Here is a 57,671-nt window from a genome sequence, read left to right as displayed (position 1 = left end):
CATCTATGTAGCTCTCCCTTACTGTTTCTAACAACTGAGTTTCGTCAGAAGAGAGTTTAGGATTAGGGAGAAAAAGGCTAATGAAAGGCTAAAGGGCTGAATGCCTAGCAACTTCCATCAGAAAACCTATAGCAAATTGAGGTGTGTTATCTCTAATAAAATTTACAAATTCTTTGAAAGCTCCACCAACTTTCTCCCACCATGTAGGATCTCTCCCCTTGATTTCATCCTGGAGTTTTTTGAGTTCACTGTAGATCTCATCGTGTTTAAGTTGAAAAAATTTTATTCCATCAGGAGTCAGAACACCATGCCTGTTCCAAATCACAGCAAGATTGTCAATGTTGTCCAATATCTTCAGAATCTTTCCATGATGTAGTTCACTGAAGAGTGTTTCTTTAGAATAGACATGGGTTTTGAAGAGCCAGAAACCTTGCTTTTCATGTATGGTGGCTCTAATACGTTGTATTTCGAGATCTACTTTTTTAAACGCCCCCGCCAAGAGAGTTTTCTGCTCGAAGGTATGTGTCTGATAGTTATTGAATCTCTGTAGCATTATAGTTCACCTAGTTTCGAGACTCGTCTATAGATAGCAGTGACAATCAATTGCCAATGAAATCCTTAATTCAAGAGCTTTCGCTAGAAATGCAGGAATGGAAAACGTGAGGTGGAGACACTTTTTCTCGCGCTTGCTTCAATGTCTGAAATCAATTTTTGAATTCCGTTCTGTCCATCGCCCAAAATATCTCCTTTCATTCCCTTGAAATAATCCTCAATGTTTTGCCTTAATTGAGGGCGATTCTTTACCTCTGTGTTATATGTATCTATGGCATCCCAAGCTATGATTGCCACTGTTACAGCGGGTCCAAGAAACTCACCTCCAGCAAAGGCTCCTACAGTCATAGTTTTTGGTTAGTCTTCAATGTGTTTAATTCCGTACTAGCAATCAATCTCCTACTCTCCTACAACAGTCAATGAATCCTGACAAGTAACTTGATTGCACTGTCCTCACCAACAGCCAGCAGCCCAACTATTACTTAGACTGAGTTAGTTCGGCATAACACCCCTAGGAGACAATTAGCCCGAATCAATTCGGCGTAACATTCCATCCGGAGGACTAACCCAAAATTCTTCCCGTATAATATCCCTATTTTTCAGGATTAGCCAGAATTCTTCACATTTTTTCGGACTGTTTTCCTCCTTTTTTCCGTCCAACATCCTTTTCACGCAATTAGACGGAATCAGCCCTGTCATTTCCTAAATCAAGTTCGTTACGAGAAACATTTTTTGCCTCAAATGCCTCTCTTTCGATCGCCCAATCAATAAGTAGAAAAAGGCAAAATCAGATTGAGAGTGCCCTGAATCTAATTGAGAGTGCCTTAAATCTAATTCCCAGTACTCTAAATTAAATTTCACCCGCCCCAACTCTAATTCCGATCGCCCCAACTCAAAAAACAACTAGCCCAATCCTTTCAATCACCCCATCACATCAACTTCTCACCGTATAACCACGATCGCCACCCACTAAATAAGTCAAAAAAGATACAAACCTCATCAGTATCACGGTGAACGATCGCCCCGCCTTACTCATACTGTAGAAAGTGACCAAGCTCAACAACAGGAACCATCTACAATGTCTCGTCAAAAGAAACGGTCATCGCAAATCGTTGAAAAAGCCCAAACTCGCCTAGCAGCCGTCAAATCAATTGATACTAAGCTCGACCTCGGCAACGGCTTCTCTGTCCAAGTTTACTCATCCTTGCTCGAAGATGCCCGGATTAAGATAGAGAAATACAACACCGCTCTCTCTCTTGTCGATGATGCCCATACCGAAATGAGCGCTGCTGAAAAAGCACTGGCAGACCAAACAGAACAAATGCTGATCGCTGTTGCTTACCAATACGGCAAAAACAGCAACGAATACAAAATGGCAGGCGGAACCCGCAAAAGTGATCGCAAGCGCCCCGATCGCAAAGCACAACCAGCCGATGCAGGGGTGAGTGCTAGCGCAATTGCTTAATTGAGAGTCATGATGATGGCGCTGAGTCGGCAATTGACTCAGCGTCTTTTATTAGGGAGCGATCGCCCCTCGCTTCAAGGGCAACATCATGTCACAAAAATCCTTCATCCCCTTGACTTTCACCAACAAACCTCGGTATTCTCCAAAGCTAAGGCTGTGTTCTATTTCACACAGCCAGACCCCAAAAACCTAGCACCGCCCATTGCTGTTAGCGCAGCAGATGGACGGCTAACCCCCAAACTGTACACGCAGTCTGGTGGCTGTCGGAGATTTTAACATCCCCTAGCCGCCCTGATTCGCTACGACTATGATGGGCGGCTAGGTTTTGGGTTTTCTTTACCCAGAAACTCAAAGGATTAATGCAAATGAATACGACATTGCGAAGCAAGCTCCGAAGCAAATTGCCCATTCAGTCAGCGGTTGATGCTCAGAGGTCGGCATCACCTCAGCCCATGCCCCACCGAGAACAATTGGCAGTGCTGCTGATTGGCTCTGCTGAAGGCGTGCGCGAGAACATCCATGAATTACACCAGCGCGGCTATGCTGAGGCTGGAGACTGGAGTGGATTGCTACCTGCGCCTAATCCTGGTGAAGTGATGAGTGTGCTGATCCGTTATCGCTTGGCATAAAGCGCGCTTCGAGATACCCGCAGGGGGTTGCCACCTCAACAGTGGAATGTACTTCTGTCTTCAAGACTTTGGTGCATTCTGCTGATCAGGACATTATTGTGCTACTTCCTAACCTTTAAGGACTCAACAAAAAAGGGCGATCGCCTTGCAGCGATCGCCCTCTCATCAATTCACAGACCTAGTTATAAATCTGACAAATCTTAGTAACCGTAATCATCACCCATGCCGCCGCCGCCAGGAGCAGGAGCGCCATCCTTAGGCTCAGGCTTGTCAACCACAATACATTCTGTGGTTAGCACCATGCCCGCGATCGAAGCAGCATTTTGTAATGCCGAACGAGTTACTTTAGCAGGGTCAACAATGCCCGCCTCAAACATATCCACGAACTCATTGGTTGCCGCGTTAAAGCCCACGTTGAAAGGCTTCTCTTTAACGCGTTCAGCAATAACTGCACCGTTCTGACCTGCGTTCTCAGCAATTCGCTTTAGGGGAGCCGCCAAGGAACGAGCCACAATCAGCGCACCGATCAATTCCTCTTCCTTAAGAGTATCCTTTGCCCATGTTTCCAATTCAGGAGACAAGTGAGCCAAAGTTGTCCCACCACCAGGAACGATCCCTTCTTCAACCGCAGCTTTCGTTGCGTTGATGGCATCTTCCAGGCGTAGCTTCCGATCCTTCATTTCGGTTTCGGTTGCTGCGCCGACTTTAATCACAGCAACACCACCCGACAACTTAGCCAACCGCTCTTGCAGCTTTTCCTTGTCATAGGAAGATTCGGTTTCTTCCATTTGACGACGAATTTGCTCACAACGCGCTTTCACATCAGCTTCGTTGCCTTCAGCCACAATCGTTGTGCTGTCTTTAGTGATGGTGAGACGACGAGCTTTACCCAACTGCTCTAACTTCACTGCATCTAGCTTCAGACCTGCATCTTCGGTGATCACTTGACCGCCTGTAAGAACCGCAATGTCTTCTAGCATGGATTTACGACGATCGCCAAACCCAGGAGCCTTAACAGCAGCTACGTTCAGAACACCGCGTAAACGGTTCACGACCAAGGTTGCCAAAGCTTCCTTCTCAATATCTTCTGCCAAAATTAGCAGAGGACGACCAGAACGAGCAACCTGCTCTAGGACAGGTACCAAGTCCTGAACCAAAGTGATTTTCTTGTCTGTAATTAAGATGTAAGGCTCGTCCAACACGGCTTCCATGCGCTCAGTGTCAGTGGCGAAGTAAGGAGAGATATAGCCTTTGTCAAAGCGCATCCCTTCAGTGACTTCTAGTTCGGTGGTCATCGATTTGCCTTCTTCCAAGGAAATCACGCCTTCCCGACCGACTTTTTCCATCGCTTCAGCAATCATCGCGCCAACTTCTTCGTCGTTACCCGCAGAGATAGAGCCGACTTGAGCGATCGCTTTAGAATCTTCGACTTGGCGAGCGTGCTCAGCAATCTTATCTACCAAGAAAGCCGTTGCTTTGTCTACGCCGCGCTTCAGCGAAATGGCGTTTGCACCCGCTGCTACGTTCCGCAGACCTTCTTTAACCATTGCATGAGCCAAAACGGTTGCTGTAGTGGTGCCGTCGCCTGCTGCATCGTTGGTTTTGGAAGCGGCTTGACGAATCAATGCCACGCCTGTGTTTTCAATGTGATCTTCTAATTCGATCTCTTTGGCGATCGTCACACCGTCATTGACAATTTGAGGAGCGCCAAACTTTTTCTCTAGCACCACATTGCGACCCTTGGGGCCCAACGTCACTGCAACTGCTTCTGCCAGAATATCAATGCCTCTTTCCAGGGCACGACGTGCATTTTCGTTATAAATGATGCGCTTAGCCATAATTTCTTCTCGATTTTAGATTTACGATTTTGGGTTATGAGGCAGGAATTTAAGACTTTGGATTTTAGAACGACTGCTAAAACCCAAAGTCTTCAATAGAACTAATCCACCACTGCCAAAATATCTTTCTCAGACAACAAGACATACTCTTCATTACCGAGTTTGATGTCGGTTCCAGCGTACTTAGAGTAAAGAACCTTGTCGCCAACTTTGACTTCAATTTCTTGACGAGTACCATCGTCGCCACGCTTGCCAGGACCCACAGCAGCGATTTCGCCAACTTGGGGCTTTTCTTTAGCGGTGTCGGGCAGGAAGATCCCACCAGCGGTCTTCTCCTCGGAGGCGCTCACTTTTACAAAGACGCGATCGCCCAGCGGCTTAACCGTAGAAACGCTCAGAGATAGGGCTGCCATATCAAAATTCTCCAGAACACTAGATATTGAAAAGGGTAAAAACGCTTTATTAAAGCGCCAAGTTCGCAGCAGATACTTAGCCCCTTTCGGAACCGTAGAATCGAACCACAAAACTTAAAAACCTTGGGTTAGAGCTTTACTTTAGCACTCTCACCCCACGAGTGCTAATTTAACGGACTGCGGGTTTAACTGCAACAGGGCTACATCATTTTCTTTGTACGGGTTCCCGAACCGTAATTTTTTTAGGACTCACGCACTGGCAACTGCAAATGGCAATTGCACATTGAGATCCTCCCTAACCCTCCTTAAAAAAGAGGGAATCTCAATAGCCCCTTTTTAAGGGGTTAGGGATCTCTTCTGCACAAGTCCTATTTTTATCTCTCCTTTACCAGGTGCTCTCTAACATATCCACTGGATAAAGAATCTTCTCTAGCTCTGGCGACGAAAACCCCATGACCCCATTTTGGTATTAATGCCCTGGTGGCATGTTCCTGGTGCTGCGATTTGCTTAAGTCTTCCTGAGCTAATTTTCTTAAAGGAGAACGAAAATGCCTAGTTCACGTCATAGAACTGCTTTAAGTACAGCTTTTCTAACCGTCTTGGCTTTAATGGTGACATTTCCCTTTAAAGCAGAAATACTAACTGATGTCACCCCAGCTACTGCTATCCCACCTATCACCCTAGCCACTAAGGTTGCGCATCGATAACCACAAAGCTAGAGGAATGCAAAACTCTGACTGATAACTGAAAGTAATGTTTGATCAAAATGTCAGGGCTGACCGGGTAATGTTTAGAGCCGACTGGATATGATGGTGTAAAGACTCAAAATCTGGGTAGATGATTTAATCCTGAGGTATACCTGATGAAGCGTCGCGAATTTGTTAGCTGGGTTGGAGTGAGTGGGGTTATGAGTACTTTACCTGCCACTGTCACAGCTTGTGGACAGCAGACAAGCACGTCTCAAGCGCCCGCTGCACCTGCTGCACCTCGTACAGATGGTTTTGAAGTGGTTGGAACTGTTGCTGATCTGGATCAAAAAGGTCAGATCTTGAATGAAAAGCTGTTACTCGGAAAAGCGTTGGTGGTTCGTGAACCGGATAATCAACTTGTTGCAGTTGACCCTACTTGTAATCATGCGGGTTGCAACGTGGAATGGAAGGCTGATCAAACTTTTATTTGCCCCTGCCATGATTCTAAATTTGCTAATGATGGAAAGCTGTTGCAAGGCCCTGCAACCCAGTCCCTGCCCCTCTACACGGCAAAAATTGAAGGAGATCAGGTACTCGTTAAAAAAGGTTGAACAGAACCTATAAAAATTCCCAACGGAGGAGAGTCCGCTGGGGATTAAAAAGCTTTTAGAAAAATTGATAGTTAGAGTAGCGAACCAATGAGCGACCTATGCGCTGGGAAGGGTAGTGCTGTCGTATGCATCAACGGAGAAGGCTGGGACACGATCGCCAAAATCGGTTTCAATTCCTGTAACAGACACTGCTAGCTTCTCAAAAGACTCGGAGCGCCAGTTGCGAGCATGAATCGGCTTAGTTTGCTCACCTCGAAAATAAGCTTGGGTTCCAATAACAGCAGCAGCAACCCAGGCAATAGCGAACAGAGCAATTAGAATCGTCATGACTTCAACCTTATTCGTGTAACTTCATGTAAATAAACATAACAGATTATTACAAGTTTGTAACAAGCCTTGTCTAATTCTTTTTACAGTGATACTAAAAATTGATGGCTCAACTTCAACGGCTTACCATTGCTGCTAACCAAATATCAGGGCAGCAGATTCAGATTAATGCCCAACAGCGGCACTATTTGCATCATGTATTGCGTCTGAATGAGGGCGATCGCTTTATTGCCATGGATGGACGAGGCAATGGCTGGCTGGCGAGTTTGAAGGAAAATGCTTTGACAGCAGAAATGCTAGAGCCTGTCTTTGCCAAAACCGAGTTGCCTATTTCTGTAACGCTGTTGATTGCCCTGCCCAAAAACGGCATGGATGATATAGTCCGGCAAGCTACTGAGCTTGGAGTAGAGCGCATTTTGCCCATTATTAGCGATCGCACTGTGCTTAAACCCAGCCCCCAAAAAGGCGATCGTTGGCAACGCATCGCCCAAGAAGCCGCCGAGCAATGTGAACGTCAGATCATTCCTCAAGTTTTCTCGCCGATCTCTTGGTCGGAAGCCCTCCAGACCTGGAACTCCACCAGCGCTACCTGTTACCTTTGCGAAGCCCGTGGACATCATCCCCATTTGTTAAACTGTCTCCCAGCAGCGATCGATCGATTGACCGGAGGCTTAAACCCTGAAAGCCACGGTTCTATTGCGTTGGCAACGGGTTCTGAGGGCGGTTGGACTCCAGCAGAAATTGAACGAGCGATCGCGGCTGGTTACCAGCCTGTTTCTCTAGGTTCCCGCATTCTTCGCGCTGTCACTGCACCCTTAGTGGCTCTTTCTTTAGTCGGTGCGGCGTGTGATGCCATGAATTCAAGGGAACGTTTAAGCTAATCAAGCAACATCTGCCACTATGTTTGAATCTGTTGAAGCTGCTCTCGATCGCCAGGATTACAAAACTGCTGCCCAACTCCTCAAGCCTCTACGGCAGCAAAATCCTGACCACCCTTTTGTTCAGCTTTATGTAGGGCGGCTATACGAAGCATTAGGGAAGTTGCCAGCGGCGGCAGCGGCTTATCGACAAATTTTGCAATCTGTCACTCATCCTAAAGTGGTAAACCAGGCGCGGCAAGGACTCCAACGGTTAGAGGCAATTGCTCAAGCGCAGCAGGTCAAAGCAATTTCCCAAGCCACGGCTGACCCTGATCATGCCAAAGTTGGATTTTTGATCTTAGAACCCATTGTGGGTGATGCTCGTCACTTAGCGGCTCAAAGCTTTGCTCGAATTATGAGGATAGATGCCTATACGGCTCGGTTGCAGCTTCCTAGCCGAGGATGGCGATTGTACCGCACAGGGGCGATCGGAGAGCTAGAATTTTATGGACAGCAGCTTCGCAAAGCTGGAATCCCCGCTTTTTGGACTTCCCTAGAGCGACTTCAAGGGGTGCGGGTGCTGCGGGTCAATTATCTTCAAGGGGTTTCGCCGGGGGCAACGGTGATTTGCCAAAATGAGGTAGATCAGACCGGAAGTTTAGCGTTTGATTGGTCTGAGGTGACTCATCGGGTTGAGGGATTGCTGCCAATTTTTGAAGACGTAGTGGATTTAGACAGTCGTAAAAAACTAATGCGTAAAGAGAAAACTCAAGATTACGCACAGGTGTTAGATTTGCATTTGCCAAAACGTCATTGTATTTTGCGATTTTGCGATCGCACCTACCAGTTTCAACAAGGTGTCTTGTTTGAGCAAGACACAGTGGTCAATCACCAGGGTACAACTCGGATACGGTGGAATCTGTTGGCTCACTTTTTGGGCGATCGTCTGGCATCTGTTCCCTGTCGGTCAGACTTTACGGCGTTTGCTGAAACCACTCAAGAACACTTTGCCTTTCTCCAAGCCTTTCCAACCCATATTCATCTCTTTCGCAAAGCCCCAACCTACTGGGATGCCGCTTTTCATCTCTATAGTGGGCTAATTTTTAAGCATTCTTTCAACAAAAATCGGGGCTTATGAAAAACCCCGATCGCTTCATCTGTTAGCTTGTTCGCTGACTCACTCTTACTTACGAGGATTAACTTGTTTTGCCATGTCTTTAAACATGTCGAGGCTAGGGCCGGGACGACGGCGAGGAGTATTGTTAACTTGAAGGGTCGTAGCAAAATTGGTAAGAGTCGGTTCAGGCTTAGGAGCAGGAGTTGCTGAAGCCGCACTAGTACCAGCTTTTTCTGCTTTAGCCCCTTTTTTCTCAGCGGTTGCTTCTTTTAAAGTCTTTTTTACTTTTGATGTTGCCTTAGAAACCTGATCGACAACGGGAGCAAGTCCAGCTTTCGCCTCTTCCTTGATAGCTTTCGCCTCCTCCTTTGATGTCTCTACCACCTTTGATTTTGAGGTCGCCTCCGAGATCTGCTTAACTGTAGGAGCAAGCACAGCTTTCGCCTCCACATGGACTTTTTCGGGATTAGCAGGGTCAATAGACTCAGTGGCAGGCTTAGCTTTGGCGGCAGACTCGGAGTCGGCGGGAGGTGCTTCTAAGATAAATTCAGATTTTTTACCAATGCCCAAAAATTTCAGAACCATTATTGCGATCGCTCCTAATCTATCTAGTCTGTCTAGTCTGTTTTGTAACGGAATTTATAGCAGCCTCATCGGCAAAGGCAAAGCGTAGGGATACCATGAAATATGAATCCTACACCTATGAGCCTATCACGGTAGGGAACACCCTGATGATCAACATTAGGAATTATCTGTCCAACTTGAACAGAACTAAAACGACAGAAGCTAAAGGTTTCCAAACCCCTTCTTTTTCTTCTCTTTCTTCTTCTTTTTAGAAGGATTTGCACCCCCCGGATATCCTCGCCAGCCCGGAGCCTGCCCTTGACTAGCCGCAGGTGCGCCGCCGCCAAACATATCACCCATTCCTGGCATTCCACCCATTCCTGGAAAGTTGCCTTGCCCCATTTGCTGCATCATCGATCGCATTTTTTGGAAGTCGCTGACCAACTTACTAACTGCGTCTAGCCCAAATCCTGCGCCTTTGGCAATGCGGCGGCGGCGGCTGGGTGAACCGGCTAGCAAATCAGGGTCGCGTCGTTCTTCCAGCGTCATTGAACTAATCATGGCTTCTGCTCGCTTCAGTTGCACTTCGCCTTGCTGAAGCTGTTCATCCGAAATTTTGCCGCCCATGCCTGGAATTAGCTTCATAATTCCAGCTAAAGACCCCATGTTTTTCATCATGCGGGTTTGCTTCAAAAAATCGGTAAAGTCAAACTTAGCGCTCAAGATTTTTTCTTGCAGCTTCTCTGCCTCACCAAAATCGACCTCTTCCTGGGCTTTTTCAACCAAAGTCAGCACGTCGCCCATGCCCAAAATTCTAGAAGCCATGCGATCGGGGTAAAACGGCTGCAACGCCTCAACTTTTTCACCGACCCCAATAAATTTAATCGGTTGCCCTGAAATGCGACGGACTGATAGAGCCGCTCCTCCGCGCGTGTCGCCATCCATTTTGGTGAGGATTGCGCCCGTAATGCCAATTTGCTCATGGAAGGTGCGGGTCAGGCTGGCGGCTTCTTGCCCTGTCATCGCATCGACTACCAGCAAAACTTCGTGGGGTTGAACGGCGGCTTTAATTTGCGCCAGTTCATCCATCATGGACTGGTCAATTTGCAGCCGTCCGGCAGTGTCAACAATGACGGTGTTAATGCTGTCGGCTTTGGCTTTGGCAATTCCTTGACGGGCAATTTCTACAGGATTAGCATCACTGCCCATCTCGAAAACGGGCACATTGATTTGCTTACCCAATGTGACTAGCTGGTCGATCGCCGCAGGTCGATAGACATCAGTTGCGACCAGCAGCGTTGTGCGCTCTTGCTTGCGCAGATGAAGCGCCAACTTTGCCGTTGCCGTCGTTTTACCTGTGCCTTGCAAGCCCGCCATCAAAACAACAGTAGGGGCTGAACTAGCTTCTGCCAGGGGCACGTTTGTTTCGCCCATGACAGCAACTAGCTCGTCATAGACCACTTTGATAAATTGCTGGTCGGGGCGAACGCCAGAAACGACCTGTGATCCCTGCGCCTTCTCTTGGATCTCGGCGATGAAGTCTTTAACCACTTGCAGGTTAACATCGGCTTCTAATAAAGCTCGACGGACTTCACGCAGCGCATCCTGAATATTGGAGTCAGAAATTTTGTCCTGTCCCCGGAGCTTTGTCCAGGCAGATTCCAGGCGATCGGCAAGAGCATCAAACATAAGGCATTGTCAGCAGTGTATTTGCAGAAGAAGAGTCAGACTTCTCTACTATTTTAGAGATTTCTGTCCAAAAGGATGAGGTTCTTTGACAAGTGGTCAGAGAATCTATTTTTGATATAAAATTCTATCAATAGTCTGAACCGAGAGGATGAAGCACAATGGCATTTACACAATCTCCCTTACCTTATGACCCAGGTGCGCTTGAAGCTCACAACATGTCAGCGCGTACGTTTGAGTTTCATTACGGCAAGCATCATGCTGCCTATGTGACTAATCTGAACAACTTGGTCAAAGATACTCCCATGGCTGATATGCCGATCGAGGAAGTGATCAAGACAAGCTTTGGTGATGCAGATAAGGCAGGCATTTTCAATAATGCGGCTCAGGTTTGGAATCATACTTTTTTTTGGAGCAGCATGAAGCCCGATGGCGGCGGCACACCGACGGGTGATTTGGCAGCAAAAATTGATAGTGACTTGGGTGGATTTGACAAGCTTAAGGAAGCTTTCAAGACTGCTGCTGCTACTCAGTTTGGGAGTGGTTGGGCTTGGTTAGTGTTGGATAACGGTGCTTTGAAAGTCACTAAGACGGGCAATGCTGAGAACCCTTTGGTGCATGGGCAAACGCCTTTGCTGACGTTAGATGTGTGGGAACATGCCTACTATGTCGATTTTCAAAATCGTAGACCTGACTTTATTTCCAATTACTTGGATCAGTTGGTGAACTGGGATTTTGCTGCTCAAAACTTGGCGGCTTGCAGCTAGGTGTAGCTGAGATCTAAGATTTTCAGAAAATTTGAACCGAGGCGTTTCAATAAGCGTCTCGGTTCCTTGCTTTGTTTGCTACCTTAAAAGGCACTTCAACACTTTTTAGACTTATGGATAGCGAAGATCTGGCAAGATATTTGGAGGCGATCGATGGGATTTCCAAGCCTTGGCTCTTGGCTCAACTTCGGCTTCAGAAGCTTGCAGAGCGTCGTTTGTCGCTAGCGCCTGAACAGTATGAAGCTGAGCTTGCGGATATTCACCAAGATGTGATGAACTTGGGTGAGTGGTGGAAAGGAATTGAAGATGCAGAATTTGGGCAATTGCCTTGACCTGTTTTGGATTCCCCCTGCTAAAATTGCTAAGCCCTACGTCGTCTCAGACTCATGCCCCGAGTTAGAAAAGCTGTGCCCGAAGAAATCAACCTAACCAGCCCACAGTATTACTTTAACCGCGAGCTAAGCTGGCTAGAGTTTAACAACCGTGTTTTGCATGAAGCGTTTGATCCACGCACGCTGCTGCTAGAACGTCTGAAGTTTATGGCGATTTTTAGCTCTAACTTGGACGAGTTTTTTATGGTGCGGGTGGCAGCCCTGAAACAGCAAGTAGAAGCAGAGGTTCATCAACTCTCGCCCGATGGTCGATCGCCCGAAGCGCAAATTGAGGCGATCGCCAGTCGCCTTCTGCCTATGGCACAGCAGCAAAATCGCCACTTTGAGGAAGCAATCCGTCCTCAGCTTGCCGCCAAAGGAATTTACTTACTGAATTACATTGATCTCAACCAAGAGCAGCGGCTCTATTTAAAAAGCTACTTTGAAGAACAAATCTTTCCGGTCTTAACCCCCTTAGCGGTTGATCCGGGGCATCCTTTTCCTCATATTTCCAATCTCAGCCTCAATTTGGCAGTAGTGGTTAAGGATGTTGAGACGAAGGAAGAGCATTTTGCCAGGGTTAAGGTGCCCGATGTTCTGCCTCGGTTCATCGTTTTGCCGCCAGATTTGCAAGTCGAAGTTAAAGGGCGATCGACCGTTTGGACGGGCATTCCCCTAGAGCAAGTGATCGCTCACAACCTTAAGTTTTTGTTTGTGGGGATGGATATTCTGGAGTATTATCCCTTTCGGATTACCCGCAATGCAGATTTTGAATTAGAAGAAGATGAAGCGGAAGATTTATTGCAGGCAATTGAGCAAGAACTTCGCAAGCGACGTTTAGGCGGAATGGCAGTGCGCATGGAGATTCAAGCCAATATCCCTGAGTTTATTCGTCAAACTTTGAAAGAAGAGTTGGAACTGACTGAAAGCGACATTTACGAAGTTGAAGGGCTGCTAGGGCTAAGAGATTTAATGGCATTGATGGCGCTGCCAGTTCCTAAGCTGAAAGATAATCCTCGTACTGTGATTACACCGCCTCGTCTCCGAAGAACGAATGAGTTAACGCTTGAAAAACTGGCAGCACCGACTGAAGATAAGGAAGACATTTTTTCGGTGATTCGTCGAGGCGATGTATTTTTGCATCATCCTTACTTTTCTTTTGGTAGATCGGTTCAAACGTTTATTACGCAGGCAGCTTTTGATCCGAATGTGCTGGCAATTAAGATGACTCTCTATCGCACTGCTGGCGATTCTCCAATTATTAACGCGCTGATGTCTGCTGCCGAGAATGGTAAGCAGGTGGCGGTGCTGGTGGAACTGAAGGCTCGATTTGATGAGGAGAATAATATTCACCGGGCACGCAAACTAGAGAGTGCGGGCGTGCATGTGGTTTATGGGTTGATGGGTTTGAAAACTCATACTAAGGTAATTTTGGTGGTGCGGCGGGAGGGCGACCCTCGCGGTAACGGCGAAGCCGCGCGCATTCGCCGTTATTTCCACATCGGGACAGGCAACTACAACCACAAAACCGCACGGCTCTATACTGACGTGGGCTTGCTAAGTTGCCGAGAAGATTTGGGAGCCGACTTAACGGATTTATTCAATTATTTGACAGGTTACTCCCGGCAACGCAGCTATCGCAAACTCCTGGTGGCTCCCGTTAATTTGCGCGATCGCATGGTGACGCTGATTCGGCGAGAAGTTGAGCACGCTCAGGGCAATCGCCATGCCCGCATTGTGGCAAAAATGAATGCACTGGTTGATCCACAAATGATTCAAGCCTTGTACCAAGCTTCTCAAGCGGGCGTGAAAGTTGACCTGATCATTCGTGGCATTTGCTGTCTGCGTCCTGGAGTCCCTGGCGTTAGCGATAATATTAAGGTGATCAGTATTGTCGGGCGGTATTTAGAACACTCGCGGATCTTTTACTTCCATAATGATGGACAGGAAGAAGTTTTCATTGGCAGCGCCGACTGGATGCCCCGCAACCTCGATCGCCGAGTCGAAGTAATTACCCCTGTTGAAGACCCAGAAATTACAAAAGATATTCAAGAAATTTTAGGCATTATGCTGGCAGACAACCGCCACGCCTGGGACTTACAACCCGATGGACACTACATCCAACGCCGACCTAGCTCGCCTGGCACTGAGCAAGATTCGCAAACAGTGTTTATGGAGACGGCAGCACAAACAACGGGCGCGCCGTAACCGAAAAAGGGGCAAGGCGATCGCAGAGGGGCTGATTAAGTTTAAGTTGGTATCAATGCTGGCTTGAACAAAGGGGGAACTCAGAGTAGGCTAAAATTCAAGTTAAGTTTTATCGGCTGGGGGAAATCGGCGTGGTTAGTTTGGACTCAGAGCAACTTGACCAACTCAAAGCAATTGGTACCTTCCTGGGCGAAGTGCGCGAAGAGGAGGGGCGAACCTTAGAGGATATTGCCACTAAGACTTATATTCCGCTGCGGTTATTAAAGGCGATCGAGGCAGGACAGGAACAAGTTTTGCCTGAACCCGTTTTTGTCCAAGGCTTTATTCGACGCTATGGCGATGCTTTAGGGTTAGACGGCAGCGAACTATCCAAACGGTTTCCGGTTAATGCAGTTCCCGTTATCTCTGCTTTTACAGCCCACCAAGAATCTAAAACAGCTCTGCCTGACCCCGAACCAGGGAATGCCTATGTTCCCTCGACAACGACCGTGTGGCAGCCCGCAGAACTACCTTCTTCTCGTCCTCCGTATTTACTCATTGGCGGCATTGCCCTGGCAGCTTTGGCAGGTCTTGTCTTTGGTGTTATTGCCCCTCGCCTAAAACCCAGCGCCCCGATCGCCAAGACTCCTGTTTCTCAGCCATCTCAAGCTGTTAAGCCTGCTGCTCCGGCTGTAACTCCGGTTCCATCGCCTGCTGTCTCTACGCCAGAGGAAACTCCTGTAACGGCAAGTCCAACGCCTTCTGTCACCCCGATCGCCTCTCCTCCCGCCGACCCTAATTCTCCAGTCTCTATTGATGTGAAGCTTACCGAGCGGGCATGGGTGCAAGTTGTCGTGGATGGCGCTGTGGAGTTTGAAGGAATTCTAGAAAAAGGTGCCCAGGAGAATTGGGCAGGAAAGGAGTCTATTATCATCTCTTCAGGGAATGCGGGAGGCGTTTCGGTTGCTTTTAACAAGGGAGAAGCCACAACGATGGGTCAATTAGGGGAGATTGAAGAAAAAACTTACACAGCGAAGGGTCTTCAGTAAGTAACTTGGGCTGAGATTCCTTCCAACGTTTATACATCAATGAGGGTCGTGAAGGGAAGCGATTCTAGGCGTTGCCAAATGAAAGTATAAATCGGCTCAAAGTCCTTTCCTTTCAGGAAAAGGCTTAAGGAAAGAGCTATCTCGGTGCGTTGCCGACTTAACCTAACTCCTAGGCTTTCCTACGAGGGCAGAGGAGCCAGACTTTCATCCTGCAATTCAGCAATGCCCGATTAAATTGACGCATGATCTGTTTAATCCGTCAATTTAATCCGTCAATTGTTGAGATTAAAGTACAGCACATCACTGTTGATAACCTAACGATCGCTGTGAGTTTGGATTCTTTTGTAAATATAGTTTTAATGCGCTGGCAGTAAAACTTAGATCTTGAGGCAAACGCTTTGTCCTCTTCTGACGATCGCGCCTGTTCAAATTTTTGCAATGCCACATCTGAGTTTAGTTTAACGGTCTACTTTCCCTACATCTTCTGAAGACAGAGAGCTTCAAGAGAATGTAACTTTTCATATAGTAATGTCTAAACCGTTGCTAAACCTGTGTTCAGGTTGTTGCTTAACTGTGTTTTATATCAGTTATTAATCTAACCTAAATCTATTCTTGTCGATTCAATAGCACGTTCTTAATGTTGTGATGGGATGCTGTGTTGGCATCGTAGGCAGGGTGTATGGATTACTTGTTCCTAAGTGTGATCGGTGACACACGAGTCACCGTATTTTTTGTTTGTGCATTTTACTCCCTGAATTGACAACATGACAGAACTTAAAGGATTTGCTTCTCTACCTGCGGATACCTTTGCGGCTGGACCTCAGTCGGGTAAGGATATTACGACGACTAACCGGACTACTCCTTTTGCAGGTCAGCCTGTACAAGGTTTTAGCGGAGTGCAATTTGCTGATCAAGATTCGTTTTGGTTTTTGGCGGACAATGGGTTTGGTGCTAAGGCAAATAGTTCAGATTTTTTGCTACGAATTTACCAAGTTGACCCCAATTATCGGGGTGTGGAAGCGGGTGATGGCAGCGTCACTGTAGGCAACTTTATCCAGCTTGCTGACCCTGATCAGAAGGTTCCCTTCAAGATTACGAATGATGGAACGGCAGAGCGCTTGCTAACTGGAGCAGACTTTGATATTGAGTCGTTTGTGTTAGCAGCAGATGGCACGATTTGGGTGGGGGATGAGTTTGGCCCTTATTTACTGCATTTTGACACGTCTGGCAAACTGTTGGAGGCTCCGATCGCCACTCCTAATTTCGCTAATTTTAAGACGTTGAATGGTCAAGTGCCTTTGGTGCTAGGACATCGGGGCGCAAGCGGTGAGCGTCCAGAACATACGCTGGCTTCCTATGAATTGGCGATCGCCCAGGGCGCTGATTTTATTGAGCCAGATTTAGTTTCTACAAAAGACGGCGTGCTGGTTGCGCGTCATGAAAACGAGATTTCTGGGACAACGGACGTGGCTTTGCGTCCAGAATTTGCAGACCGTAAGGCGACCAAAATCATTGACGGAACGTCTTTCACGGGCTGGTTTGCTGAAGATTTCACGTTGGCAGAAATCAAGACTTTGCGGGCGATCGAGCGGTTGCCGTTTAGGGATCAATCTTTCAACGGTCAGTTTGAAGTTCCAACGCTGCAAGAAATTATTGATCTGGCAAAGCAGAAGAGTATTGAGACAGGGCGGACGATTGGAATTTATCCTGAAACGAAGCATCCGACTTATCACGATTCAATTGGGCTTTCGTTGGAAGAGCCGTTGGTTGAAATTTTGAAGACAAATGGGCTGGATAAAAAGGGTTCTGCGGTCTTTATTCAATCTTTCGAGGTTGGGAACCTGAAGGAGTTGAATACACTGATTGACGCGCCTTTGGTGCAGCTTTTTGATGCCGCAGATATAGCCTTGGATGGAACGCTGATTGAAACTCGTCCGGCTGATTTTGTGGTGAGTGGTGATCAACGGACATATGGAGATTTGCGATCGCCTGAGGGACTGAAAGAAATTGCGACCTACGCCGATGGAATTGGCCCTTGGAAACGCATGATTGTTTCGGTGAAGGGAACAGATGCGGACGGCGATGGCAAAGCGGATGATGTCAACAAAGATGGATTGGTGAATGATGCCGACAAGACAACAACTGCGCCAACAACGCTAATCCAGGATGCCCACAGCGCAGGTTTGCAAGTTCATCCTTACACGTTTAGAAATGAACCTCAGTATTTAGCAGCAGATTACAACGGTAATCCTGAGGCGGAGTACAGACAGTTTATTTCATTGGGTGTGGATGCTTTCTTTACTGATTTCCCCGCAACCGGAGATAAAGTGAGAGATCAGGCTGCTGCCGATCAAGTGCGATCGCCCGATAACCCGGCTGTCCTGGCAGGAACACAACTCGCGAATCTAGGCGGCTCTAGAGGCTTCGAGGGAATGGCGATCAATGCCGATAAAACGAAGCTGTATCCTCTGCTAGAAGGCTCTGTAGTTGGTGATCCTAGCAATGCTCTGCGGATTCACCAGTACGATGTGACTTCTAAAAAATATGAAGGATTGGTGGGATATTACAAACTGGAAAATCCTGCGAATGCGATCGGGGATATTACCGTTGTGAATAACAATGAGTACCTGGTGATTGAACGGGATAATAACCAGGCTGATGCTGCAAAATTCAAGAAAATCTACAAGGTAGATTTCTCGAAAAAGGATGCCAACGGCTACGTGGCAAAAGAAGAGGTTGCAGATCTGTTGAACATTGCTGATCCTCAGGATCTCAATCAAGACGGTAGCACCACTTACAAGATGCCATTTCAGACCATTGAGAATGTATTGGTAATTGACTCTCAGACAATCTTGGTTGCTAACGACAACAACTATCCGTTCTCGGTCGGTAGACCTCCGGCGATCGATAATAACGAGCAAATTCTGTTGACATTGGATCAGCCGCTCAATGTTGATCCAAGAGTTGGGCTGGCAGGTTTGAGTGCGGTTTTCGGCAACGATATTCTTTTTGCGGGTTCTGGCAACAACATCCGGGGCAGTGCAGGCAATGACACTATCTATGTGGTTTCCAGTAACAACATGATTGATACAGGTGTTGGCGAAGATACCGTTACTGTTTTAAGCGGTGGTAAGAACACCTTCACTTTAAATGCAGGTGTTGGATCGTTGACCGTCAACGGCTTTAATTCTGATGCTAGGTTCAAGCTTGGCACAGGCTTGGCTGTAGCTGATGTGCAATTAACTCTGAGCGGTGGTAACACACTGGTCAGCAAGGGTGATGATCTATTGGCGACCTTAGCTGGAACCATTCTCTCAGCCTTGCCTTTTTAATTGAGTCAATTAAGTGATTCAGCGATCGCTCCTGCTTAACGGTAGGGGCGATCGCTACTTATAGGATATTTATAAAACGCTACTCAGGTAAATTTGCTTGTGAAATAGTGTAATCAGTTGTGCAAAATCCTTTTCGCTAAGATACTAATTTACATTCATTGAGACTTACCAAGATTGATAAAAACTAGATTAGATAAATTTACCCACCATGTGCAAATTCTGGATACAAGGTCATCCCACCATCTATAAACAAAGTCGTGCCATGCACATAGTCTGATTCATCCGAGGCAAGCCACACTACTGCTTTGCCAATATCGTCCGGCACTCCAATGCGATTATAGGGAATTAGTTTGAGTAAATCTGCTTTTTCCTTTGGCGTATCTCGCTCTGCTTCGTTAATTGGAGTGGCGATCGCTCCGGGGGCAATGCTGTTGACACGAATTTTATGCGGCGCAAGCTCTTGAGCAATACTTTTCATCATCATATTAATTCCGCCTTTACTAGCAGCATAATTAACGTGACCTGCCCAAGGAATAACTTCATGCACCGAGCTAATACAAATAATTTTCCCTGCCGCACAAGAGATGTCAGGATTGACTCCTCGTCTTAGGAATTCTTTTGCAGCTTCGCGTGCGCACAAAAATTGTCCCGTCAAGTTAACATCTATTACCGAATTCCATTGATCAATTGTCATATCCACTAATGCAGCATCTTTTTGTATTCCTGCATTGTTGACTAAAATATCGATCGTTCCAAACTCCTGATAGGTTTGAGCAAACAGAGAGAGAACGTCCTCTTCTTTTGCCACGTTCGCTCCAATGGCGATCGCTTTCCCGCCCTGCGATCGAATATCATCAACGATCTTTTCCGCTTCTTCTGAACCAGAGTTGTAATTAATGACCACAGAAGCGCCTGCTTTCGACAGATTTCGAGCGGCTGCCTCACCAATACCAGAACTTGAACCCGTTACTAAGGCAGTTTGACCTTTTAGCAAATCAGGAGAATAGCTCATTAGAAAGGCTTACCTGCATAATACTCTAGGATATAGATAATCTAGAATGAGACGAACAGAACTACATCTATCCAATGGCAGAAGCAATTGAGCCTTCTTAAAAAGACACAGGCTGGCGAAAAACTGAAATAGCAATCGCAGCTTTTATGAGTTAGCTAGCTCGATTAATGAGTCTATGTTTTTGAGTCTGTGTTTTTAATGAATATTTTATTGAATATTGTTGAGATAGCTAACTCCTCCCAATTGCTCCATTTGGCGCAAAATCCAGTATTGGCGATCGAGGACTACCGAAGAGGGTTGGTCAACCTGGTAGAGTTCGGGCCCTGGTAAAACGGCGGCGAGGAGAGCCGCTTCTTCGCGGTTAAGTTGGCTAGCAGGATGGGCAAAAAATTGCTGGCTAGCCGCCTCGACTCCAAAGATCTGGGTGCTGAATTGGGCAATGTTCAGGTAGATTTCTAAGATTCGTTGCTTGCTCCAAAGCCATTCAATGAGAACAGTGAACCAGGCTTCTAGGGCTTTGCGAAAGAGGCTACGCCCTGACCAGAGATAGAGATTTTTGGCGACCTGCTGGCTAATGGTACTAGCGCCTCTTAGGTCGCTACCTTGGTTGTAGTCGGTGATGGCTTGCTGGAGGGCTTCCCAGTCGAACCCGTGGTGGGTCGGAAATTGTTGATCTTCTCCAGCGATCGCGGCTAAAGACATCTCTGGAGAAATTTGGCTGTAAGATGTCCAGCGGTATTGGTAGGCTTGCTTGTTTTGGAAGACCGATTGCAGCATGAAACTGGAGGTGGGGAGGGGGAGCCAGCGCCAGGGAAGGATGAGAAGAATAGAGAGGAGGGCAGTGACGATCGCGACGCTGAGTCCGGCTAACAGGATGCGACGGATGGAGAAGCAACGAAGCCAACGAAATTTACGATGAATCACGGGAGGTCGAGAGGGCTGGGGGTCTTCCTATGATAGTCAGTCTTAGGTAAATTCCAAGTTTTACGATGGCAACTCAAGCAACGCCAGAAAAGCACTGAGCGATCGCTTCGTATTACCCGTTCAGCAACACCCCATTAGAAGAACTGACGCGATAAAATCACTGAATTGAATGTTCATCAGGATTGAATGTTCATCAGGCTCGACTCGATTCTAGATGGATTTTATGAGGTGGGGAGAAGCATTATTTAGGCTGGGCTTCTTTTCGAGGAAAAGTATAAATTAGGTAGCTTAAAACCCCTACATTAATGACAAAAACCAACAGCTTGATCAAGCTAGCTTCGCGGATTAGCTCATAAATTTCAGGGGGAATGCCGAGGCCGACTAGAGTAATGACTAGAAAATGTGCCCAGGTCTTTTGCTGCCATAGCCCGATCGCCTCTACAGCCGTGACCGCACCATAAATCCCGGTTGCAAGCCCGCTAAATTGCAGGGTGCGGGGATCAAGCTTTAATACTTTGTCTAAACCCCAATCAACAAAGCCAATCTGTGTCTCGGGGGTGTAGGTTTCGGCAAATTGGGCGATCGCTTCATAGTTCTTGAGGGCTAAAAAGATTGCCACTGATGCCACCATAAACACCACGGCAAAGAAAGCCTTGTAGACGACAATTGCAATTAACCCAAGGGGGCGTTGATGTGGCATAGAAAGTTAAGCAGCGTTAGGCAGATTATCTTGCCATGGTAACAGATAAGACCCAGCCAGGATGTCTTACACCTGACTATCAAACCGAGTCCGAAAACTGCCGTACTTTAACCAATATTGCTTGAGGGTGTGGCAAGGCGCGTGCAAACTTGCCTTAGCTCGATAGAGCAGCACTTGCCGACGGTCACCCATCCAAATCTTGTCTACGGGATCTACCGAAATCACGGTGCCACCTAAAGAGGCGACACAAGTAGAAAAGCGATCGACCGCGCTAAAGTCTACAGTTTCAAAGACAAAGTTGCCCGAACAAATTAAGGGGCGGTTTCTAATCCAACATTACATTTTTTTCTGAGCTTCTGGCGGTAGCATTCTAGCTTGATCGGGTTCTAGAATTAGGGGAATGCTAGGAGATAGCTGGGACTTCATGGGAAAAACTCTCCCGTTTGTCAAAGCGCAGGGCCGCGCATGAGAGCAAATGTACGGTTGAAGTTAACGTTGGTGCTACCTGTTTGAGTACGGTTGCCTGTTGGAAAAGGCACCACGTTTTCACCAAAGCTTTCTGCATATTCATTACTGTCGATATACGAGTCAATTTCAGCCTCGTAGCTATGAGTGTTGTAGGTCTGGATATGCTCAGAAATTTTGGCTTGATCTTGGGGCGCACGCCCTAAGAGATGCTTAAAGTTCAGTTCAATAAAACGGTAAGGAGAAGAATTGTCAAAAAACAGTGAACGGTAAAGTTCAGACTGGGCGATCGCTCGTACAAATATTCTGACCGTGATATCCCCGTTTCGCAGCAACGATTCTGCACTTGTTAACCGCTGGCTTTCCATAACATAGCAAGATATAAGGTTCTCCAACCGAAGAAAACCTTACTCTCTCAACTCAAACCGTTTGCTTAAACGGCTGTCACACTCGCAATGATGCCGCCTTGTTGATGAATCCGTTGGTATTCTTGCGATAGCTTATCGTAAGGCACCAAATAAACCTGGTTACTGCGACGGAATTTAGAGACAGAATTGACTGCTTTTGCCCGATAACCCGTGACCTCAATGCGATAGACCTTACCGCCCGCGCTGGCATCCACACCCAGCCGAGTCCGAGCATTGCCTACAGGATTGCGGAAGGTTGCCCCATCGCCTGCTGGAGAAACCACAGCAGTGGGCGTGCTTTAACGCACTACCCAATTTGGCTCTTCAGGTGGTTTATACGCTTTGTTATGATTAATCTTCTTATAGGGGCGTAATCCTGAACGTCAAGATTTGTAAAATTTCTCAGATCTGACTGATTTAACCTCTTTTAGTCGATTCATTCTGAATCAATGTGTGGAGTCTGAGCTAGCATTTGCTACTGTCAGCTTAATAGATAACCGATATTAAATCGTCAAAAGGATGAGGGGTGGTTAGATGAATAGGTTTGTGAAGTTCCTCAGTCTGTTTAGCCTATGTTTGTTGTTGGGGGTTAGTTGCGGGGGACAACGATCGCCCAACGCCACATCTACTACCTCTAGCACGGGTCGAGTGACCATGGGCACAACGCTGAAGGCAACCACTCTCGATCCGGCTGATGCGTATCAATTGTTTCCAGGCATTTTGCTAAGCAATATGGGCGATCGCCTCTATACTTACAAACCTGGCACTACTGATCTCGTTCCTCAGTTGGCGACTGCTCTGCCCAAGGTTAGTGCTGATGGGTTAACCTACACAATTCCGCTCCGCACAGGGGTTACGTTTCACGATGGTAGCTCCTTTGATGCAGAAGCAATGGCGTTCTCTATCAATCGCTTCATGACAAACAGTGGAGCCCCAGCATTCTTGCTATCTGAAAAGGTCGCTTCGGCAAAGGCTTCAGGGGCAGATGAACTGACGATCGTGTTGAAGGAACCCTTCGCGGCATTCCCATCGCTCCTGGCTTTTTCGGGCATCACTCCGGTGCCGCCTACAGCCTATGAGTCGGGGGCTGGTAAATTTAAGCCGACGACCTTTATTGGTACAGGCCCTTACAAACTGGCGCAGTTTTCGCCAACTTCTATTCGACTTGACCCTTACGAAGGGTATTGGGGCGAGAAACCTGCGAACAAAGGGATTGATATCCAAATTATCAGTAGTCCAGCAAACTTATTCAATACCTTCAAAACGAAAGGTTTAGATATTGCCTATCAAACGCTTGATCCAGACCAAATTCGCAGTTTGGTTGATGGGGCGAAACAGGGTGGTTGGCAGGTGGTGGAGGCGGGAACGACTTCAACTAATTTTATGACGTTGAACATGAGAAGCAAGCCATTGGAAAACGTCAAAGTGCGACAAGCGATCGCGGCGATGATCGATCGCAATTTGCTCAACCAGAGGGTTTTTCAAGGGCAAGCAGAATTGCTTTACAGCTTGCTGCCCAAAAACTTTCCGCTCTACAAGCCTGTCTTTAAAGACAAATATGGAGACGGTGATTTTGTTAAAGCCAAAGCGCTGTTGGCAGAAGCAGGAATTAACCAGTCTAATCCGCTGAATTTAGAAATCTGGTATTCCTCTAATTCCACAGTACGGAATTTAGTGGCGACCACGCTGAAGGCTTCTATTGAGCAAAATCTTAAGGGAATTGTCAATGTGATTCCTAATACCATTGAAACGGCAACGCTATTGGCTAATTTAGATCAGGGAACTTATCCGAGTACACTACTCGATTGGTATCCTGATTTCTATGATGCAGATACTTATATTCAGCCGTTTATGGATTGTGAGAAGGGTTCTGTGACAGAAGGCTGTGAGCAAGGGCAAAGTCAGCTGGGCGGATCATTTTACTTTGGCGATCGGGCAAATGAATTGATTCGGCAACAGAGAGCCGAACAGAAGCCAGAAGCCCGAAATGCATTGTTTATAAAATTGCAAGATCTTTTGGCAGAGGATGTCCCTTACATTCCTTTATGGCAAAACAAGGATTATATCTTTGCACAGCCAACGGTTCAGGGCGTGGCAATTCAACCGACGCAGCAGTTCTTGCTATGGCAAATTAAAAAATAATTTTGTTTATCCCTCATCTCCTAGTCACTCTCCTATGTCTTCACGATCGACTGCGCTTCGTTACTATATTTTGTCTCGGGTTTTGTTTGCGCCACTAATGATCTTGACGATTACATCGTTGATTTTTTTACTGCTGCGGGCAACTCCCGGTGATCCGGTGGACGTGTTGCTGGGGCCTCGTGCGCCTGAGAGTGCGCGGGAGGCTTTGCGGACTCAGTTGGGTCTGGATTTGCCTTTAGGAGTGCAGTATTTGAAATATTTGGGGAGTTTATTGCGGCTAGATTTAGGAACTTCTTTGACGAGTCAAGGACAGTCGGTTTGGGAAATTATTGGGCAACATTTTCCAGCGACGGTGGAGTTGACGGTGTTGAGTATGGTTGTGGCGGCGGTAGTAGGGATGACTTTAGGTGCGATCGCCGCTGCAAAGCCAAATACATCATTTGATGTCGGCAGTCGTTTGTTTGGCATCATTACCTATGCTGTTCCAATGTACTGGTTTGGCATGATCTTGCAGCTTATTTTTGCCGTTCAACTTCAGTGGTTTCCCATTGGTAGCCGCTTTCCCCTGAGCCTGCAACCGCCGCCGCCGTTAACTGGTCTATATGTAATTGATAGTCTGTTGAATGGCAACTTTGAACAATTTTTTGCCAGCTTGTATCATCTGGCGTTACCCAGTTTAACCTTGGGTATTCTGCTCAGCGGTATTTTTGAACGGATGGTGCGGGTAAATCTCAAGCAAACTTTGAAGTCGGATTATGTGGAGGCGGCGCGCGCACGCGGTATTCCTGAGGTCCGAATTGTAGTGGCTCATGCGTTAAAAAATGCAATGATTCCGGTAATTACGGTATTAGGGTTAACGATCGCTTCGCTATTAGGGGGAGCGGTGCTCACTGAGGTGACGTTTTCGTGGCCCGGATTGGCGAATCGTCTGTACGAAGCTATTTCAGCGCGAGATTATCCAGTGGTGCAGGGCATTATGGTGTTTTTTGCAATCATTGTGGCGATCGCTAGTATTGCGATCGATATTCTCAATGCTTATATTGATCCACGCATTCGGTATTGACCTTAGAGGATGTCTGAGAAGTCTAGGTTGCTATCCAATCCGCCCCCTAAATCCCCCATTTTGGGGGACTTTGAAGAAGGAGTGGCTCGGAAGTCCCCCAAAATGGGGGATTTAGGGGGCGAGTGTAAGAATCTTTGATATTTCTCAGACATCCTCTATAAGTAAAGATAAAAAAATAGGTGATTGCCACACAATTTAGCTGAGATTGAGATTCAGATAGAGAGCTTACTGAAAAATGCCTGCCAACGTTTAAACTGAAGTTAGATTAACCCACTAAACTTTGAGCGGCAAATCCGAAATAAATAGAACTGATAATCATTACCTACTAAATACGAATATTTTCGTTGCCTACTTCAGTAACGCCTCTCCTGTCACCAAACTCCGCAACAGTTCAAACTGCCATGCCCCGATCGCTCCAACCGTTGCCGCCATTCTGAGCTTGTAGATTTGGTCAATCCTGGAAGCGGCTTCGGCAGACTGATTCAGTAGCCATGAGGCAATCGGATAATCCCACTGAGCCAGAAAATTTTGGAGGAGTTGGCGATCGCCCTCACTCATTTCTTTAACGGTCACAATTGCATACAAATCGGTGGGAAGTTCTGGTTGCGCTAGCTTGTCGAGGTGGAGCGATCGCCATTCTGGAGACAGCAGTGACGGTAAAACCTCCAGCGTGTATTTTTTGCGAGCTTTGATGGGAATTCCGCCCAATTCTGAAATCCCTTGATCTTTCAAAAATTGATAGAGCTTTTTGAATAACGCTTGAACAACGTCACGCTCTACAGCGTCACAGAGTAGCACGGCAGCGGCGACAGGATCGGGTGATTCGATCGCGTTGGCAAGTTTGCAGGCGGCAATTAAATCCTTTTGGCTCTCGGCACTGAGGCAGAGCCAAGGCGACGAGTTGAGAATCTTTTCGGGTGACGAGGGCTGAGGCGTTTCGGGTTCAGCAGGAATTTCAGCCAGTTGCGATATGGTTGGATGAGTGGGTTCTTCGGTGAGAGGTTTGGGCGATCGTACCTGTTGATTTAACTGTTCACTGAGTTGAGCAATTTTCTGATCTTTCTCAGCAATGAGCCATTCTTTTTCTTGAATCCGTTGCCCTTGCTCGATCAGTTCTAAGGCGGTTAACGCAGCTTGGATCAAATTGAAGTAATGAGGCTGCGAAATATCAATCTCTTTCGCATCTTTTCGACAGGTGCCCAGCAATCCTCGCTTTTGCTGCGGCTGAATAGCTAGAATTTGTCCCTCAGGATTTCTGATGCGTAGCTCTTTCGATTCACCAACCTGTGAAATACTGCATAGATAAGGCAGCGTATCGTAGTAGAATTCTACCTTCGCTAAGGCAGGTTTGTTTGCTTCAACAGACTTGACTAATAATTCAGGTTGAGATATTTCACTGGGTAAGCGAATACCGACTAATTCTAGTTCTACCGACTTTGTTCCGTTCCATTCATTCAGCCGTAATCGGTATGCTACATCCACCAGGCTGGGAATAGGACGATATTCGCCCCAACGCCAAGCGATCGCTTTAATACCTGCTCCGCCACCTTTCGCCAATAGCACCTTCAAATGCGCCTGATTCTGCCCGATCGCCTGCTGTTCTACGACGCGCACATTAGAAGTCCAAAAGACTGGATCAGGGTTTTCCATGCCGCAAGGATGCAGTTCATCGATTTTTTCGTAGAGGGCTAAGGTGATATCGCTAAGCTCGGCTTCAGCGTCAATTTTGACGAGAGGTTTAAGATGTTCGAGTTGGAGATGTTGATTGGCAAATTCGCTCAAGCGCGATCGCACTGCGTCCAAATTCTGCGCCGGAAAAGAAAAACCGCCTGCTGCCCGGTGTCCGCCATACTTGTCTAGCAGATCATCGCAGAACTCCAACGCCTCAAAAATATTAAACTCTGGAATGCCCCGTGCCGATCCTCGAATACGCTCTGGATCGTTTTCTTCGTACGTACCGATGAACACGGGCACACCGTATCTTTCTAACAAACGCGATGCAACAATACCAATCACACCGTGGTGCCATCCGGGTTGAACGATCAGCAGCACCCGTTCTTTTTTCAAATCAATTTGACTTTGTTCACACCAAGCGATCGCTTCTTGTTCAATTAGCTCGCAAAGCCGTTGCCGCAGCTTGTTTACTTGCTCACACTTCATCGCTAATTCTAGCGCTTGTCCTTCATCCTCTGTCGTAAATAGTTCAATAATAATTTGAGGATCAGCAATGCGACCGATAGCATTAATACGAGGCCCTAACCGAAACCCGATCGCCTCAGGCTTGAGCGATTTTTCACTGCTTAATCCTGAGATTTGAACAAGGGCTTGAACACCCGTAATTTGTGATTTAGGCAAGAGCTTTAAGCCAAGCTGCACCCAGCGCCGATTTACGCCTGTAAGAGGTGCCAGGTCGGCGATCGTTCCTAGTGTGAATAACTCTAATAGAGGCGAGATTAAATCTTGGGATTTACCTAAGCTTTCCGCTAAACAAATTGCCAAAATATAAGCGACTCCCACTCCGGCAACACAGCGATAGGGAGAGTCTTCGGCAATGAGTTTAGGATTGAGAATAGCATTAGCGGGCGGAATTTTGAGAGGAACGTCATGATGATCGGTAATAATCACATTCACGCCCAGTTCCCTGGCTCTGGCGATCGGCTCGTAGGCAGAAATGCCGTTATCAACTGTCAAAATCAATTCAACGCCCTCGGCATGAAATTCTTCGACAATGCGCCGATTGATGCCGTAGCCCTCTTGCATTCGGCTAGGGATGGCGTAGTCTACCCGTGCGCCCAGGTAGCGGAGGGCGCGCAGTAGGAGAGCGGTGCTGGTCATGCCGTCGGCATCGTAGTCGCCGCAGATGGCGATCGACTGCTGAGACTCGATCGCCACTAGCAAAAGTTCCAGGGCGATCGCCAAATCAGGAAAATCTTCCAGGGGTGACGGCAAAACCAGGAGATCTGGGTTGAGAAACGTCAGAGCTTCTTCAGGTGTACTAATGCCCCGATTCATCAACACTTGCGTCAATAGCAGCGGCAATTGAGTAGTCGCCGCAAGCTGTGATGCCTTCTCTGGTTGAGATGGGGCAATTTGCCATCGTTGGTTGGGAAGCCGAGAAGAGGAGTGCAGGGACACGGGGAGGTACAAGAAAGGCAAAAGTCATCATTGGACATAGTATATCGGTTTACTAAAAAGATCCTTTGGGGAGTTGACTTTCTGCAAACTTTTATCTGAAAGCACAGATGATAGATTAATCATTCAAAAACAACCGAAACTTTACAATTTTTCACTTTTCTTAGAGTATCTACAATCTTTTACCCCTTACAATGCCAAGAGATTCAGTAGTTTTTGGGTTGTAATTCAGATGGTTCAACAATACGGACAGAAAACTCAGGGATATTACGCAGTTTTAGGAGTGAGCCGAACCGCCTCATTGGATGAAATAAAAACTGCTTATCGCCATCTGGCTCGCCAGTACCACCCTGATTTGAATCCGGGGAGTCGTGATGCGGAGGAGCGGTTTAAGGAAATCAATGCTGCCTATGTCGATCTTTCGAGTCGTCCTGCCTTTGTTAAACCTTCTGATGTTGCACCTCGTCCGTCTAGCCCAGCTATAACACGCAACGAAGTCTACCAAATGTTTATGAATGGCTTGGGACGCGATCGCCACTAAATGTTCGCTAAGGCATTGGATATAATTGACGGCTTATTCTGAATGCGTGCATAATTAAGCGTCTTATTCTGGATGCGTGGTTGCCAAGACATGGATTATCGGGAAGCAGGGGTCGATGTTGAAGCGGGGCGGGCGTTTGTACAACAAATTCGCGGTTTAGTAGAAAGTACCCGTCGTCCAGAAGTGTTGGGCGGATTTGGCGGCTTTAGTGGAATGTTTCAGTTGCCCAGCGGCTACCAGGAACCTGTGTTAGTGTCTGGCACCGATGGGGTAGGCACGAAGCTGAAGTTGGCGCAACAGTGCGATCGCCACGACACAGTGGGGATTGATTTGGTGGCAATGTGCGTCAACGATGTTCTGACCTGTGGCGCAGAGCCGTTGTTTTTTCTCGATTATTTAGCTACCAGTCGGCTCAATCCACAACAGCTAACCGAGGTCGTTTCTGGAATTACAGAAGGCTGTCGGCAGTCCGGTTGTTCTCTCCTGGGCGGCGAGACGGCTGAAATGCCTGGATTTTACCAGCCTGGCGAGTATGATTTGGCGGGGTTTTGTGTCGGCATTGTGGAGAAGAGTCAGATTTTGGATGGCTCTCAGGTAAAAATAGGTGATGTGGCGATCGGGCTGGCAAGTTCTGGTGTTCACAGCAATGGCTTTAGTTTAGTCCGTAAGATTGTGGAGATGGTCAAGTTAAGCGATCCCTTACAGGTATCTTTACAAGATCGTCCTCCTGCTTTTACTCAAACCCTGGGCGAAACGCTGCTGACTCCCACTCGCATTTACGTTAAACCCGTCCTATCTGCTCGTAAAGCGGGGCTAGAAATTCATGGTATGGCGCATATCACGGGCGGTGGATTGCCTGAGAATTTACCTCGATGTTTAGGCGTAAATCAATCGGTGCAAATCGATACTCAGAGTTGGTTGCCTTTGCCAATTTTTGATTGGTTAGCGCAGCAAGGCGAAGTTGCACCGAAGGATATGTTCAACACGTTTAATATGGGCATTGGGTTTGTGCTACTGGTGCCGCCTAGTGGAGTAAGGGCGACGATTCAGTGGTTTGAGGCTCAAGGAATATCGGCTTGGGCGATCGGGGAAGTGGTTGAAGGAACGGGGGAGTTACTTGGTGATTTTGACTAGTAGACTAATGGAAAGTTCTGCAACGTATTATTCAAAATGCCGATAGACTACTCAGCTTTTGCTGGCATCGGATGTTGCAAAACTAAGTTTTTACTCTACTAGGATGATATGCAGAGTTTATCTACCAACCTATCTGATCTAGGGTAGTGGGCAAAGATCTTCTTTCTAAAAAGTAGTTTAACGCTTAGGTTATCGGTAAGAATGTAGTCGAAAAATACCTGTCCTAATCACGCCTCGGAAAAAGAGAGTACATTTGTACGTTAAAATTAACACTGGATTTTGAAAAAGTCTGGTATCCTTTCCTTCTGAAGTTGTCGTGGGGAAACGCAATCGTGCAAAGGCTGTCTAAGTTTGATAACCCTATTGGAATTAATCGTGAGTCTTACTACACAACCCAATTGGGTGCAGCGTATTTGGGCAATAGCTTAGAACTGATGGCAGACTTACCCGACGCGAGTATAGACCTAATTTGTACATCCCCACCTTTTGCTTTAGTCAGAAAGAAAGAGTACGGGAACGTAGACGCTCATGCCTATGTTGAGTGGTTCAAGGCATTTGCTCATGAGTTCTACCGCATTCTCAAGCCTAGAGGATCGTTGATAGTAGACATTGGCGGTACGTGGTTTAAAGGGTTTCCCGTGCGCTCAATGTATCACTTCGAGTTAGTAATAGATCTCTGTAAACCCAAATCGCAAGGAGGGCTAGGTTTTTTCCTTGCTCAGGAGCTTTTTTGGTACAACCCAGCAAAACTCCCTACCCCTGCTGAATGGGTCACTGTACGTAGGGAAAGAGTGAAAGACGCAGTGAATACTGTGTGGTGGCTCTCAAAAGAACCTCATCCCAAGGCGAATAATAGGCAAGTTTTGCGCCCGTACAGTGAGGCAATGAAAAATCTATTAAAAAATGGGTATGATGCGAAACTAAGACCATCAGGGCATGACATTTCAACTAAATTTCAGAACGATCGTGGCGGTGCTATTCCTCCCAATATCATTATTGATGACGACTTTGGATCATTTGCGTCAGTTGGTAAGCCAGTATTAGCGGAGTTTGATTGGATTTTAAATCATGATTTGGCACAGCCAGTAAATGTTATTTCAGCTTCCAATACTGCTTCAAATGACTATTATCAACGTCGCTGCAAGGAAGTAGGTATTAAAGCTCATCCTGCCCGATTTCCGCAGGCTTTACCAGAGTTTGTGATTGGACTTTGTACTGAACCTGGTGATTTAGTTTTAGATCCATTTGCTGGCTCAAATACTACAGGGAGAGTTGCTGAAACGCTCGATCGCCGTTGGTTAGCGTTTGAGCTAGATGAGAACTATATCCAGGCATCGCAGTTCCGATTTGAGGAGAACGCGCCGTTAGTTGTTACTCCACTAATAGATAGAAAAGCGCTCAAGGCACAAGCTTTAAAGTTTGCTCCTGCTTCCATCAAGATTGTGCCTGAAACAGATAGTTCAAACAGCCTACATCAGTTAAACCTATTTCAATCGGAGATTGACGGCATGATAGAGAAAAAGCTCAGGTTCACTTATGGGCATCAGTTTGAGCCTAAAACAATGAATCTGCCTGAGTTGGTGAAACTCTGCATGGAGTGTCAACCAGATCGTCGTGCGCTACAAGATGCAATTTCTACTCGTTACTATTCTAGTCATTCAGCGCAGAATGACTTACAGAAAGGAGAGAATCGTAGCAAACTTGCGATGAATACATTCCTATCACTCCGTGCTTACAAGTTAGTGGAGTCTATTGGTGATGATGATTGGCAGTATGAAGTAACAGATCTTGGTCGTGCAATTTTTGAGGATCAAAATGATCCTAATGAAGCTGCCAACATTTTTGCCCGTCACATCCTGACTAACTTAACAGGAATGTCTTTGTTGAAAGCAGTTGAAGCAATCAACAGCCGAGGAGATAAACCCAAGTTAGATCTGATCGGCTATGAACTTCAAGAGATGGGTTATTCGTTATCTCCAAACGCTATTTATGTCAGCACTATGAGGCAATGGTTACAAGAAGCTGGAGTATTTGAGAAAGCTTATGAGATTAATTGGGACAGAGTGTATGACATTCTAGAGCTTGATAAAGACTACATTGATGAAGTTTACACCCTTACTTCAGAACAAAAGTATTTTCTATTAGCAATGCTCCACATGAGCATCACAGAACTGACTAAGTGGAATGATATTGCCAATTATGCAGTTAGCGTTTACAAAGTTAGGTTCCCTTCAAAATCATTTGTCAACGATATCATTCAGCCATTGACGGATGCGGGGCTTATTGAAACTGAGAAAACTACTGGTGGGCGTGGAGCCAAACCTAATCTTGTCAAGCTTACAGAAAAAGCTCAGCGAGAATTATTGTCTAAGCTGCTGGAATCCATCGCAGACATGACGGAAATCTCACAAACTGAGTTGAGCCGTAGCTTTGAAGATGTTGTTGGCGACTTAGAAGATTCTGATAAGCATGTTAAGGGTAAAGCCCTAGAACTTTTGGCGATTTGGATGATCCGTTTGACTAGCCTGCGATTCACTAAATGGCGAAAACGAGATTATGAAACAGGACAAGGAGAGGTTGACGTGTTAGCAGCGTCAGATCGCTTTGTATATCACCGTTGGCAGATTCAGTGTAAAAACACTAAAAGAGTTGATGTTGAGGTACTAGCTAAAGAAGTTGGTATGACCTTTGTAACGGGTGCTGATGTAGTCATGGTTGTAACAACTGGAGAGTTTACTAAAGATGCTTTTCAATACGCCTATCGTATGATGGAAGTGTCTCGCTACTATATGGTGCTAATTCAAAAAGAAGATATTGAATCTATTAAAGAAGATAGAACTAATATCATCAAAATTCTAGACAGGCGAGCGCGGCGTGTTTTTGCTAAGAAAGAGCTAGGCTTGACTGATGATGCAGTTGATGAAATTGAAATTGAAGAAGACTCCCTTACAGAATTTGATGGAGCGTTTGAAGAGGAGTAGCACGACCGAACGATTCGGTTGCAGCGGATAGTTTAGAGATGTTGGTGGAGGTGCAAAGGTTACTAGTCGCCGCTGAACCAATCTATTAGACAGAAAGAGAGCGATCGACCAAAGAGTACGGCTATTTGGTTGATTTAAATTTCTTCCCTCTTAGCATTCAGTCAAAGAACGAGAGAAATCATTTTGCCAGTGATGTGGAATTGAATAGTTGAGCGATCGCCCATCTCAGCATAAAGGGGCACAAGATTCTGAAGAAGGGTGATGTTATGCTCTCTAGAGAAGGCTTTGGAGAGCAGACACTATGAAAAGTCGTAGCTTTACAGTCATTCTTTATCAAGAGGATGATATGTACATAGCTGAGTGTCCGGAGATTGGCACAGTGGATCAAGGAGAAACGATCGAGCAGGCGATCGCAGGTTTGAAAGAAGCAACGCGGCTCTCTTTAGAAGAATTTTCTCTATCTGAAACCACTTGAACGTCTAGGATTTGAGCAAGTTCGTCAAGCAGGGAGTCATGTTGTAATGAAAAAGGAAACTGAAGATGGGAAAATTGGTTGCGTTGTTCCCATACATCAAGATCTGAAAGTGGGTACATTAAGCGGCATTCTCAAACAAGCGCAAGTCACGATTGAGATTTCATTGAGTGTCTGTGAGACTTAACATTCAGTCAGGGAACAAAAAAATTCATGTTGCGGTGATGTGGAATTGGGGATCTGGGCGATCGCATCCATTTGATGCAGTCTCTTCTAAGGATAAGCGATGCCAGCGTTTGAACCAGACGAGTAGGAGCGTATCGGTTACCATAAAAAATGTCCATTTTCTCAAAGTCTACCTATGCTACGAGAAGACCTCAAAAAAAAATTAGACAACCTAAACGATGAGAAACTTAAGAGAATTGCTGATTTCATAGCCTTCATTGAGTTTCAGTCTAGACAAGAAGCTGCATCGTCTGCTCCGTTTTGGCAAAGGGCAACATCAGAAGAAAGATCTAGGGAGTTTCGTACCTGGATTTCACAACTTCCTGGCAATGGTTTGAGTCTATCTGATGAAGCCTTTAGCCGCGATACCATTTACGATGACAACATATCTGCTTGACACCAATGTTGTTATGCGGTTCTGCAATCCTTCCGATGTACGGCATCAGATTGCAACGGATGCAATCTCTCGTCTACTCATGCGATCAGATGAATGTTTACTTGCGCCGCAAATAATTGTCGAATTTTGGGTTGTTGCCACAAGACCAACTCAAGTCAATGGCTTAGGCTGGACTGTAGAACAAACCAGAAGCAAGATAGACCAACTTCTTGACCGTTTCCCATTGTTGGAGGAATCTCCGCAGATTTTTCCAAATTGGCTGAACTTAGTCACAACTAACCGAGTACTCGGTAAGCGCACCCATGATGCTCGTATCGTCGCAACAATGCTTGCAAATGGAATTACACATCTTTTGACCTTCAATCCAAGTGACTTTGCAGGTATATCAAGTATTACAATTACTCAACCACAAGATTTGGCACCCTTTGAAGCTGATGAGCCATAAAGATGGCGATCGCGGCATAACAAATTGATGAAGCGGATACGAATTTTTTTTGCTAGAAATGTGGAATTGGCGGAATTGGCGATCGCGTCAGAGGATGTCTGAGAAGTCTAAATTGCTATCCGATCCGCCCCCTAAATCCCCAATTCTGGGGGACTTTGAAGGAGGACTGGTGCAGAAGTCCTGCCCCAAAATGGGGGGTTGGGGGGCAAGTGTAAGAATTTTTGATACTTCTCAGACATCCTCTCAAACAAACTCATAGGTTGATTCCCATCAGTTGATTTCTGTCGCCTTGACGTTGCTCATGAAGAAGCGGGTTCTCGCCCCCGATCTGCTGAACTTGTTTAAGCTGTTAAAATGGAGAAAATCATCATCCTGTACTTCTCTCAAGCTCTTCCCTTGTTATGCCTATGCCACTGCTCACCCAACCCTACTCTATGGCAACCGCGCCTACTCTTGCCCCTGACAAAGCCAGTCAAACAGTTTCCAAAACCTACCCCAATTACAAAATTATTGTATTGAACGACGATTTCAATACATTTCCCCATGTAGCAGAATGCTTGATGAAATATGTCCCTGATATGACCAGCGATCGCGCCTGGGAGCTAACCCACCAGATCCACAATGAAGGACAGGCGATTGTTTGGGTCGGGCCACAAGAGCAAGCCGAGCTTTACCATCAGCAACTTAGCCGCGCAGGGTTAACGCTCGCTCCATTAGAGGCTGCTTGACCCAACGCACTGGGCATCTAGCAGCAGCAAAGTCTCGGTGGTGGCGATCGCGCACTGCTCCAACGCTCCAGCCAGCGCAGGGGCTTTACCTGTTTGGAGGTGGGTAGCAGCGGCAAACACTTGATTTTGAAAAGAGCTATTGACCAGCCAAACTTTACTCAACAAATATTCAGGTTTTAAAAAGTCTTTGTGGACTAGAAAGAAATCGATACCATAGTGTTGAATAAAACGCTGCACGTCTGACAAGTTTGGGCTATATTCTGCCTTAAGCGTTGCTTCTGCCCGTTGTTTCATTTCGCTATAATAATTGACGTGGAACGCAAAAGCAAACTCACCACTGACTAGAACCGATCGCTGGGCAAATGCTGGAATGTTATCGGCTTCGTCGTCTAAAGATGCAATTAAAATGTCTTTGGGTTGAGCGGCTAAAAATTCGTAAATTGCGGGATTGCTACCAACATTCCAAGACTCTACCAAAAATACCAACGCGGGCGTTGCCGGAATTAAGACGCTTGCCGCAATAAACAATCCTGCTAAACCTGTTAAGCACGTTTCTTTAAGAGTGAATGCGTCTTTGTTTGAAGATAGCCTTCGAGTGAGCCACAGTTGAGCGGATTTGAGCCAAGCAAATAAGACGATACTAGCGGCGATCGCCATGACAAAACGCAAGCTGTGATAGGTGTATCGATTAGGGTAATAAAGCTTGGGTAATAAAAGATGCGCTAACAGAAATAAGCCCAATGAAGCTATTAAGATCTGTGCCAGAACCTTAATTTTTGGGGTTATCAATCGGCTTACCGAATGCTGAGATTTCAACAGAAACGGCAGTCCTAAGCTTGTCCAAATGACCAGCGGCAGCAAGGGCGGACGAATACCGCTAGACCCATTCATCACAAAATCAAACAGACTCACGCCAAAGTAACGGGTTCTTCCCTGGGTGCCAAACTCTGGCATCGCTTTCATTTGCTCGACGGTAAAGGTAGCTCCTAGCTCTGCTAGGTGATATGAGAAGGGCAAAATAACGGCTAGGGCGATCGCCAATCCCCAGCCCCATATTAGGTAATCTTGACGATTTTGAGAAAGCTGCAAGGAGCGATCGCGCCATTGAAATAAGCGAACAGTGAGAACGCCTAAGTAAACAAAAGCGATCTGAGGAAATAGCAATCCTTGAAACAGAATGGTAATCAGACAGGGAACAGTGGAGCGTTTGACCAAAAAATATAAAAAAGCGGCAAAAAGAGGATATAAAAACGCTCTAGGACTAGCAGAAATAACATCATCTTTGAGCCAGATAGTTTGATTAAGAATTAATGTACTCAAAAAGGCTGCGGATGGAATGGGCAAAATTTGTAAGAATAACTTGAATCCATAAATACTCGTGATTAAGCCAATGAAGAGCGGAATGACTTTAGCCAGTAAGAGGGGTTCAATACCGAGCTTTGCAAAGAATGCATAGAATGTGGTATATCCTACAGGGGCGATCGCTCGGTAATAATCTGCAATCACGTCACTCGGAAAAAGCTGTGGATGAATGAAGCGCTGGAGCCAAACAACGTGTTGTCGGGCATCATCTTGAATAATGTATGGATGACTGAACGCAAAGAAGATAGAAAGCAGACCGTAGTAGAGGGGAAATATTAGACTCAACGTAAACCAACCACCAGGAAACCAGGCACCAGGTTTGAAGGCTAATTTTTCCGATTTCAGGGCTTCCATCATTATTTTTTACCTGCACGAACCTTAGCTACAATTTGATCAAATTGCCAGTTCAGGACTGGGTTAATAAGACTACTCAGCTTGTGTAAAATGCTCATTTCAGTGCCAGGGGCGATCGCAAATTGCTTTTTCTCAATTCCTTTAACAATGGCGATCGCAACATTTTCTGCGCTCCAAGTTTCTGCCGATGCAGTGATTTTCTGGGTTTCGAGTGGCTTGGTTTTTTTTTCTTCAGCAAGCTGTGGCGTGTCGGTGTCAGGTGGATAAGCGATCGCCACATGGATACCCAAAACCTTCAGTTCTCCCCGCAAAGACTCCGCCAAGCCTCGCAGGGCAAACTTGCTGGGGCTGTAAGGCGTGTAGCCATAGAGACCGATTAATCCTGCCCCAGACGAAATCAGCACAACCGATCCCTGCCGTCGTTGCTCCATGGCAGGCAGAGCCGCTTTAATGCAATAGAGCGTTCCAAAATAATTAATCGCCATCGTGCGTTCAAAAATTTCGATAGGAAGCTCTTGAAAGTAGCCAGGATGGGCAATTCCGGCGGAAGTAACGAGGATATCGGGTGCGCCTTGTTGGGCGATCGCGGCTGTAATTGCCTGTTCTGCTTGAGCGCGATCGGAAACATCTGCTGTAAAAGTTAAGACGTTTGAGTGAGGAAAAGCACTGACAATCTCAGTCTTCGCGGCTTCTAATTTTGCTAGGTTTCGAGCAATGATAGAAATATTTGCACCCTGGCTGGCTAGCAACTGAGCAGTAGCCTTGCCGATGCCACTGGAACCGCCTGTAATAACGGCGTGTTGTTGGTTAAAAGCCATAAGAGAATTCCTGAAGTTTACGCTTAAACCGCTGCCTCGATCTGGGCGATCGCCTCAGCAAGCGTTTCTACTGTAAGACGAATCTGTTCTTCTGTGTGAGTACAAGAGATGAAAAAGCGTAAACGTGCTGCATTGTGGGGCACTGAAGGATGAATCATTGGCTGGGCATTAATGCCGCGTTGCGCCAGATTTTGAGAGAGGGCGATCGCCTTTTCTGCTTCGCCTACAATGATTGGAATCACCGGAGAATTTTGGCTCATTCCTGTATTGAGTCCTCGCTTTTTTGCCAGCTTGAGAAATAGCGCCGATCGCTCATGCAGTTGTGTCACTCGTTCCGGTTCAGCTTTAAGTTGCCGCAGCGCTGCTAAAGCCGAAGCTGTGTTGGGAGGCGACATCCCCACGCTAAACACAAATCCTGGTGCAGTGTATTTAAGATATTCTACTAATGCTCGACATCCCGCGATGTAACCACCGCAGCTTGCAAACGATTTACTTAGCGTGCCCATCCACAAATCAACCTGGTTGCCAGGAACGCCGAAGTATTCGCCAATGCCGCGCCCATGTTTGCCCAACACCCCAATAGAATGGGCTTCATCGACTAGTAAAAACGCTTTGTGGCGGTTTTTAATTCTGACGATTTCGGGTAGAGGGGCAATGTCGCCATCGGTGCTATAGATGCCCTCAATGGCGATTAAAACTTTCTCGTAATGTCTGCGCTGTTGCGACAGCAAAAGCTCGAGCGATCGCCAATCATTATGAGGAAACTCAATTGCAGCAGCGTTTGATAAAGCACATCCTTGACGAATGCTGTTATGGCTTAACGCATCGTACAAAATCAGGTCAGATTTTCCAAACAAATGCCCGATCGTAGTGGTGTTTGTGGTGTGTCCTCCCACATAAACAATGGTTTCTTCTGCACCTAAAAAATCCGCAATTTCTTGCTCTAACTCTCGATGTAAAAAACGTTCTCCTGATACGACGCGACTTGCTGATACAGAAGTGCCATAGCGATCGATCGCTGCCTTTGTTACGGCGTTAACCTTAGCATGACCCGACATTCCTAAATAGTTATAGCTAGCATAGTTAATCAGTTCTTTTCCGTTTGTTTGAATAATATCTCCAGCGACACCATCATGAACTGTAAAAAAAGGATTACCCGCTTTCCCAACTTCTTGAAGATAGGACTGCATATTAAGATATTCTGGCGATCGACTGAACTGGTAAAACTCTAAGGGTACATCTGGTACAGGATCTGGTGAAGAGTCTTGTGATTTTCCATTACTTCCATTGGTACGGTTTGGAGCCTGAAGCGCTCTATGGGTATATCCTTGCTGAAACAAATAATCAACTAGTAATGCGATCGTCGGATACTCGAATGCCAAATCTAGCGGCACCGCGCTGCCCAACAAAGTCCGAACATAGTTAGATAATTCTACAGCCATCAAAGAATCCATTCCCATGTCATCGAACTTCTGATGCAGATCAACCTGTTGAGATGCAGAAAAGCCAAGAATTTTTGCAACTTGCCCCTGAATTTTCTCCGTCAAATCAGCGCTATTCTCTAAGTGCAGCAGAGACTGATGACTCGCTTCTAGCCCCAGTAAAGCCTTATGTGGCTTCAAAATCTCATTTAAAAAAGCCAATTTTCGCCCTGAAATTTGTGCTCCAAACACTGCCCAATCGATCGGCAAAACCGCTACTTGTGTCGCATCCTCTTCTAGCAAGTTCTCCAGAATCTGGAAGCCTTGAGAAGGTGTAATCGACCCGATTCCCCTCGCTGCTAGCTTTTTCTGTCCTACCCTAGTCGCCATTCCCTCCGACCAAGCACTCCAGTTAACGCTCAATCCTGGCAATCCTAAACGTCGGCGCTCGTGCATCAGTGCATCTAAAAAAGCGTTTGCAGCCGCATAGTTGCCTTGCCCTGGCGAACCTAGCAACGCTGCTGCCGATGAAAAACAAACGAAGAAATCTAACGGTAAATGCTGAGTTAATTGGTGTAAGTTCCAAGCGCCAAAAACTTTGGGAGCCATGACTTGCTGAAAGCGCTGCCAGGTGAGTCTTGTCAGTGCGCCATCATCTAATGAGCCAGCCGCATGGATGATGCCTCGAAGCGGCGGTAAATTAGAGGGCTTGAGAACAGCCGCGATCGCCTCCTGGTCTACTACATTTGCTTGAATAACCTGCACGACTGCTCCAGATTTTTCGAGTTGGGCGATCGTTAATTTTGCTGACTCCGAAAAATTCTTATGCCAGGTCAAGATCAGATGTTTTGCACCTCTTTCCACTAACCATTTTGCAGCCTCAAGTCCTAGTACGCCCACACCGCCCGTAATTAAATAGCTGGCATTCTCATGCGTCACAAATGGGTTAGGAAAAGATATCACGACTTTCCCCCAATGCTGAGCTTGTGCCATATACCGAAATGCGCTGGCAGCTTCTGTAATCGAAAAAACAGTGTAAGGTAAGGGCTTTAAGTCCTGCTGAAACCTGGGTAAAAGCGTCTGCAATAAGTCACTCATTAGACTAGGTTTTTGGTTAGAAATATCGAGCAAATCGAAGGGAAGATACGCTACATCACTCCGAATCTTATGCATTTGTTGAGCCGTCCAAATGCCGATTTTGCCAATCTCTACAAACCGTCCACCTGGAGCCAGCGCCTCTAAACTACGGGGAATAAAATCTCCGTTTAGGCTATTAAAAACCACATTAACTCCTTTGCCTTGAGTCAATGTTTTAATGTCTTGGGCAAACTCTAACGTTCGAGAATTCATAACGTGCTGAATCCCTTGAGATTTGAGAAACTGCCATTTTGCAGGGCTAGCAGTGGCGTATATTTCTGCCCCCACCTGTTGCGCAATTTGAACAGCAGCTTGCCCCACTCCACCCGCTGCTGAGTGAATCAAAATGCGATCGCCCTTCTTTAGCTTTGCTAGCTTTAACCCATAATCTGCTGTCAAAAACGCGATCGGAATCGTTGCTGCCTCAACAAAACTTATCTCCTTTGGCTTCTGCGCCACAAACCTGGCATCCACGGTAACAAAACTGCCTAAACTACCGATCGCCTGTGCCGCTATCACTTCATCCCCAACGCACAGTCCTCTTACCGCTTGCCCAATCGTGATAATTCGCCCAGCACACTCGCCACCAAAAGGGATGGAGGTTGCTTCTCCCTGCAAGTCCTTCGATAAACATTGATCTAGCATTCCTAATGCATTCAGCACATCTCGAAAATTAACGCCTGCTGCACAGACCTGAATTTCGACTTCATGGGGCGCAGGAGTGCGCCGAGGGTAGGGAGCCAGAACCAAATTATCTAAAGTTCCAGAACCCTGAAGACGAAAGGATTCTGGGGGAATAGAGGGCTTAGTGTAAGGTATTAACCGAGCCACATATCGTTCTGCTTTCGCGTTCTGTGAAGCATTTTCTCTACGGTACGCAATTTGTTCCTCTAATTGCGTACTATCTAGTTCCTGTTGCAATATCTGTAGATCATTACCCTTCATGTCTAGATCAATCGATACGCAGTATAAATTAGGATATTCTGCGCGTATTACTTGCGCCAAACCCCAGAGTGAAGACTGATGTAATTGCTGCGCGTGTGAACCGATCGCCTGAGTTGCACGAGTAACCAGCCAGAGACGAGCAGACGATTCTGCCAAGGCTTGAACCAGATGCAGCACTCCTGCACAGCCCTGGATCTGTGCATTTTGCAAGGAATACAGATCGAGGTTTTCAGCTTCTTCTAGACTCCATAGATAAATAATATTCTGTGCAATTCTCTGATTCACCCATGCCCGAAAATCCTCTGGTTGGGTCAGGTCAACTTGTTCAGAAAAAACTAGCGTACAGCGATCGCCTCTCATCTCCAACTGCTTTGCCAGCAATATCCCTAACCCCTCTCGATCTGCAAAAATTAGCCAATCCTTCTGTTCTACACTCGATTGTGTTTCCAAATTTTTGGGCTGCCAATTTACTTTATAGAGCCATTCGCTGTGTTGTTCATATTCTTGTTCACTCTGTCGTTCATTCTTTTGTTCAGGAAGAGGGTAAGCAGAAGGACTTGCTACCCGTAACGATAGATTTATAACTTCAGCCACGATCGCCCCATCATCATCCATCAAAGAGATATTCGCCTGAACCTGTTGGGCATTTCTAGAAGTAATCTGCACATGGCTCCATACCCGATCGCCCAAAGTTTGAAACACCTGAAAGCGATCGCATCCTACTGGTAAATAAGACTCAGAGAGTAAAGCGCCTAAAGTTTGAAAGCCAGCATCTAATAAACTCGGGTGAAGTTTGTAAAGATGAGTTTGTAGATCTTTGGAAAGCTGGATTTGGGCGATCGCCTGGTCTTCTCCTTGCCAAAGGTTCTGAATGCCCTGAAAATTTGCACCATACTCTAGTCCTTGATCTTGAAGCTGGCGATAAAACTCATCCACAGGAATCGATCGCCACTCTTTCTCTACTATAGAGAAGATATCTTTTGTCACTTGCGAAGTGATGAACTGCTGCACGTTTAAGTGAAAAGGGCTGTGAACGGGTTCACGACGTTCTGCATGATTAATTTGTGCAGAGGCTTGTAACGTCCAAGATTCATCAGATACCCGTCGAAAGATTTGGGCAATGTAATAATCTTTCTCGGGTTTTAGAACAATTTGAAGAATTTGGGTTTCGATCAGGGGTAGCGATCGCTCAATTCTAAATTGTTGTACCTGCGGATCAAGCATGACTTGTGCCCCCGCCGTTCGCAGCATTTTTAGATAGGCTGCTGCTGGGAAAATCGGCTGACCGAAAATGCAGTGATCTTTTAGATAACTTTGAGGGTGGATTTGCACTTGAAAACGTACCTCTGTCACCCCTGCTAACTGCAAGCGTTGTCCTAAAAGTGGGTGTACTTCTGGCGGTTGCGGTATAGCTAACTTTGCTCCCTCTGCCCAAAACCGCTGACGCTGAAAAGGATAAGTGGGTAGAGAAATGAGGCGACCCCTTACGGGCATCTCGAAGCGATCGCGCTCCCCTTGATAAAACTTTGCCTGATAAAATGTTGCCCAGTCAATCTTTTCGCCTTGAACATAGCGTTCTGCTACTTGCTGAAGTAAGGTTTCTTGAGGCAGTTGCCAATCAATTTCGGCGAGTTGAGGGTTGCGATTCGCCTGTCGAATTGGTGGTTTCCTGGTTGGTATCTGTCTAGTATTCGTTGTGAATATGTAAAGTTGATGACGTAGCGATTCTAACGACTCGGCAATGATGGCAAGACGATGGGAGAAATGCGATCGCCCGACATTTGCTGTGTAGCAAACATCTGTTAATAAACATTCAGAATGCTCTTCTAAAAATACCTGAAGTTGTGTTGCTATATCATGCAAAGCCTGTTCTGTTTTAGCAGACAACGTCAGTAAATGTAGTTCTTGTACTGGTTGCTTTTTCTTAGGCGTGCGGATTCTTCGTGAAGGGACAGATTCCAAAATAATATGGGCGTTGGTGCCGCCAAAGCCAAAAGCACTGACTCCTGCGATCGCCTCTCCCTCCAGCTTCTCTAGCCTTTCCTGCACTCGCACAGACAGCCTCTGAAAATCAATATAGGGATTGGGCTGACGGAAATGCAAGCTCGGCGGTAACTCTCGATGCTGTAATGCCAATGCTACCTTAATCAACCCCGCAATTCCCGCTGCTGTCTCGGTATGCCCAATGTTGGTCTTCACTGAACCGATCGCGCAAATCTGTCCTAGCGGACGACCTTCCGCCAACACCGTCCCCAGCGCCTTCAACTCCATCGGGTCGCCCAATTTTGTGCCCGTGCCATGCACCTCCACATACCGCACTTGTCCCGGCGATACACCCGCCTGGGCATAGGCGCGCCGCAACACTGCCTCCTGCGCCTGCGGGTTGGGAGCCGTTAGCCCATTGCTGCGCCCATCTTGATTGACTGCTCCTCCGCGAATGACTGCATAAATGCGATCGCCCTCTCGTTTCGCTTGTTTCAAAGGCTTCAGCACGACTATACCCGCCCCTTCACTACGCACATAGCCATCTGCCGCCGCATCAAAGGTTTTACAACGCCCATCAGCAGCCATCAAACCGCTTTTTGTGAAGCCTACCATTGCTGTCGGTAGCAGCAATACGTTGACACCTCCCGCCAACGCTAGCGTTGATTCTCCCTGCCAAAGACTCTGACAAGCCAAATGCACTGAAACTAAAGACGAAGAACAAGCCGTGTCGATCGCCAGACTAGGACCCCGCAAATCCAGCGCATAGGAAATCCGATTAGCGGCAATGCAATTCCCTGTTCCCGTGGTTGCATACGGATCATTCACCGGGTTTTGCCACAGCATCACTGAGTAATCGTGCGTCCCAATACCGACAAAAACCCCTGTTTGCGAACCTGCTAATTCTCCTGGCACCTGCCCCGCATCTTCCAGCGCTTCCCAAGCGACCTCTAGAATGATGCGTTGCTGCGGGTCAATGCTGCTTGCCTCCCGTGGGGCAATGCCAAAAAATTGTGGGTCAAACTGATCTACTTGATCTAGAAACCCGCCCCAGCGCTGATTTGTTTTATTGGGTTGGGTTGGGTCAGGATCATAAAAACGAGTATTGTCCCAGCGATCGCAGGGTATTTCGGTAATGGCATCTACCCCATTGCGCAACAATTGCCAGAAGGCTTCTGGATTATTAGCACCTGGGAAACGACACCCAATTCCAATAATCGCAACTGGCTCTAATTTCATGGGCTTAGAAGGTTTCAAGGGGTGGATGACGGCAGGAACTTAGCGAGATTTAAGTAAGAAATTTAGGCGAAAGTTACAGATAAAACTTTGAAGCCACGCAACACAATGTTTTTACGTCGTTCAACTTTTTCTGACTGCAATTGTAATTGAGGAAAACGCTGAATCAGGCTACTCAGCGCCACTTGTCCTTGCACCCGCGCCAACTCAGCACCCAAGCAATAGTGAATGCCTGATCCGAACGGTAACCGTGAACTTTCCTGACGATTCCAACTGAGGCGATCGGGATCCGGAAACTTTTCTGGATCGCGGCTTGCTGCTCCCAATAAAAGATTAACCTTGTCGCCTTTTTGAATTGCCTTTCCATCCATTTCTACAGGCTCGATCGCAGTTCGGCTAATAATTTGAACGGGGCTATCATAGCGCAACAATTCCTCTAGTGCATTGCCCATTAGCTGTGGGTTCTGCTTCAAATTTTCTAACAAGTCCGGATGATGGAGTAGCGCAAAAATGCCATTTCCAATTAAGTTTTCTGTCGTCTCCTGACCCACGCTAAACAACATGCTTAAAAATCCTATTAGCTCTGCTTCACTTAGCTTTTCTTCCTGGTCGCAAAGCTGAATAAGTTTGCTGATGAGATTGTCCTGGGGATTCTTTCTAAAGTCTGTGATCAACTTACCAAAATATTCCTTGAATTGTAGGGCAACCTGACTGATGTGCTGGTAGTCCTGGAGCGATAAGGGTTGATCAAACACATGAAATAAGGTGTACGCCCATTGGGTTAGGGTGACGCGATCGCCAATGGGGATTCCCAATAATTCTGAACTGACTAAGGCGGGTAAAGGGGCTGCCAGACTCATCATAATATCCATCTGTTTATCTTCAACCTGATCGAGTAGATGATTAACGATCGCCTCAATTCGAGGACGCAATGGCTCAACTTTCATGCTCGAAAATGTTTTTTGAACTAGCGATCGTAGCCTCGTATGATCGGGCGGTTCTAGGAAAAAAAGCCAATGGCTAACGGTCTGAATCAACGGCTCAAAGTCCCCCTTTTGTTTCAAATGCAACGCTTTATCTGCTAATCGTTCAGGTAAATCATCAACCTTAAACCGAGCATCATTTAAGACTGCATAGACATCTTTGTAGCGCGACAAAAACCACTGATTAAACTTAAAGCCTTTGACCTGGTGAATCGGAGATTCTGTTCGCAATGTTTGATAAATCGGGTAAGGATTTGCCTGAAATTCTGAGCTAAATGGATTAAATTCTAGTCGTTTTTCCTGCATATCCGTACCCCTAGATTTGCCTTAACCCACAGATTTAACTCGCCAATGTTTTTGCGAAGAGTGCTTTCACCTGTTCCCAAGCATCTGCTGCTGCCTCTGGATTATAGCTACCTCGGCGATCGCAAAAGAACCCATGACCCGCCCCGGCATACTGAAAGATTTGGTGGGACACTTGGTGCTTCTCCAACGCTGCCTCAATTTCATTGACCTGTTGAGCCGGAATGCTGTCATCTTCTCTACCAAAGAAAGCGTACAGTGTGCCGCTAATTTCTGCCGTTCGAGCGATAGTCGGTTCGCCGCCCCCTGGAGTTCCCGTAGCGATCCCAGCCCCATAAAAAGAGGCGGTGGCTTTTACAGCAGGCAGTGTTGCCGCTAGGTACGCCACATGCCCCCCAAAGCAAAAGCCAATACAGCCGATCGCCTCTGCGTTCACATTGGGCAACCCCTGCAAGTAGGCGATCGCCCCACTCACGTCTCCTAATAGCTCTGTCGCCTGAGTTTGATCCTTGTAGCGCCGTCCTTGGGCTATCTCTTCAGAGGTATAGCCACTTTCAAATCCTGGAGCCAGGCGTTGGTAAAGGGCAGGGGCGATCGCTACATAACCTAATTGGGCAAACCGCCCCGTCACGTCCCGAATATGAGCATTCACTCCAAAAATCTCCTGAATCACGACAACGGCTGGAAATCTCCCCTCACCGTTGGGTTCTGCTAGGTAGGCATCAATTTCCAAGTCTTGATTCATCACTTTGACAGGTCTAGCGTGAAAATTTTGGGTTGCCATAGGTCATGATTGAGAAACTCGCAATTACACTAGAACATAAATTGTTGAGATTCCGTATAATCCCAGCGGAAGATTATGCTTAAGCCCCCATCAAGGGGATTTCGGAGAACTTAAAATGGTTCAGTTCCATATTCAGCCAGATAGCGAAATTCCCGCATCTAGTCAGCTTTATAACCAAATTCGCTTTGCGATCGCCTCTCGCCAATTTCCACCTGGGCATCGTCTTCCTAGCACCCGCCAATTGGCAATGCAAACTGGGCTGCACCGCAACACCATCAGCAAAGTTTATCGTCAGCTAGAAGACGACGGCATTGTGGATGCCCAGGCAGGCTCCGGTATCTACGTTCGGGCGCAGGGCGACGAGGGCGGCAGTTCCAGAACCCGATCGCCCATTGTCGATAAATATCCAGAAGCGCATCGTCTAGTCCAAACCAGTCTAGATGAGCTATTAGCCCAAGGCTGCTCCCTGACTCAAGCGAGAGAATTATTCCTCGTAGAAATCGACTGGCGGCTGCGGTGTAGTGCTCGTGTCTTGGTCACGGCTCCCCGGCAAGACATTGGGGCAGGTGAACTGATGGTGCAGGAGCTAGAATTGGCGCTTCAGATTCCGGTGCAGCTTGTGCCGATGGAAGAATTAAAAGAAGTGCTAAATCAAACCCGATCGGGAACGGTCGTGACCAGTCGCTATTTCATTGGAGAAGCAGAAGCGATCGCTTCTCCCAAGTCTGTGCGCGTCATCCCCGTCGATATTTACGACTATGGTCAAGAAATTCAAAAGCTCTTCAAACTCACCAAAGATAGTCGTCTCGGTTTGGTCAGCCTTAGCTCTGGCATTCTCCGAGCCTCAGAAGTCATTGTCCACAGCCTTCGGGGTGACGAGCTACTTATTATGACCACCCAGCCGAAGGATACGCAACGTCTTAACGCTATGGTGCGCAGTTCGCAGACCATCTTCTGTTTTGACTTACCTAGCCAAGTTGCTGTCAAACAAGCGATCGCCGATGCCAGAGAAGACCTGATTCGATCGCCCCAACTCATCTGTTGCGAAAACTATATTGGCGAAAAATCCATCAGTTTACTGAAGCGGGAACTGGGGTTGGAGTAGCTGGCTCTGATTCAGGGCTAGGAGGAGGAGCCGGGCTGGAGTTAGGAGTCAAAGTAGAGCCAGGAATTGAAGTAGAGCTAGGAGCCGGAGTTGGGCTAGGGCTAGGATTAGATCTGGGAGCCGCTATGGCTTTATGCTCTAGTGCATCCTTCCCGATCCGAATCGTAATATTAGACTCCAAATTTCCCGTACTCTCAATCTGCACTTCACCAAATCCCAACACTCTCTGGATGGCTTCAGCAGCTTCTCCATCTCCCTGCTGGGCAATGATTCGCGTTAGCTCTAAGGGCTGGTTCCAAGGATTATCCACGAAGCTACCGCCGTAGCCAGCAGCACTCAATGTCTTCAGCAGTTGTGCCGTATCCAGCTTGCCTGTGCTGTCTTGAATCGCCACCTGGATATTTGCTAAAGACTCTACCTCAGATTTTAAGCTCTGGGGCAGAGGGACGTTGCTCGAAGACGCTAGGGGCTGACTGCTAAAATATTGCGTCACCATGGCATCAAGCCTGCCCTGGTTGGGTAGCCAGTAGCTAGCCTCGAATTGGTCAGGGGTACTAAATTCGCCCGGAACCATTAGCATTTGGGCTTTGGGGCGATCGCGCTGCCCAGCAAAGCCAACCAGCGCCACCAACTCTTCTACGCTTAAATTTGTATCAATATTGGCTTGAATCACCGACAAAATTTGAGGCAATCTTGCCAAAGTCGCTGGGTTCAATGCCTGCTCCATCAGGGCGCGCATCAACATCTGCTGCCGCTGCACCCGCCCAATATCTCCTAAGTTGTCATAGCGAAACCGTAAAAACTGAAGCGCCTGAGCGCCATTAAGCTGCTGTTCACCCTGCTTCAAATTAATGTAAAGATGCTGGCTGTCATCCTGGTAGCGCATCGCTTGGGGCACGTACAACTTCACGCCGCCCAAGGCATCCACCAACTTTTCTACACCTTGAACGTTAATGCGGATGTAGCGATCGATAGTCGTGTTTGCCAACAACTCGCTGGTTGCTTTTGCTGCCAAAGCAGGGCCGCCCTCATAATTGGCTTCATTGAGCTTCGTCAGCCCAATGCCCTGCACCCAAGTTCGCGTATCTCGAGGAATTGACAAGACGACTAGCTTCCGTTGCTCTGGGTCGAAGCGAACCATCAACATCGTGTCAGATAAGCCATCTAGGGAATTAACCAACGCCTGATATCCTAAGTTCTCACTGTTAGCAGGCGGATTTTCTAGATCAGTAGTCAACACCTTGACCCCTAAAACCATTATATTGACTGGGCGAGTTAGCGTCGGCAAGGGAAGATTTTTGTCCGAAGAAACCGCCTTGTCAGGGTTAAAAGCTTTAGCCTCCTCTCGACTCAATTTTGTTTGCATGAGCGGCGTACTGGAAATGCTCACGGCTAATAAAGCTCCTGCCGAAGCTGACACAACTGCCACCCCAATCAGCCCTAAAGTAAGCCATAGCCACTTCTTAGGTATTTTCTCAGGAGAAAGCTCAGCAGAAAAATTAGAAGGATTGAAAATAGACACAAACAGCCTCACAGACTAAAAAATGTAGGGACGACCCAACGACTCGTTAAAAGTCTGAATCAGAGTCAGATGATTAGGGAATGCGATCGCTTAATCGACTAATTCCCGGTAGCCGAATCGGTTGACCTTGCCAAAGGCGCACCATCAGCCAGATGTTAACTAAAAAATATCCCGAAGTCAGCAGACTAGAAGTAATCAGTAACGGCAACGTTAGCGAGTCCACAGCCTGTGCCCCAGATCCCAACAGGGTGTAGCCCACAATCCAGCCTGTCGCTAAAGTAACAGCTAATCGACTAGCGTTCCGGCGTGTTTTTTCAGAGTGACCTGTCAGCGACCCTTGCGGTATCTGCGTAGCAGCGCGCCCTTCTGCCTGCCTATAAAGCGTCCAAAGGGCAGGGAAAAATCCTAGCACTGGGATTAGATAGATCAATATCTGCAAGCGGTCTAGCTCTTCACTTTCAATCGGGTCAGATTGCTTCATAGATGGCGATACAAGGGCGATACAGGTGTATTGGACACAAGTTATACAACATTTTGCGCAGATAGAACCCTGTTAGATTGCCCGATTTCTCAGTAGATTGCTCGAACGGTAGATTGCCCGGTTTCTCAGTAGATTACTCGAACGGTAGATTGCTCGAACGATGGATTGAATGACAGCGGGTGAAGCTGCTGAAGCTTGTCTACCCGTCTCCAAAACAGAATTATCCTTGTCTGATTGTTCCAACTTGCCGTGAACAAGGGGCGATCGACTTCCATTTGAAATAGATTACGACTGGAGCAGAAAGGTGAAGGATACCCATAAAAGCTGCCCTGATGCTGGTTTCTGACTCGCGTGCCCTAATCAAGAACCTGTGCAATGCTATCCAGCTTAATCTTTTGGAGAATAAAGTTAAATACTAGAGTTTTAGCCAGTGGGGAGCCGTGGAGAAGCTCAAGAATTGAGCTTAAAATAAAAATTGACGGGATCTCAAGAGAATGTTAGCTTGAATGTGACTCGCCAATAGGCATTTACTGCTCGTGTGCCTATTGAGTCAGCCTAATCCCTCGCTTTATCAGTTACGGAGATAAAGCAGGAACGGAGGAACCATCCTTGTAGTGGGGCGAATCTAACCTAGAAGGGCACCTCTCAGCCCTAGCCCGTCAGCTAACTCCGTCGGCATTGAGGGGAGACTGAAGATTCAGCATTTGCTTCTGACTCAGTGTCCTCGAATCTGTTTCAAGGACGACTTTTGATGCAGCCTATCAAGCTGTTGTCGTCTGGTGTGCTCGTTTCGCAGATTTACAGGAGACTCTATGAAAGTTAAGTCAATGCTGATGCGTCTACAAACTGCTCTTCAAGTAGAAAACTTGAGCGAACAAATGCTCTTAGTTTCTGGCGAACCGCTACTTCTGAGCGCTCCGTCTGTTCCTACCCCAAAGTCGAAAGGCACCACCATTGTCATTGGCTATAACGATTCTCCTAATAGTCGCACTGCTTTAGACTTTGCTCTTTGGATGGCGCATCAAACTCGCCTAGCAAGTCGCACACAGGTCATGGTTCATGTTGTTTATGTGTTGAATCAAGAAATTTCTTTAGGGTTGCCTTCTAGAAGTTCTGGCGCAGGGACAGCAACTCTAACCCGTCCCGTTGTCAACGCCACCGGAGTCCGAGAAGTTACACCAGCAGTGTCGCTCAATAAACTTTTAGAAGAGGGCGATCGCATTCTTTGGCAAGCCCGGAGCTTGGGCGAACAATGGCGCGGCTCTCTCGAAGCGCACCTCTGTTTTGGTGATGTTGCCACTGAGCTATGCCGCATTGTTGAAGCAGAATCTGCTGATATTCTCTTTGTCGGCTGTAGCTCCGATCGCCATCCCTTAATTCAGCAACTCACGCCCCGATTCCCATGTCCTGTTCTAGGCATTCCCACAGAACTAGAAGCCCTTTAAGGTTAGAAGCGCCGTCCTAAGAGTCGCTGCTTCATCCCTTCTGCAATCTTTTGCCCTAAATATTCTGGGATTAAGCTTTCATTAGGACCGAGTAGATAAAGGATCAAGCGCGTTCGCCCTCGCCATACTAGCAGGTTAGCATTAACGACCAGTAAATCTTCCTGCCAAATGGCATACATGACCTTGTAGAACAGCCCTGGCTGGTTATCTGCTTCAATAAGCAGTGCGGGTAAATGAAATACTGGGTCTACATAAAATTCTGCTTCAACCTGCTCCAGTCCAGCGTCCAGGTTAAACTCTACTGCCAGCATCTCTTCTACCTCAAACCGTCCTGCCAGCGACTCTCGGACTGCTCGACAAACGTTTTCAGCAGTCTTACCTGTCAAGGCTTTGCCGCCTCTGGAAACAACTAGCTTGGCAAACACCAGCATAGGTGGGTAAATTTGCCCATATAGACTTAGGCTATGAATGGTCAATCCGTAGGCTGCCAACACGCCAAAAATATCACTGAGTAAAAACGACTGATTGCGATAGGCAAAGTGTAAGGCGCTCTTGGTGCCCTCTGGGCTCAGGTCAATCACCGCTTGGCGGCTTTTGTACATTTGGTAGGCGAGCCGCAGATTTTGAAGCTGGATTTCGCTGCTCACAAATTGCTCATAAAACTGAGGAAACGTCCGGTTGAAGCGCTTCAGTAGTTCTAATGTTGAGGGTTTTAAGCCTGAAGCCATAATTTAGGGAAAGGGACTTCCTGAGCTAGGGGTGTGTCGCAGGGGCAAAGCCCTAGCTTAGAGAACCCGAAGTGAAGCGTAATCTCTCATCTAAAATTAGAGAAGTCACTGAGCGACCTGCTAGAAGCGCATTTTGGCGGTATGATGCAGGTTCAGTCTGTTTTCTTCTTCATGCCATACGGGTTAAGTAGAGAAGCTTAAGTTTTGATAGGCGATCGCTAATCTCAGCAAACTGATCTCAAAGATGACGATGGAAAAATGACCTGAGCGATATACTATCTATTACCGCTATTTGCTAAGTACTGCTATTTGCCCTGCATCACCTTATCCATTCGTACATGGGTTTCTGGAAAAGTTTATTTAGTACCGCTGAAACTGCACCCAGGCTTACTGAGGCTGAGGGACAGACAACTCCGAGTTTAACGGTTGGTAATTTCCGTATTTTTTTTAGCACCGATCGCGAGATTGACCTCTACGAATTAGAGGAACTTTGCGATGCGGTGGGCTGGTCGCGTCGTCCTTTGCGAAAGGTCAAAAAGGCAATCCAGCACAGCTTTCTGGTTGTTTCCATGTGGGAGCAACGAGGCACGCAACGCCGACTCATTGGGTTTTCTAGGGCAACTTCTGACCACGCCTTTAACGCCACAATCTGGGATGTGGTCGTGCATCCTGATTATCAAAATAAGGGATTAGGTAAAGCGCTCATGCGGCAGGTGATTAAAAAACTGCGTAATGAAGACATTAGCAACATTACGCTGTTCGCTGACCCGCAAGTGGTTGATTTTTATCGGGGCTTGGGATTTATGACTGACCCAGAAGGCATTAAAGGAATGTTTTGGTATCCTGATTAACCCTAATTAATGTCGTGATTTAACGTCTGGTTGTTAGTTCACGCGCTTGCTCAATCCATTGCACCACTTCATTAAAGCCCGGACACAGATCGGGGCGCTGTGCCGTAGAGACTTGAAGTCTGAGAATTTGACGATGCAGGGTGGCTGGGGGAACCTGCGCCAGTTGAAAGGGATTGCTGATGCCTGCGTGGAGCAGCAGCCCACAATATTGACAACCCACTGAGGGAATTCGGGCTAGGTTAGCCAAAGCAAACCATTTGTTGACGTGCTGAATGTGAATTTGTAGTTTGCCTGCCAGGTCTTGCCGCTCAATAGGGGTTTTGGTAGTTCTCAGAAGTTGCTGTGTCGTTTCAATTCCACAACCCGCTAGCTGCTCTTGATCTTGGCTGCTAAGTCCGGGGAGTTGAGCGATCGCCCAATTCATTGAGCGGTTCTGTAGGGGCATAGAATCCTAGAGTGAGGGGACTTCTTCATTGTGACGGAAATGCTATGGATTTAATGCAGCAATACCAACACTCAGGGTAAAGCTTGCCCGCTGATCAGCGATTACATCGATTTGATAGTTACCAGCCTCAGTAATTTGCCCTTCCCAGTTGGTCAAGCCTCTGGCATCATCGACCAATTCGCCACTAGGTGAACGAACATCAAGCTTGACTTCACCTTGTTTAACTTCAACTTTCATCACTTGCCCCGGCTGGACGTTGATTAAGTAGCGTTGAATTTTGGTTTGATCCGATTCATCAGAAAACTCGAATGGCTGCCCCGCTTGGAGGTCTAGGGATTGAGTGATCACCTGCCGCTCAGGCGGATCAGGGGGCAGAGTCTCTATGGAAGTTGGCGTTGGCGTTGGCGTTGCTGTCGGCGTTGGAGTCGGAGCCAGTAAGCTCATGTTCAGCTTGAAGACGCTCTCCGATACGCCTTGAACCGGACTGAGGCTAATCACATAGTTGCCCGTAAAGTCCAAAATGCCTTGCCAAGATGGGACACGGGTGGCTTGATTGTTGGCAGGGTCACGGGTGGGCGCAAAGACTGTCATCAACACGCCTTCTCCCTCTAGCGATGCTGTCAAGGTATCCCCTTGCTGTGCTGGAATAATATAGTTAATGGATTCTTTTTCCCTCAAGTTGCCCTCTACTGCGATCGCTTCGCCTGTCGGTGGCAGGTCAATTTGGCGACTGATAGGTTCAATTGTTGTCGGTGTCGGGGTCGGCGTGGGTGTGGCGGTCGGTGTGGGTGTGGGTGTGACTGAAACGATCGGTGTCGGAGCATCATTTTGGGAGGACAGTACTGCACTAACGACTGCCCAAGATGCAATTCCGGTGATGACTGCCAAGCCTGTACCAATCGAAATGACGGCTAGAGGATTGTCCCATACTGAGCTTTCAGTTTGACGGGGAATGACAGGAGAAGGTTGTCGTCGCGCAATTTCACGCGATCGCCCACCCTCATCCATTCCAGTTTGCCTTGTCTCCGCAGGACGACCTACAGCCATCGTTCGCATTTCCGAGGCAGGTGGCGGCTGCGGTGTAAGGACAGAGGGCGGACTAGGCGGCATGGTGGCACCTGGAGCATAGCCTGTTGCCGGATTAAGTGCCTGTAATGCTTGGGCAACTTCGTTGACCGACTGGTAGCGATCGCCCGGGCGATAGCTCAACATCCGGCTCAACACTTGGGCGAACCCCGGACTAATAGTTGCCCAGCGCTGCCACTGCCAAGTCAGGTTGCGATCGTCGTAAAGCTCTTGCGGCTCTCGCCCGGTTAATAGCACCATTGCCGATACTGCCAGCGCATACAAATCGCTGCTAGGATATGCCCGCCCCGTTTGCATTTGTTCGCTAGGAGCGTAGCCAACTTTGCCCACTGTCGTTGGCTGAGCGCCCGATTCTACCGATTGAATGCGGGTGGCAATTTCTTTGACAACACCAAAGTCAATCAGAACAGGGAGGCGATCGCGTTCTCTCAAAATGACATTATCAGTAGCAATATCGCGATGAATAATACCCTTGCTGTGGATGTGAGCCAGCACTGGCAACAACTGCTGAATAAACTGAATTACTTCTGGTTCGCTAAAGGTTTTGCCCAATGCCTTGCGCTCTAGCATCAGCGATCGATAGGTTTTTCCTTCCACATAATCTTGTACCAAAAATAGTCGTTCTTCTTCCTCAAAGGTGGCGCGAAACTGAGGAATTTGCGGGTGCTGGATTTGGTAGAGAATGGCTGCTTCTCGCTGAAACAACTCTTGCGACTTACTGAGAGCATAAGCGCTGGTTTGCGGCGGAATAAATTCTTTTAGCGCACACCGTTCATCAAAGCGACCCTTATCTTCTGCTAAATAAGTACGACCAAAGCCGCCTTGCCCCAGCACACTCAGGACTCGATAGCGGTTTTGTAAAACGGTTCCAGCATCAATAGGGGGTTGCATAACGAGCTAGCTCAACCTTTCGCAATCTTGAAAACACCCCAGAGAAAACAGGCTCCCTGAAAACTACTGTGGCGAGTTGGCACCTAATGATAGCAAGAATCCGGTTCGTGAAGCTTCACACTAGGATGTGATTTGGGGCGATCGGGTTAAAGATTAAGTGCTGTAATTAATGTACAAGTGATGCGGGGCGATCGGTGTTTTAGAAGTCGTCGGTTAGATAAGAGTTCGGGTATTGTCGATGAAATTAAGCGTGATATGCTCAAAACACTCGATTTTTCAAGTTTATGAGTGGCATTGACCGTGAGATTATTCCTGATTCTAGACACATTGCCAAACATCTGCCCGATACACCACAAGTACAAAGATTGCTGAGACGAGGCAGATCTGCTCATGTTTTCAACACTGCATCCACAATGGAGGAAGTTACTCAAGCCATCATAGAGAGAGGAGAGTTTACTGGAGTTATTCGAGGATACGAGCGTTATGGCTTGTTTTTTGCTGAGCCGATTGGGTATCGAACCAGCCCCGATGATGGTTCAAGCACTGCGTTGTTTTATGGAGAGGTGAAGATTGATGCAGAAGACCGGTACCATGTCATCCCGCGCACTCGATCCAGCCAAGAGTGATTGGAATTTCGCCGAAGTTTGGATTGACCCCATGCTATCGCCCCCTTACATTTTGTTGCTGTTGGGTGATCCATCAGGCAATTGTCGTGTGTGTGATCCTGCTGAGGGATACAAGGTCGTGTTCGCCAGTGCAACCTACGATGAAGCACAAACTTGGTTGCTAGAGGATGAATACGAGCCGATTGAAGGTCGGCTGGCAGCGTCAGAGTTGTAGGCAATGCGACAAAGCTATTTTGAGCCGTTATCTTGTTAAACCCGATCCAAAGTTAAGTTTTAGACGCGTCTGCCCTGTCTACTGAAGTTTCGCACTGGAACTTAGATTGGGGCGATCGCATTAAAGATTGAGTGCAGTTATTGATGTGGGGTGATGTTAAGGCGATCGCTGACACCTTGTGTGTGATAAGAATAAGCAATAATCGAGATTAAAGTGATATTTAGCTACGCAGCCAGTAGTTTGGTTACAGGCTACATTATTAGTTTGAAAATAGAACTCTGACTGTGAAAAAAGGACAAGCACGTAATGCTTTACAAAGTTCCATTACTGCTCTCACCTCTCAGCCGACTTTGCCACTTGGCTGTTAGGAAAGTCTGTCACCCTGACAGAACTCAAACCCTCTGAACTTTCCCTCGACCCGATCCGTGCTGATGCCTTGATTCTGCTGGAGTCAGACGACTCTGTTCTACACTTAGAGTTTCAAACACTCCCTAAGCAACCTCTTCCATTTCGCATGTTAGATTACCGCGTGCGTGTATATCGAAAATATCCAAATAAAACTATGCGGCAGGTGGTAATTTACCTGAAGCAGACAGGATCAGCGTTAGTTCATCAGACTAACTTTATGATGGAACGTACTCACCATGAATTTCATGTAATCCGCCTCTGGGAACAACCCGCCTCACTCTTCTTACAATATCCTGGACTACTTCCCTTTGCAGTTTTAGGTCAGGGTGCAAATCCAGAAGCGACGCTGCGCCAAGTTGCCCAAGTGATAGATCAAATTTCAGAACCGACTACAAAAGCTAATTTGATGGCAGCGTCAGGGATTTTAGCTGGACTAAAATTAGAGGGTGAGGTTATTTATCGCTTACTCCGGAGGGACATTATGCAAGAATCAACCGTTTATCGTTCAATCTTGGCGGAGGGAGAAGAGAAGAAGCAGCGAGAAATCGCCATAAATCTTTTACGTAGAGGCGTGGCAATTGACATCATTGCTCCTTCCACGGGGCTATCGGTTGCTGAAGTGCATCAACTTCAGCAACCGATAGATGAATCTCCGTGAACTCTAAATCGGAAACTAAACGGAATTGCCGAGCGCGTATTTTTTTGGCAGCGCGATCTCTAAAGTTTTCTATTGTATAGAATTGCCTCGCAGCCGAAATAGCAAAAACTGTGTTGTCTGCAAGTCATTAAAGTTATCGTCGCTGACCAGTAATAGAGTTTGTGTCCCATCAGGAAGTTGGGGCCCTAGGGTCATGCCTTCTAAGTTGTCTAGGGGAATGCCCAGTTCGGCTAAATCTAGCAGAGGCTCTTTATAAATAGGAGTCACTCCGCCAATATTTCCCTGGAATGCATCAAACGTAGAGGTGTCATTAGCGCCACCTGTTGCCATCTGAAATAGCTTTGCCCCAAATCCTGCGGCACCAAACGATCGCTCTAAACTCAAAAAATGTCCGCCCTGGTCTAGCACCAACATCTCAGTCAAACCGTTGTTCTTCGTTTCGGGTGGCGGTTGATCCAGCAAGTAAATGTGCTCTGAGATCAGCATAGAAGCTGAATTTTCTTCTCCAATTAGGTAGTGAAGAAACCGGACGGGAGCCGAGACAGGGGGCAACGAATCTGGGGGAAAATTGGGAGGAAGATCTTGAGCGATCGCGGACTCAGTTGCGGTAAATAGGCGAAACGGCTCTAATTGTTGACCACTGGCAAACCCGACTGCACT

General features: G+C 47.0%; 51 protein-coding genes and 1 pseudogene (1 of these 52 cut by a window edge). 27 read left to right on the top strand and 25 right to left on the bottom strand.

Annotated elements, in window-relative coordinates; translation table 11 throughout:
• Positions 1-88: 88 nt before the first annotated feature.
• Both KME11_05875 and KME11_05870 read right to left on the bottom strand, forming a co-directional pair.
• Positions 89-499: a hypothetical protein gene (locus tag KME11_05875; GenBank protein ID MBW4514736.1), complete on the bottom strand. Its 411-nt coding sequence runs from the start codon at positions 497-499 to the stop codon at positions 89-91.
• A gap of 137 nt (positions 500-636) precedes the next feature.
• Positions 637-900 (bottom strand): hypothetical protein, encoded by a 264-nt coding sequence (locus KME11_05870; GenBank protein ID MBW4514735.1) that lies wholly within the window; start codon positions 898-900, stop codon positions 637-639.
• 730 nt (positions 901-1,630) lie between these two features.
• Between KME11_05870 and KME11_05865 the strand changes: the two genes are divergently transcribed.
• The 3 genes from KME11_05865 to KME11_05855 all read left to right on the top strand — a co-directional run bounded on the left by KME11_05865 (position 1,631) and on the right by KME11_05855 (position 2,646).
• Entirely contained in the window at positions 1,631-2,017 is a 387-nt protein-coding gene (locus tag KME11_05865; GenBank protein MBW4514734.1) for a hypothetical protein, read from the top strand.
• A gap of 9 nt (positions 2,018-2,026) precedes the next feature.
• A complete protein-coding gene (locus KME11_05860) occupies positions 2,027-2,293 on the top strand; it encodes a hypothetical protein (protein ID MBW4514733.1) in 267 nt (88 codons plus the stop codon).
• An 89-nt stretch (positions 2,294-2,382) separates the two neighbouring features.
• Positions 2,383-2,646: a hypothetical protein gene (locus KME11_05855; protein ID MBW4514732.1), complete on the top strand. Its 264-nt coding sequence runs from the start codon at positions 2,383-2,385 to the stop codon at positions 2,644-2,646.
• 200 nt (positions 2,647-2,846) lie between these two features.
• Here KME11_05855 and groL read toward each other — a convergent pair whose 3' ends face one another.
• Entirely contained in the window at positions 2,847-4,484 is a 1,638-nt protein-coding gene (gene groL / locus KME11_05850; protein ID MBW4514731.1) for a chaperonin GroEL, read from the bottom strand.
• 101 nt (positions 4,485-4,585) lie between these two features.
• Positions 4,586-4,897, bottom strand: a complete 312-nt coding sequence (gene groES, locus KME11_05845) for a co-chaperone GroES (GenBank protein MBW4514730.1) — start codon at positions 4,895-4,897, stop codon at positions 4,586-4,588.
• 548 nt (positions 4,898-5,445) lie between these two features.
• Here groES and KME11_05840 point away from each other — a divergent pair.
• Positions 5,446-5,604, top strand: a complete 159-nt coding sequence (locus KME11_05840; GenBank protein ID MBW4514729.1) for a hypothetical protein — start codon at positions 5,446-5,448, stop codon at positions 5,602-5,604.
• 155 nt (positions 5,605-5,759) lie between these two features.
• Positions 5,760-6,197: a Rieske (2Fe-2S) protein gene (locus tag KME11_05835; GenBank protein MBW4514728.1), complete on the top strand. Its 438-nt coding sequence runs from the start codon at positions 5,760-5,762 to the stop codon at positions 6,195-6,197.
• A gap of 96 nt (positions 6,198-6,293) precedes the next feature.
• Here the strand turns inward: KME11_05835 and KME11_05830 are convergent, their stop codons facing one another.
• A complete protein-coding gene (locus tag KME11_05830; protein MBW4514727.1) occupies positions 6,294-6,524 on the bottom strand; it encodes a hypothetical protein in 231 nt (76 codons plus the stop codon).
• A 104-nt stretch (positions 6,525-6,628) separates the two neighbouring features.
• Between KME11_05830 and KME11_05825 the strand changes: the two genes are divergently transcribed.
• The gene (locus KME11_05825; protein MBW4514726.1) at positions 6,629-7,405 is read left to right on the top strand and encodes a 16S rRNA (uracil(1498)-N(3))-methyltransferase; all 777 of its coding nucleotides are present in this window, start codon (positions 6,629-6,631) and stop codon (positions 7,403-7,405) included.
• Positions 7,406-7,424: 19 nt separating this feature from the next.
• Positions 7,425-8,522, top strand: coding sequence for a tetratricopeptide repeat protein (locus tag KME11_05820; protein ID MBW4514725.1), 1,098 nt, complete (start codon positions 7,425-7,427; stop codon positions 8,520-8,522).
• Positions 8,523-8,567: 45 nt separating this feature from the next.
• Here the strand turns inward: KME11_05820 and KME11_05815 are convergent, their stop codons facing one another.
• Together KME11_05815 and ffh are read right to left on the bottom strand one after the other, a co-directional pair.
• Positions 8,568-9,086 (bottom strand): hypothetical protein, encoded by a 519-nt coding sequence (locus KME11_05815; GenBank protein MBW4514724.1) that lies wholly within the window; start codon positions 9,084-9,086, stop codon positions 8,568-8,570.
• 201 nt (positions 9,087-9,287) lie between these two features.
• Positions 9,288-10,754 (bottom strand): signal recognition particle protein, encoded by a 1,467-nt coding sequence (gene ffh / locus KME11_05810; protein MBW4514723.1) that lies wholly within the window; start codon positions 10,752-10,754, stop codon positions 9,288-9,290.
• A gap of 158 nt (positions 10,755-10,912) precedes the next feature.
• Between ffh and KME11_05805 the strand changes: the two genes are divergently transcribed.
• The 5 genes from KME11_05805 to KME11_05785 all read left to right on the top strand — a co-directional run bounded on the left by KME11_05805 (position 10,913) and on the right by KME11_05785 (position 18,457).
• Positions 10,913-11,518, top strand: a complete 606-nt coding sequence (locus tag KME11_05805; protein MBW4514722.1) for a superoxide dismutase — start codon at positions 10,913-10,915, stop codon at positions 11,516-11,518.
• Positions 11,519-11,631: 113 nt separating this feature from the next.
• On the top strand, positions 11,632-11,850 hold the full coding sequence (locus tag KME11_05800) for a hypothetical protein (GenBank protein MBW4514721.1): 219 nt from the start codon (positions 11,632-11,634) through the stop codon (positions 11,848-11,850).
• Between the two features lie 54 nt (positions 11,851-11,904).
• Complete coding sequence (ppk1, locus tag KME11_05795) at positions 11,905-14,097, top strand: polyphosphate kinase 1 (GenBank protein ID MBW4514720.1); 2,193 nt, start codon at positions 11,905-11,907, stop codon at positions 14,095-14,097.
• Between the two features lie 131 nt (positions 14,098-14,228).
• Entirely contained in the window at positions 14,229-15,125 is an 897-nt protein-coding gene (locus KME11_05790) for a DUF4115 domain-containing protein (GenBank protein MBW4514719.1), read from the top strand.
• A gap of 764 nt (positions 15,126-15,889) precedes the next feature.
• The gene (locus KME11_05785) at positions 15,890-18,457 is read left to right on the top strand and encodes an esterase-like activity of phytase family protein (protein ID MBW4514718.1); all 2,568 of its coding nucleotides are present in this window, start codon (positions 15,890-15,892) and stop codon (positions 18,455-18,457) included.
• Between the two features lie 199 nt (positions 18,458-18,656).
• On the opposite strand, the gene KME11_05780 is transcribed toward KME11_05785, so the two are convergent.
• The 6 genes and pseudogenes from KME11_05780 to KME11_05755 all read right to left on the bottom strand — a co-directional run bounded on the left by KME11_05780 (position 18,657) and on the right by KME11_05755 (position 22,249).
• Positions 18,657-19,469: an SDR family oxidoreductase gene (locus KME11_05780; GenBank protein ID MBW4514717.1), complete on the bottom strand. Its 813-nt coding sequence runs from the start codon at positions 19,467-19,469 to the stop codon at positions 18,657-18,659.
• 207 nt (positions 19,470-19,676) lie between these two features.
• The gene (gene mtgA / locus KME11_05775; protein MBW4514716.1) at positions 19,677-20,318 is read right to left on the bottom strand and encodes a monofunctional biosynthetic peptidoglycan transglycosylase; all 642 of its coding nucleotides are present in this window, start codon (positions 20,316-20,318) and stop codon (positions 19,677-19,679) included.
• A gap of 316 nt (positions 20,319-20,634) precedes the next feature.
• On the bottom strand, positions 20,635-21,093 hold the full coding sequence (locus KME11_05770) for a DUF2127 domain-containing protein (GenBank protein ID MBW4514715.1): 459 nt from the start codon (positions 21,091-21,093) through the stop codon (positions 20,635-20,637).
• 66 nt (positions 21,094-21,159) lie between these two features.
• Positions 21,160-21,519 (bottom strand): annotated as a pseudogene (locus KME11_05765) (CpeR family transcriptional regulator).
• Between the two features lie 20 nt (positions 21,520-21,539).
• Entirely contained in the window at positions 21,540-21,926 is a 387-nt protein-coding gene (locus tag KME11_05760) for a phycobilisome rod-core linker polypeptide (protein ID MBW4514714.1), read from the bottom strand.
• A gap of 65 nt (positions 21,927-21,991) precedes the next feature.
• Positions 21,992-22,249: a phycobilisome linker polypeptide gene (locus tag KME11_05755; GenBank protein MBW4514713.1), complete on the bottom strand. Its 258-nt coding sequence runs from the start codon at positions 22,247-22,249 to the stop codon at positions 21,992-21,994.
• Positions 22,250-22,499: 250 nt separating this feature from the next.
• On the opposite strand from KME11_05755, the gene KME11_05750 reads away from it, so the two are divergent.
• On the top strand, positions 22,500-24,107 hold the full coding sequence (locus tag KME11_05750) for an ABC transporter substrate-binding protein (GenBank protein MBW4514712.1): 1,608 nt from the start codon (positions 22,500-22,502) through the stop codon (positions 24,105-24,107).
• 34 nt (positions 24,108-24,141) lie between these two features.
• Positions 24,142-25,170 (top strand): ABC transporter permease, encoded by a 1,029-nt coding sequence (locus KME11_05745; protein ID MBW4514711.1) that lies wholly within the window; start codon positions 24,142-24,144, stop codon positions 25,168-25,170.
• Between the two features lie 348 nt (positions 25,171-25,518).
• Here the strand turns inward: KME11_05745 and recJ are convergent, their stop codons facing one another.
• Complete coding sequence (gene recJ, locus KME11_05740; GenBank protein ID MBW4514710.1) at positions 25,519-28,305, bottom strand: single-stranded-DNA-specific exonuclease RecJ; 2,787 nt, start codon at positions 28,303-28,305, stop codon at positions 25,519-25,521.
• A gap of 229 nt (positions 28,306-28,534) precedes the next feature.
• Here recJ and KME11_05735 point away from each other — a divergent pair, with 229 nt between their 5' ends.
• The 7 genes from KME11_05735 (at position 28,535) to clpS (ending at position 35,225) form a co-directional block, all read left to right on the top strand.
• Positions 28,535-28,843: a DnaJ domain-containing protein gene (locus tag KME11_05735; protein MBW4514709.1), complete on the top strand. Its 309-nt coding sequence runs from the start codon at positions 28,535-28,537 to the stop codon at positions 28,841-28,843.
• Positions 28,844-28,933: 90 nt separating this feature from the next.
• Complete coding sequence (gene purM / locus KME11_05730; protein MBW4514708.1) at positions 28,934-29,977, top strand: phosphoribosylformylglycinamidine cyclo-ligase; 1,044 nt, start codon at positions 28,934-28,936, stop codon at positions 29,975-29,977.
• Between the two features lie 332 nt (positions 29,978-30,309).
• On the top strand, positions 30,310-32,958 hold the full coding sequence (locus tag KME11_05725; protein MBW4514707.1) for a restriction endonuclease: 2,649 nt from the start codon (positions 30,310-30,312) through the stop codon (positions 32,956-32,958).
• Between the two features lie 301 nt (positions 32,959-33,259).
• Entirely contained in the window at positions 33,260-33,433 is a 174-nt protein-coding gene (locus KME11_05720; GenBank protein MBW4514706.1) for a type II toxin-antitoxin system HicB family antitoxin, read from the top strand.
• Complete coding sequence (locus tag KME11_05715; GenBank protein ID MBW4514705.1) at positions 33,420-33,617, top strand: type II toxin-antitoxin system HicA family toxin; 198 nt, start codon at positions 33,420-33,422, stop codon at positions 33,615-33,617. The genes KME11_05720 and KME11_05715 overlap by 14 nt, the downstream gene beginning before the upstream one ends.
• Positions 33,618-34,032: 415 nt before the next feature.
• Positions 34,033-34,497, top strand: coding sequence for a type II toxin-antitoxin system VapC family toxin (locus KME11_05710; GenBank protein ID MBW4514704.1), 465 nt, complete (start codon positions 34,033-34,035; stop codon positions 34,495-34,497).
• A gap of 434 nt (positions 34,498-34,931) precedes the next feature.
• Positions 34,932-35,225, top strand: a complete 294-nt coding sequence (gene clpS / locus KME11_05705) for an ATP-dependent Clp protease adapter ClpS (GenBank protein ID MBW4514703.1) — start codon at positions 34,932-34,934, stop codon at positions 35,223-35,225.
• On the opposite strand, the gene KME11_05700 is transcribed toward clpS, so the two are convergent.
• The 5 genes from KME11_05700 to KME11_05680 all read right to left on the bottom strand — a co-directional run bounded on the left by KME11_05700 (position 35,211) and on the right by KME11_05680 (position 46,551).
• On the bottom strand, positions 35,211-36,944 hold the full coding sequence (locus tag KME11_05700; GenBank protein MBW4514702.1) for a hypothetical protein: 1,734 nt from the start codon (positions 36,942-36,944) through the stop codon (positions 35,211-35,213). The genes clpS and KME11_05700 overlap by 15 nt on opposite strands.
• On the bottom strand, positions 36,944-37,759 hold the full coding sequence (locus KME11_05695) for an SDR family oxidoreductase (GenBank protein ID MBW4514701.1): 816 nt from the start codon (positions 37,757-37,759) through the stop codon (positions 36,944-36,946). The genes KME11_05700 and KME11_05695 overlap by 1 nt, the downstream gene beginning before the upstream one ends.
• Before the next feature lie 23 nt (positions 37,760-37,782).
• Positions 37,783-44,484, bottom strand: a complete 6,702-nt coding sequence (locus KME11_05690; protein ID MBW4514700.1) for an aminotransferase class I/II-fold pyridoxal phosphate-dependent enzyme — start codon at positions 44,482-44,484, stop codon at positions 37,783-37,785.
• Between the two features lie 62 nt (positions 44,485-44,546).
• Positions 44,547-45,770, bottom strand: coding sequence for a cytochrome P450 (locus KME11_05685; protein MBW4514699.1), 1,224 nt, complete (start codon positions 45,768-45,770; stop codon positions 44,547-44,549).
• 34 nt (positions 45,771-45,804) lie between these two features.
• Positions 45,805-46,551 (bottom strand): dienelactone hydrolase family protein, encoded by a 747-nt coding sequence (locus KME11_05680; protein ID MBW4514698.1) that lies wholly within the window; start codon positions 46,549-46,551, stop codon positions 45,805-45,807.
• A 115-nt stretch (positions 46,552-46,666) separates the two neighbouring features.
• Here KME11_05680 and KME11_05675 point away from each other — a divergent pair, with 115 nt between their 5' ends.
• Positions 46,667-47,656, top strand: a complete 990-nt coding sequence (locus KME11_05675) for a GntR family transcriptional regulator (GenBank protein MBW4514697.1) — start codon at positions 46,667-46,669, stop codon at positions 47,654-47,656.
• Here KME11_05675 and KME11_05670 read toward each other — a convergent pair.
• Both KME11_05670 and KME11_05665 read right to left on the bottom strand, forming a co-directional pair.
• Positions 47,622-49,190: an LCP family protein gene (locus tag KME11_05670; GenBank protein ID MBW4514696.1), complete on the bottom strand. Its 1,569-nt coding sequence runs from the start codon at positions 49,188-49,190 to the stop codon at positions 47,622-47,624. The two genes, KME11_05675 and KME11_05670, sit on opposite strands and share 35 nt — an antisense overlap.
• A 61-nt stretch (positions 49,191-49,251) precedes the next feature.
• A complete protein-coding gene (locus tag KME11_05665; GenBank protein ID MBW4514695.1) occupies positions 49,252-49,659 on the bottom strand; it encodes a hypothetical protein in 408 nt (135 codons plus the stop codon).
• A gap of 812 nt (positions 49,660-50,471) precedes the next feature.
• Between KME11_05665 and KME11_05660 the strand changes: the two genes are divergently transcribed.
• Positions 50,472-51,104: a universal stress protein gene (locus KME11_05660; GenBank protein ID MBW4514694.1), complete on the top strand. Its 633-nt coding sequence runs from the start codon at positions 50,472-50,474 to the stop codon at positions 51,102-51,104.
• Between the two features lie 2 nt (positions 51,105-51,106).
• On the opposite strand, the gene KME11_05655 is transcribed toward KME11_05660, so the two are convergent.
• A complete protein-coding gene (locus KME11_05655; GenBank protein MBW4514693.1) occupies positions 51,107-51,832 on the bottom strand; it encodes a hypothetical protein in 726 nt (241 codons plus the stop codon).
• 338 nt (positions 51,833-52,170) lie between these two features.
• On the opposite strand from KME11_05655, the gene KME11_05650 reads away from it, so the two are divergent.
• On the top strand, positions 52,171-52,683 hold the full coding sequence (locus KME11_05650) for a GNAT family N-acetyltransferase (protein MBW4514692.1): 513 nt from the start codon (positions 52,171-52,173) through the stop codon (positions 52,681-52,683).
• Positions 52,684-52,702: 19 nt separating this feature from the next.
• Here the strand turns inward: KME11_05650 and KME11_05645 are convergent, their stop codons facing one another.
• Both KME11_05645 and KME11_05640 read right to left on the bottom strand, forming a co-directional pair.
• Entirely contained in the window at positions 52,703-53,107 is a 405-nt protein-coding gene (locus KME11_05645) for a DUF4332 domain-containing protein (protein ID MBW4514691.1), read from the bottom strand.
• A gap of 63 nt (positions 53,108-53,170) precedes the next feature.
• Entirely contained in the window at positions 53,171-55,105 is a 1,935-nt protein-coding gene (locus tag KME11_05640; GenBank protein ID MBW4514690.1) for a protein kinase, read from the bottom strand.
• 284 nt (positions 55,106-55,389) lie between these two features.
• Between KME11_05640 and KME11_05635 the strand changes: the two genes are divergently transcribed.
• The 3 genes from KME11_05635 (at position 55,390) to KME11_05625 (ending at position 57,011) form a co-directional block, all read left to right on the top strand.
• Positions 55,390-55,731: a hypothetical protein gene (locus tag KME11_05635; protein ID MBW4514689.1), complete on the top strand. Its 342-nt coding sequence runs from the start codon at positions 55,390-55,392 to the stop codon at positions 55,729-55,731.
• Positions 55,679-55,945 (top strand): hypothetical protein, encoded by a 267-nt coding sequence (locus tag KME11_05630; protein ID MBW4514688.1) that lies wholly within the window; start codon positions 55,679-55,681, stop codon positions 55,943-55,945. Before KME11_05635 ends, KME11_05630 begins: the two co-directional genes overlap by 53 nt.
• 361 nt (positions 55,946-56,306) lie before the next feature.
• A complete protein-coding gene (locus KME11_05625; GenBank protein ID MBW4514687.1) occupies positions 56,307-57,011 on the top strand; it encodes an Rpn family recombination-promoting nuclease/putative transposase in 705 nt (234 codons plus the stop codon).
• A gap of 69 nt (positions 57,012-57,080) precedes the next feature.
• Here KME11_05625 and KME11_05620 read toward each other — a convergent pair whose 3' ends face one another.
• On the bottom strand, positions 57,081-57,671 hold the 3' portion of the coding sequence (locus KME11_05620) for an esterase-like activity of phytase family protein (GenBank protein MBW4514686.1). 630 nt of this gene lie beyond the right edge of the window; 591 of the gene's 1,221 nt are visible here — the last part of the coding sequence; its start codon lies beyond the right edge, outside the window; its stop codon occupies positions 57,081-57,083.

The organism is Timaviella obliquedivisa GSE-PSE-MK23-08B (genome assembly GCA_019358855.1).
GTDB classification, from domain to species: Bacteria; Cyanobacteriota; Cyanobacteriia; order Elainellales; family Elainellaceae; genus Timaviella; species Timaviella obliquedivisa.
The sequence above is the reverse complement of the archived record's forward strand: the minus strand, read 5'-3'. Positions and strand labels throughout refer to the sequence as shown.

What these genes read in the sequence shown, in the direction of transcription:
- KME11_05870 (MBW4514735.1), bottom strand. Translation starts at nt 900, where the DNA reads ATGACTGTAGGAGCCTTTGCTGGAGGTGAGTTTCTTGGACCCGCTGTA.
- KME11_05865 (MBW4514734.1), top strand. Translation starts at nt 1,631, where the DNA reads ATGTCTCGTCAAAAGAAACGGTCATCGCAAATCGTTGAAAAAGCCCAA.
- KME11_05860 (MBW4514733.1), top strand. Translation starts at nt 2,027, where the DNA reads ATGATGATGGCGCTGAGTCGGCAATTGACTCAGCGTCTTTTATTAGGG.
- KME11_05855 (MBW4514732.1), top strand. Translation starts at nt 2,383, where the DNA reads ATGAATACGACATTGCGAAGCAAGCTCCGAAGCAAATTGCCCATTCAG.
- groL (MBW4514731.1), bottom strand. Translation starts at nt 4,484, where the DNA reads ATGGCTAAGCGCATCATTTATAACGAAAATGCACGTCGTGCCCTGGAA.
- groES (MBW4514730.1), bottom strand. Translation starts at nt 4,897, where the DNA reads ATGGCAGCCCTATCTCTGAGCGTTTCTACGGTTAAGCCGCTGGGCGAT.
- KME11_05840 (MBW4514729.1), top strand. Translation starts at nt 5,446, where the DNA reads ATGCCTAGTTCACGTCATAGAACTGCTTTAAGTACAGCTTTTCTAACC.
- KME11_05835 (MBW4514728.1), top strand. Translation starts at nt 5,760, where the DNA reads ATGAAGCGTCGCGAATTTGTTAGCTGGGTTGGAGTGAGTGGGGTTATG.
- KME11_05830 (MBW4514727.1), bottom strand. Translation starts at nt 6,524, where the DNA reads ATGACGATTCTAATTGCTCTGTTCGCTATTGCCTGGGTTGCTGCTGCT.
- KME11_05825 (MBW4514726.1), top strand. Translation starts at nt 6,629, where the DNA reads ATGGCTCAACTTCAACGGCTTACCATTGCTGCTAACCAAATATCAGGG.
- KME11_05820 (MBW4514725.1), top strand. Translation starts at nt 7,425, where the DNA reads ATGTTTGAATCTGTTGAAGCTGCTCTCGATCGCCAGGATTACAAAACT.
- KME11_05815 (MBW4514724.1), bottom strand. Translation starts at nt 9,086, where the DNA reads ATGGTTCTGAAATTTTTGGGCATTGGTAAAAAATCTGAATTTATCTTA.
- ffh (MBW4514723.1), bottom strand. Translation starts at nt 10,754, where the DNA reads ATGTTTGATGCTCTTGCCGATCGCCTGGAATCTGCCTGGACAAAGCTC.
- KME11_05805 (MBW4514722.1), top strand. Translation starts at nt 10,913, where the DNA reads ATGGCATTTACACAATCTCCCTTACCTTATGACCCAGGTGCGCTTGAA.
- KME11_05800 (MBW4514721.1), top strand. Translation starts at nt 11,632, where the DNA reads ATGGATAGCGAAGATCTGGCAAGATATTTGGAGGCGATCGATGGGATT.
- ppk1 (MBW4514720.1), top strand. Translation starts at nt 11,905, where the DNA reads ATGCCCCGAGTTAGAAAAGCTGTGCCCGAAGAAATCAACCTAACCAGC.
- KME11_05785 (MBW4514718.1), top strand. Translation starts at nt 15,890, where the DNA reads ATGACAGAACTTAAAGGATTTGCTTCTCTACCTGCGGATACCTTTGCG.
- KME11_05780 (MBW4514717.1), bottom strand. Translation starts at nt 19,469, where the DNA reads ATGAGCTATTCTCCTGATTTGCTAAAAGGTCAAACTGCCTTAGTAACG.
- KME11_05770 (MBW4514715.1), bottom strand. Translation starts at nt 21,093, where the DNA reads ATGCCACATCAACGCCCCCTTGGGTTAATTGCAATTGTCGTCTACAAG.
- KME11_05760 (MBW4514714.1), bottom strand. Translation starts at nt 21,926, where the DNA reads ATGGAAAGCCAGCGGTTAACAAGTGCAGAATCGTTGCTGCGAAACGGG.
- KME11_05750 (MBW4514712.1), top strand. Translation starts at nt 22,500, where the DNA reads ATGAATAGGTTTGTGAAGTTCCTCAGTCTGTTTAGCCTATGTTTGTTG.
- KME11_05745 (MBW4514711.1), top strand. Translation starts at nt 24,142, where the DNA reads ATGTCTTCACGATCGACTGCGCTTCGTTACTATATTTTGTCTCGGGTT.
- KME11_05735 (MBW4514709.1), top strand. Translation starts at nt 28,535, where the DNA reads ATGGTTCAACAATACGGACAGAAAACTCAGGGATATTACGCAGTTTTA.
- purM (MBW4514708.1), top strand. Translation starts at nt 28,934, where the DNA reads ATGGATTATCGGGAAGCAGGGGTCGATGTTGAAGCGGGGCGGGCGTTT.
- KME11_05720 (MBW4514706.1), top strand. Translation starts at nt 33,260, where the DNA reads ATGAAAAGTCGTAGCTTTACAGTCATTCTTTATCAAGAGGATGATATG.
- KME11_05710 (MBW4514704.1), top strand. Translation starts at nt 34,033, where the DNA reads ATGACAACATATCTGCTTGACACCAATGTTGTTATGCGGTTCTGCAAT.
- clpS (MBW4514703.1), top strand. Translation starts at nt 34,932, where the DNA reads ATGGCAACCGCGCCTACTCTTGCCCCTGACAAAGCCAGTCAAACAGTT.
- KME11_05700 (MBW4514702.1), bottom strand. Translation starts at nt 36,944, where the DNA reads ATGATGGAAGCCCTGAAATCGGAAAAATTAGCCTTCAAACCTGGTGCC.
- KME11_05695 (MBW4514701.1), bottom strand. Translation starts at nt 37,759, where the DNA reads ATGGCTTTTAACCAACAACACGCCGTTATTACAGGCGGTTCCAGTGGC.
- KME11_05690 (MBW4514700.1), bottom strand. Translation starts at nt 44,484, where the DNA reads ATGAAATTAGAGCCAGTTGCGATTATTGGAATTGGGTGTCGTTTCCCA.
- KME11_05685 (MBW4514699.1), bottom strand. Translation starts at nt 45,770, where the DNA reads ATGCAGGAAAAACGACTAGAATTTAATCCATTTAGCTCAGAATTTCAG.
- KME11_05680 (MBW4514698.1), bottom strand. Translation starts at nt 46,551, where the DNA reads ATGGCAACCCAAAATTTTCACGCTAGACCTGTCAAAGTGATGAATCAA.
- KME11_05675 (MBW4514697.1), top strand. Translation starts at nt 46,667, where the DNA reads ATGGTTCAGTTCCATATTCAGCCAGATAGCGAAATTCCCGCATCTAGT.
- KME11_05665 (MBW4514695.1), bottom strand. Translation starts at nt 49,659, where the DNA reads ATGAAGCAATCTGACCCGATTGAAAGTGAAGAGCTAGACCGCTTGCAG.
- KME11_05660 (MBW4514694.1), top strand. Translation starts at nt 50,472, where the DNA reads ATGAAAGTTAAGTCAATGCTGATGCGTCTACAAACTGCTCTTCAAGTA.
- KME11_05655 (MBW4514693.1), bottom strand. Translation starts at nt 51,832, where the DNA reads ATGGCTTCAGGCTTAAAACCCTCAACATTAGAACTACTGAAGCGCTTC.
- KME11_05650 (MBW4514692.1), top strand. Translation starts at nt 52,171, where the DNA reads ATGGGTTTCTGGAAAAGTTTATTTAGTACCGCTGAAACTGCACCCAGG.
- KME11_05645 (MBW4514691.1), bottom strand. Translation starts at nt 53,107, where the DNA reads ATGAATTGGGCGATCGCTCAACTCCCCGGACTTAGCAGCCAAGATCAA.
- KME11_05640 (MBW4514690.1), bottom strand. Translation starts at nt 55,105, where the DNA reads ATGCAACCCCCTATTGATGCTGGAACCGTTTTACAAAACCGCTATCGA.
- KME11_05635 (MBW4514689.1), top strand. Translation starts at nt 55,390, where the DNA reads ATGAGTGGCATTGACCGTGAGATTATTCCTGATTCTAGACACATTGCC.
- KME11_05630 (MBW4514688.1), top strand. Translation starts at nt 55,679, where the DNA reads ATGCAGAAGACCGGTACCATGTCATCCCGCGCACTCGATCCAGCCAAG.